We start from the raw sequence: 55,433 nt of genomic DNA, 5'->3' as shown, positions 1-55,433 counted from the left end.
TCATCCCGCCTTCGGTCAGGCCTCCACACCGGACCGAAGGAATGTCATGGACGCCGCAAGCGCCGGGGCCGGATCGGCCAGCTCGTGCACCTGAGGCGCGAAAGCCTCGTAAGAGTTCGCCCCGGTATAGCCGGCGGCCTGCAGCGCGCGGATCTGCGCCACATTGCCCAGGACATCGTCGCCATCAACCAGCACCCGGTGCGGGTCGCGCATGTCGTCCAGATAGACCGACTCCTTGACGCCCGAGACATGGACGATGCCGGTCAGCTCGGGATAGATCGGGCCAAAGCCGGCGAGGGCGTGGTGGAAGGTGTCATGCACCATGTAAAGCGTGCCTGCGCCGCCCACGGCATGGATCACCTCTGCCAGCACATCCTTGTAGCGCAGGGCGCAGGCGCCGAAGCCCAGGGGTTCCACCATGGCCTTCAGCCCATGGGCCTTCAGCATCGGCAGCACCTCGCGCAGGGCGGTTTCGGTGACCTTGAAACTGTCCTTGCGGTCGGTGGCCACGCCGTCGTTGCGCGGGATCAGGCTGACCGCCTCGGCCCCGGCGGCCTTGGCGATCTGCATCAGCGCCAGCGCCTCGGCGGCCTTGGCCTCCGACCAGTCGTTGAAGCGCTTGACCTCGGCCAAAGCGAGAATCCGCAGGCCCTTTGCCTTGGCCATCGCCCCCGCCTCGGCCGGGTCCATCCCGTCGAACAGGGGCTGCGGCAGGTCATTGCGCACCTCGACCCCGATGCAGCCCAGAGCGGATGCCAGATCCAGCAGCTGCACATAGCTGAGCCGCGCAACCGTCATGTGGTTCAGTGCGAAAGAAGTCATCGCATGGCCTCCCGTCCTTGCTTTTGTGTTGGCGGACCATGTTGCCTGCCACGCCATCCGTCAATTCACGCGGGGAGTCTTTTCGTCAAACCTGATGGGTTTCGGGTTCGTCATGATGTGGTTTTCGTCAGAAGTGATTTCAGACGGATTCCGAGAGGTAGAGATCGGGTTGCAGGAAGTGCTGGCCCTGCACGGCGGGGATTCCGTCGCGCACGGCATCGGCGGCCAGGGTGACCAGATCGGCACAAAGCTTGGCCAGCGGGGTCGAGATCACCATGGTGATATAGCGCGCGATCAGGGCGGCGCGGCTTTCCGGCGTCAGCTCGTTGACCACCAGCGCCACCTCGCCGGGTTGGCGCATCTCGCGCAGGGCGGCGATCGCGCCTTCCATCCCGCCGCCAGCGCAATAGATGCCGCGCAGATCGGCATGGCGGCTGAGCAGGTCCAGCGTCGCCTCATAGGTCAGTTGCCGGGTCTCGAGGTTGACCAGCGTGTCGAGCACGGTGAAATGCGGGCCGAATTCGCGGAAATAGCTGCGAAAGCCGGTCTCGCGCAGCTCATGCCCATGCCAGCGGTAGCCGCCGACGAAGACCGCGATCTTGCCGGGCTGATGGCAGGTCTGGGCGATCATCTGGGCGGCGATCCGGCCGATCTTGATATTGTTGAGCCCCAGATAGTTCTGCCGCACCCCCTGGGCAAAGTCGTTGAGCAGGGCAAAGCAGGGAATGCCCCTGGCGTTCAGCCGCACCACCGCATCGGTCACATCGGGATGGGTCACCGAGGTGGAGGCGATGGCATCGACCCGGTCGGCCAGCCCCTCCATCAGCCCGGCGAAATCGGCCGGGGTCTGCGAAGTGGCAAATTCGATGATCGCCGAGGCGCGCAGGCCGGTCGCATTGGCCACGGCGCGTTCGATCTCGGCCTTGAAGGTCTGGTAGAAGGCCTGGCGTTCCTTGTGCAGCACCACGCCCAGCCGCAGGCGCGGCAGTTCCATCGTCACCCTTTGCCCGATCAGCGGGGCGGCGTGATAGCCGACCAGCCGCGCCGCCTCGTAGACGCGCATCGCGGTATCCTCGCGCACCCTTTCCCGCGCGTTCAGCACGCGGTCGACGGTCGCGGTGGAAACCCCGGCCTCGCGGGCGACATCGTGGATCGTGGGGCGTTGGGCCATGACACCTCTGACGAAATCACATCATTCTTGCAGTGATCATGATAGGTTTTGATGGAAGTTTCAAGCCCTCCCATTGGGGAATCGCCCCGATTCGGCCTATCGACAGTCAAGGCCCCGGTCCTGGGGCATCGAACGGGGAGGGTCGAATGGGAAAACGCGATTACAGCCTTTTTGGCGCCGATGCGAAACGCGCGGTGGAAAGCGGATTGACCGCGGCAGAGTGGTATCACACCGAGGTGCCGCGCAAGGTGATGAAGGATCTGATGGCGCGCAGCGACAGCCCGGCCATCCGCGACACGGTGCTGCTTTATGGGCTGATGATCGTGCTGGCGGCCCTGGGCATCGCGCTGTGGCCAAGCCTCTGGTCCGCGCCGGTCTGGCTGGCTTACGGCGTGCTCTACGGCTCCGCCTCGGACAGCCGCTGGCATGAATGCGGCCATGGCACGGCCTTTCGCACGCCCTGGATGAACAACGCGGTCTACCAGATCGCGAGCTTCATGATCATGCGCAATGCGGCGACCTGGCGCTGGAGCCATGCGCGCCACCACTCGGAAACCTATATCGTCGGGCGCGACCCCGAGATCGCGATCATGCGCCCGACCGAGATGGCCAAGCTGGTGCTGAACTTCTTCGGCATCCTCGACGTGATCCATTTCGTGCCGACCCTCCTGCACAATGCCGCCTTCGGCCCGACCGCCGCCGAGCGGACCTTCGTGCCGCAAAGCGAATGGGGCAAGGTGCGCCGGGTCGCGCAGATCCACCTTGCGATCTATCTGGCGACGCTGGCGCTGGCGCTCTGGATGCGCTCGATCCTGCCCTTGATGGTGATCGGCCTGCCGCGGATCTATGGCGCCTGGCATCATGTGATGACCGGCCTTCTGCAGCATGGCGGCCTTGCCGACAACGTCACCGACCACCGGCTGAACAGCCGCACCGTCTATATGAACCCGGTCAGCCGCTTCATCTACTGGAACATGAACTACCATGTCGAACACCACATGTTCCCGATGGTGCCCTATCACGCCCTGCCGCGCCTCCACGCCCTGATCAAGGACGATCTGCCGGCGCCCAACCCCTCGATCGCCGCCGCCTTCCGCGAGATGTGGCCCGCGCTGAAGCGCCAACTGGTCAACGAGGATTACTTCCTCAAGCGCGACCTGCCGCCAAGCGCCAAGCCCTACCGCGAAGAGTTCCACACCTATGTGCCGGGCATGATGCCCCCCACCGCCATTCCAGCCGAATAAGGACAGATCATGCCGCAATGGATTGACGCTTGCGCCACCGATGACATCGACGAAGAGGACCTGATCCGCTTTGACCATGCCGGGCAGACCTATGCCATCTACCACGGGGTCGACGGCAAGTTCTACGCCACCGCCGGCCTCTGCAGCCACGAACAGGTGCATCTCTGCGACGGGCTGGTGATGGATTTCCTGATCGAATGCCCCAAGCACAATGGCCAGTTCGACTATCGCACCGGCGAGGCGAAGCGGGCGCCGGTCTGCATCAACCTCAAGACCTATCCGGTCAAGGTCGAAGGCTCCCGCGTGCTGATCGAGGTGGCATAGGATGGCCCGCCTGACCGTGAAAGACCTGCGCGACCAGCGCGGCAAGCACACCTTTGCCATGCTGCGCGTCGAAACCCTGGCCGAGGCCGAGGCGGCCGCCAAGGCCGGTGTCGAACTTTTGTCGGTGCCGCCCGCGATGGTCTATGACCGCCGCTTCCGCGAGGTGGCGCCCGAGGCCTTCATCTTCCCCGGCGACAATTTCTACGAGATCGGCACCACGGAGGATTTCCTGAAATGGGCCTTCCCGCTTTTCAAACATGGCGCGGATGCCTTCTATTGCTCGGGCTCGATGGGGACGATCCGGGCGATGACCGATCACGGCCTGCCGGTCTGCGGCCATGTCGGGTTGATCCCGTCGAAGGCGACCTGGACCGGCGGCTTCAAGGCGGTGGGCAAGACGCTCGAAAGCGCGCAGCTGGTCTGGCAGCAATGCAAGGCGGCAGAGGCGGCCGGGGCCTTTGCGGTGGAAATCGAGGTGGTCCCGCAGGGCATCACCGAGGCGATTGCCGAGAAGACCGGCCTCTTCCTGATCTCGATGGGGGCAGGTTCGGCGGGCCATGCGCAATATCTCTTCAGCGACGATGTGCTGGGCCAGAACCGCGGCCGCGTGCCGCGCCATGCCAAGATCTACGCCAATTTCGCCGCCGAGGAGGAGCGTCTGCAAGCCATGCGCATCGCCGCCATGGGCCAGTTCGCCAAGGAGGTGCACGAGGGCAGCTATCCTTCCGCACCCTATCTGGTGGAGGGCGACCCCGAGGTGACCGCGCAGTTCCGCGACTGGCTGGACCAAACTGGCTGAACCAGATTGCCCGAACCTTGGGCAGGCGGCCCGGTGCCGGAAAGGCGGCCGGGCCGCGCGGTCCGAAGGGACTCTACATCGCGGTGATCCGTGGTAAGGTCGGGCATCTGACCTGCAATACGGAGGGCTCCATGTATCGGCACATACTTCTGGCTTATGACGGCACGGAAGAGGGGCGATTGGCGCTGCGGGAAGGGGCTTTGCTGGCCAAGGTCTCCGGTGCGAAGGTGACGCTTCTGGCGGTGGTCGACCCGGGCTATGGCCTTGGCCTCGGGGTCGATCCGATCGGCACCTATTTCCCGACCGACCAGACCGCCTCATTCGAAAAGGTGCTGGAGGAAGGCGTCCAGCGGCTGACCCGCATGGGCCTGCCCCATGTCGCGCGGCTGGAGCGCGGCCAGCCGGCCGAACGAATTGCCGCCATCGCCCGCGACAGCCAGGCGGATCTGGTGGTGGTCGGCCATCGCCGGCAAGGCGTGGTGGCGGGCTGGCTACTGGGATCGGTCACGGCGGACCTGACCAACAGCCTGACCTGCAGCCTTCTGGTCGGCCGCATGGACATCGCCGACGAGGAGCTTTTCGGCACGGCCGCGGCACCTGCGGCCTGACCTTCGGGCGGCGCAGGCCAGGCGCCCTGCGCCGTCTAGACCGGCACGCTCAGCGAATGTTTCACCCGCTTGAGCGTAAAGCTCGTGTGGATCGACTGCACATTGGGCAGGCTGGTCAGCGCATTCTTCACCGTCGCCTCATAGGCGCGCACGCTGGGGGCCACGACCTGCAGCATGTAATCGTATTCACCGCTGAGCGAATAGCATTGCAGCACCTCGGGCACCCGCACCACCGCCTCTTCGAACTGGATCAGCGCGGCGCGGTTGTGCTGGGCGATCTTGACGAAACACAGGACCAGGATGTCGAAACCCACCGCCTCGGGGTCGACGATGAAGCGGCGCTGGCTGACGATGCCCGCCTCCTGCAACCGCTGCAGCCTGCGCCAGCAGGGCGAGTGGCTGAGCCCGGTCGCCTCGCCCAGGTCGCGCATCGTGATCTCTGGCCTGTCCTGGATGATGCGCAGGATTCGCCGGTCCCATTCGTCAAGTTGCACATGGCCCTCCTGCGGTACAGTGCCGCCACGGGATTTCGACCCACGCAACATTGTAACCCATATTTGCGATCCTGTGCTACACTGTCGCGCAGGCGCCCAAGAAACAGCACGCATCAGCGACCCTGTTTCGCCGTGCGGGCGCCATTCTTCAACTGCGGCGGCGCTTTCGGCCCGCACGGAAGAGGGAGGCGCGGATGTCGGTTTCACTGGACGACAAATACGCGGCGGAGGCGGGCGCGATCTATCTGACCGGCACGCAGGCCCTGGTGCGCCTGCCGATGACGCAGATGCGGCGCGACCGGGCGGCGGGGCTGAACACCGGCGGTTTCATCTCGGGCTATCGCGGCTCGCCCTTGGGCGGCTACGACCAGCAGCTGGTCAAGGCCAAGCGGTTTCTGGACCGGCATGACGTGGTCTTCCAACCCGGGCTGAACGAGGATCTGGCGGCCACCGCCGTCTGGGGCAGCCAGCAGCTGCACCTGTCGCCCGGGGCGAAGAAGGACGGGCTTCTGGGCATCTGGTACGGCAAGGGGCCGGGGGTGGACCGGTCGGGCGATGTGCTCAAACATGCCAATGCGGCGGGCAGTTCGGCGCTTGGCGGCGTGCTGGCCATCGCGGGCGACGATCACACCTGCAAATCCTCCTCCATCCCGCATCAGTCCGACCATGCCTTCATCTCGGCCCTGATCCCGATGCTCTACCCCTCCTCGGTGCACGAGTTTCTCGAGATGGGCCTTCTGGGCATCGCCATGTCACGCTATTCGGGCTGCTGGGTCGGCTTCAAGGTCATCTCGGAAACCGTCGAGACGACGACCGTGGTCGATCTTGCGCAGGAGGCGCGGCAGTTCCGCCTGCCGGAGGATTTCGCCATGCCGCCCGGCGGGTTGAACCTGCGCTGGCCCGATCCGCCCCTGGTGCAGGACGAAAGGTTGCAGGAACACAAGGGCTATGCCGCCATCGCCTTTGCCCGGGCCAATGGGGTGAACCTGACCACCCATGCCAATCCGCGCGCCCGTTTCGGCATCGTCGCCTCTGGCAAGGCCTATGAAGACGTGATGCAGGCCCTGGACGAATTGGGGATCGGCGGGGCAGAGCGGGCGGCGATCGGGCTGAGGGTCTACAAGGTGCGGATGCCCTGGCCCTTGGAGCCCGAGGGCATCCGGCATTTCTCGCAAGGGCTGGACGAGATCCTGATCGTCGAAGAGCGGCGCGAGATCATCGAGAACCAGATCAAGCAGCAGCTGTTCAACTGGCGGGCCGATGTGCGCCCGCGCATCGTGGGCAAGTTCGACGAGGCGGACCGCCCCTTCCTGCATCTGTCGGCGGGGATGACGGTGGGCACGGTGGCCGCGGCCATCACGGCGCGGCTGGCCCGGCTGGATCTGCCCGCCGATCTGGCCGCCCGCATCGCGGCCCGCAACGCCGCCCTGACCGCCGCCGAGGCGCGGGCCGCCGCCCATGCCGCCCCGGTGCTGCGCCTGCCGCATTACTGCGCCGGCTGCCCGCACAACACCTCGACCCGGGTGCCCGAAGGGTCCAAGGCCATGGCGGGGATCGGCTGCCACTTCATGGCCCAGTGGATGGACCGCCGGACCGAGACCTTCACCCATATGGGCGCCGAGGGCGTGCCCTGGACCGCGATCAGCCGCTTTACCGACGAGGCGCACCGGTTCGTCAATCTGGGCGACGGGACCTATCTGCACTCGGGCTCGCTGGCGATCCGGCAGGCGGTCGCGGCGGGGGCCAATATCACCTACAAGATCCTCTACAACGATGCGGTGGCGATGACGGGGGGGCAGCCGCTGGATGCCAAGCTCACCCCGCAGCAGATCACCCATCAGATGTACAACGAGGGCGTGGCGCGGATCGTCCTGATGTCCGACCACCCCGAACATTACCGCCAGGCCGATCTGGCGCCCGGCACCTCGCTGCGCCACCGGGACGCGATCGACGCCACCATGCTGGAACTGCGCGCGGTGCCGGGGGTCAGCGTGATCGTCTATGAACAGACCTGCGCCGCCGAAAAGCGCCGCCGGCGCAAGCGCGGCACGCTGGAGGACCCCGACCTGCGGCTCTGGATCAACCCGGCGGTCTGCGAGGGCTGCGGCGATTGCTCGGTCCAGTCGAACTGCATCGCGGTCGAGCCGGAAGAGACGGCGATGGGGCGCAAGCGGCGGATCAACCAATCGGTCTGCAACAAGGATTATTCCTGCCTGAAGGGCTTCTGCCCCTCCTTCGTCACCCTGCGCGGCGCGCGGTTACGCAAGCGGCGGGGCCAGGTCGCCGAAGCCGCGGACCTGCCAGAGCCGGAGGTACCCGCGCTGGACCGGCCGTGGAACCTGATCGTCACCGGCGTCGGCGGCACCGGAGTTCTGACCATCGGCGCCGTGCTGGGCATGGCGGCCCATGTCGAGGGCAAGCTGCCCATGGTGCTTGACATGGCCGGGCTGGCGCAGAAGGGCGGCGCGGTGTTGAGCCAGGTGCGGATCGCCGGGGCCGGCCATCCCCTGACCGAACCGCGCATCACCCCCGGCCGCGCCGATCTGCTCCTGGGCGCCGATGCCGTGGTCTCCGCCGCCAAGGAGGTGCAGGCGCTTTGCGATCCGGTGCGGACCGTGGCGGTGCTGAACACCCATGTCATCCCGGTATCGGATTTCGTCCGCCAGCGCGATTTCGACCTGCGCCCCGCCGCCTTGCAGGACAGCGTGGCGGCGATGGTGCGCGACCGGGCGCATTTCCTCGACTTCTCCGCCCTTTCGGTGGCGCTGACCGGGGATGAGATCGGCGGCAATGTGATGATGCTGGGCTATGCCTGGCAGAAGGGGATGGTGCCGTTGCGCGGGGATTCGATCGAGGAAGCGATCCGGATGAACGGCACCGCTGTCGAGGCCAATCTCGCCGCCTTCCAATGGGGGCGGCGGCTGGCGCAGGACCGGGCGGGCGTGATGGCCCTGGCCGAGGCGCCGCGCGCGCCGACCGAGGCTGCGATGACCACCGCCGAGCTGATCGCGCAAAGGGCAGCGCATCTGACCCTCTGGCAAAACGAAGCCCTCGCCCGCCGCTACCGGCAGCGGATCGCGCGGCTGGGCGCCCGGCTTGACGGGATGGGCGAGGCCGGGGCCGCGCTGCTGCGGCTGGCCGCCCTCGCCTATGCGCGCACGCTCGCCTACAAGGACGAATACGAGGTGGCCCGGCTTTATGCCGCGCCGGATTTCCGCCGCCAGCTGGAGGCCAGCTTTGAACCGGGTGCCAAGCTCTCGCTGAACCTCGCCCCGCCTTTCCTGCCGGGCAAGGCGCTGGACGGGCGGCCGAAGAAGCGCGCGTTCGGCGCCTGGATCCTGCCGGTTCTTTCCGTTCTGGCCAAGCTCAAACCCCTGCGCGGCACCTGGGCCGATCCTTTCGGGCGCAGCGCCGAACGAAGGGCGGAACGCGCGCTGATCGGCCTGATCGAGGCCGACCTCGTCCTGATCGAAGCCCGCGCCACCCCGGCCCTGCTGCCGCAGCTGCAGGCCCTGCTGGCGATCTACCAGGAGATCCGCGGCTATGGCCCGGTGAAAGAGGCCGCGCGGGTGGCGCAATTGCAGCGGCGCGCGGCCATCCTGGCGGCGCTGGACGACGTGGCACCCTTGCCCGTCGCGGCAGAGTGAGGGGGAAGACATGTTCACCGCATCCATGAACTTCGATCTGGGCGACGAGGTCGAGGCCCTGCGCGAGATGGTCCACCGCTGGGCGCAGGCCCGCGTCAAACCGCTGGCCGCGCAGATCGACCGGCAGAACCTCTTTCCCGCCCCGCTCTGGCGCGAGATGGGCGAGCTTGGGCTTCTGGGCATCACGGTGCCGTCCGAGCATGGCGGCGCGGGCCTCGGCTACCTCGCCCATGTCGTGGCGGTGGAGGAGATCGCCCGCGCCTCGGCCTCGGTCGCGCTGAGTTATGGCGCCCATTCGAACCTTTGCGTCAACCAGATCGCCCTGAACGGGACCGAGGCGCAAAAGCGCCGCTACCTGCCCGGCCTGATCAGCGGCGCCCATGTCGGCGCCCTGGCGATGAGCGAGACCGGCGCCGGCTCGGATGTCGTGTCGATGGCGCTGCGGGCCGAACGCCGGGGCGCGGGCTATGTCCTCAACGGCTCCAAGTTCTGGATCACCAATGGCGCCGAGGCCGATACGCTGGTGGTCTATGCCAAGACCGATCCTGCGGCGGGGTCGCGGGGGATCACCGCCTTCCTGATCGAAAACACCATGCCCGGCTTCAGCGCCTCTGCCCATTTCGACAAGCTGGGAATGCGCGGGTCGAATACCGCCGAGCTGATCTTCCGCGATGTCGCGGTGCCGGCGGAAAACGTGCTGGGCCGCGAAGGTGGCGGGGTCGCCGTGCTGATGTCGGGGCTGGATTACGAACGCGTCGTGCTGTCGGGCATCGGCACCGGGCTGATGGCCGCGGCCCTGGACGAGATCATGCCCCATCTTGCAACCCGCAAGCAGTTCGGCCAGCCGATCGGGTCCTTCCAGCTGATGCAGGGCAAGATCGCCGACATCTATACCCAGCTCAATTCCGCCCGCGCCTATGTCTATGCCGTGGCGCGGTCCTGCGACCGGGGGCAGGTCACAAGGGCCGACGCGGCGGCCTGCGTGCTTTACGCCTCGGAACAGGCGATGGCGGTGGCGCATCAGGCGGTGCAGGCGATGGGCGGCATGGGCTTCATGAACGAAACCCCGGTCAGCCGCCTGTTCCGCGACGCCAAGCTGATGGAAATCGGCGCCGGCACCAGCGAAATCCGCCGGATGCTGATCGGACGCGAGCTGATGGGGGCCATGGCATGAGCCTTTTGTCCTCGACCCTCTCGCCACGATCCGAGGCCTTTGCCGCCAACCGCCGCGCGCATGAGGCCGCCCTGGCCGAGGTGCGCCGCGCTGCCGAGGCCGCAGTGGGCGGCGGCGGCGAGACGGCCCGCGCCCGGCACGAAGCCCGGGGCAAGCTTCTGCCGCGCGACCGGGTGGCGCGCCTTCTCGACCCCGGCTCGCCCTTTCTGGAGGTCGGGCTTTTCGCGGCGCATGGGCTTTACGACGGGGCGAGCCCCGCGGCGGGCCTGATCACCGGCATCGGCCGGGTCGCCGGGCGCGAGGTCATGGTGCTGTGCAACGATGCCACCGTGAAGGGCGGCACCTATTTCCCGATGACGGTGAAGAAACACCTGCGCGCCCAGGAGATTGCCGAACAGAACCGCCTGCCCTGCGTCTACCTCGTCGACAGTGGCGGGGCGAACCTGCCCAACCAGGACGAGGTCTTCCCCGACCGTGACCATTTCGGGCGGATCTTCTTCAACCAGGCCACCATGTCGGCCAAGGGCATCGCGCAGATCGCCGTGGTGATGGGCTCCTGCACCGCCGGGGGCGCCTATGTGCCCGCCATGTCGGATGTGACGATCATCGTGAAGGGGCAGGGCACGATCTTCCTCGCCGGCCCGCCCCTGGTGCGCGCCGCCACCGGCGAGGTGGTCAGCGCCGAGGATCTGGGCGGCGGCGACGTGCACACGCGGCTGTCGGGTGTGGCCGATTACCTTGCCAATGACGACGCCCATGCCCTCGACCTCGCCCGGCAGGCGGTGGCGAGCCTGAACCTGGCCCCCCGCCCCGCCGCGAGCGCCACGCCCGAAGCGCCGCTTTACGACCCCGAGGAGATCCTCGGCCTCGTCCCCGCCGACCTGCGCACACCCTACGACATCCGCGAGGTCATCGCCCGCATCGTCGACGGCTCGCGCCTCGATGAGTTCAAGGCGCGCTATGGCACGACGCTGGTCTGCGGTTTTGCCCATGTCATGGGGATGCCGGTCGGCATCATCGCCAACAATGGCGTCCTCTTTTCGGATTCCGCGCTGAAGGGCGCGCATTTCGTCCAGCTGTGCAGTCAGCGCGAGATCCCCCTGGTCTTTTTGCAGAACATCACCGGCTTCATGGTCGGCCGCGCTTACGAGAATGCCGGCATCGCCAAGGACGGGGCGAAGCTCGTCACAGCGGTGGCGACGAGTGCGGTGCCCAAGATCACGCTTCTGGTCGGCGGGTCCTTCGGGGCGGGCAATTACGGCATGTGCGGGCGGGCCTTCGGGCCAAGGTTCCTCTGGACCTGGCCCAACAGCCGCATCTCGGTCATGGGGGGCGAACAGGCGGCCGGGGTGCTGGCCACCGTGCGCCGCGAGGCGATCGAGCGGCAGGGCGGCCAGTGGAGCGTCGGAGAGGAGGAGGCCTTCAAGGCGCCGACCATCGCGATGTTCCAGGAACAGTCGCACCCGCTCTATGCCTCGGCCCGGCTCTGGGATGACGGGATCATCGACCCGCGCCGCAGCCGCGAGGTTCTGGCGCTGAGCCTTGCCGCGACACGCAACGCCGCGATCGAACCGACCCGGTTCGGCCTGTTCCGGATGTGAGGGCCCATGTTCGACAAGATCCTGATTGCCAACCGGGGCGAGATCGCCTGCCGCATCATCGCCACCGCGAAACGGATGGGCCTGCGCACCGTCGCCGTCCATTCCGACGCCGACGCCGCCGCCCGCCACGTCGAAATGGCGGACGAGGCGGTGCGGATCGGCCCCGCGCCGGTCGCCGACAGCTATCTGCGCGGCGACCGGATCATCGCGGCGGCGCTCGCGACCGGGGCCGAGGCGATCCATCCCGGCTATGGTTTCCTCAGCGAGGCGCCCGATTTCGTCGCTGCGGTCGCGGCGGCGGGGCTGGTCTTCATCGGGCCGGATGCCGAGGCGATCCGGGCGATGGGGCTGAAGGACGCAGCCAAGGCCCTGATGGAGCGGGCGGGCGTGCCGGTGGTGCCGGGCTATCACGGCGGCAACCAGGACCCGGCCTTCCTTGCGGCCGAGGCCGAAAGGATCGGCTGGCCGGTGCTGATCAAGGCGCGGGCGGGCGGCGGCGGCAAGGGGATGCGGCGGGTGGAGGGGCCTGCGGATTTCGCCGCAGCCCTCGCCTCGGCCCGGCGCGAGGCGGCCAGCGCCTTTGGCGACCCCGATTGCCTGATCGAGAAATACATCACCGCGCCCCGCCATATCGAGATGCAGGTCTTCGGCGATGCCGCGGGCCATGTGATCCACCTTTTCGAACGCGATTGCTCCTTGCAGCGCCGTCATCAGAAGGTGATCGAAGAGGCCCCTGCCCCCGGCATGACCGAGGCCTTGCGCACCGCGATGGGCCGCGCCGCGGTCGAGGCCGCCCGCGCCATCGGCTATCGCGGGGCGGGCACGGTCGAATTCATCGTCGACGGCGCGGCCCCGCTGTCGCCCGACCGCTTCTGGTTCATGGAGATGAACACGCGGCTGCAGGTCGAACATCCGGTCTCCGAGGCGATCACCGGGATCGACTTCGTCGAATGGCAGTTGCGCATCGCCGCCGGAGAGGACCTGCCGCTGCGGCAGGAGGATCTGGCGATCGAGGGCCATGCCGTCGAGGCGCGGCTTTATGCCGAGGACGTGCCGGCAGGCTTCCTGCCCGCCACCGGCACCCTGGCGCATCTGGTCTTTCCCGAAGCCACCGCATTCCGCCCCGGCCCCCTGCGCATCGACAGCGGCGTGCGGCAGGGCGATGCGGTCAGCCCCTTCTACGACCCGATGATCGCCAAGATCATCGCCCATGGTGCGACCCGCGCCCTCGCCCTGCAGCGGTTGGCGGCGGGCCTTGCGCAATGCCGGGCGCTGGGTTCGGTCACCAACCTTGATTTCCTTGCCGCGCTGCTGCGTCATCCGGGCTTTCGGCGGGGTGAGGTCGATACCGGGCTGATCACCCGCGACCTTGCCAGCCTGCTTGAACCCGTCGCGACGCCGCCCCATGTGACGGCCATCGCGGCGCTGGCAGCACTTGGCCTTCTGGCGCTGCGCGGCACGGGCGACCCCTGGCAGGACCTTGCGGGCTGGCGCCACTGGCCGATCGAGGCGCTGGCACTCACCCTGCTGTGCGCGGGCAAGGCGGAAAGCTTCCGCGTGACGCCGGAGGGGGAGGACCGCTTCCAGATCCGCGGGCCGCTCGATCTGACCCTGCGCATCGCAAGCATTTCCGGCCCCCGGGTTGACCTGATCCTCGCCGACCACCGCATCACGGTCGAGGTTCTGCGGCACGGGGACCAGATCCTCGTCTGCAGCGACGGGGCCTGCCACGGCTTCAGCCTTCCCGCCGCCACCCGCGCCGAAGACGGCGCCGCGGCCGAGGCCAGCCTGCGCGCCCCGATGCCCGGCCTCGTGACACGGGTCGCGGTCAAGGCCGGGGACCGGGTCGCCTCTGGCGCGGTTCTGGTGGTGATGGAGGCGATGAAGATGGAACATGCCCTGACCGCCCCGCGCGACGGGGTGGTGGCCGAGGTGCCGGTGGCGCCGGGCGATCAGGTGGCGCATGGCGCCCTTCTCCTCGCGCTGGAGGCGGCGGATGGCTGAGGCCCTGACCCTCTTCGAAGTCGGCCCGCGCGACGGGCTGCAGAACGAGGCGCGGCTTATTCCCGCCCGGGACAAGATCGGCCTCGTCGATGCGCTTTCGGCCTGTGGTCTGGCCAAGATCGAGGTCACCAGCTTTGTCAGCCCGAAATGGGTGCCGCAGATGGCCGATGCTGCCGAGGTTCTGGCCGGCATCACCCGGGCGCCGGGGGTGACCTATGCCGCGCTGACGCCGAACCTTATGGGCCTGCGCGCGGCGCTGGCGGCACGGGCGGATGAGGTGGCGATCTTCGCCTCGGCCTCGGAAGGGTTCAGCCGGCGCAACATCAACTGCTCGATTGCCGAAAGCCTGAACCGTTTCGCCGAAGTCACCAAGGCGGCAAAGGAGGCGGGGGTGCCGGTGCGCGGCTATGTCTCCTGCGTCTTTGACTGCCCCTATGACGGTGCGACCCCGCCCGAGGCCGTGGCCGATCTGGCAGCGCGGCTGCTGGCGCTTGGGGTCTACGAGGTCTCGCTGGGCGACACGATCGGCAGCGGCACGCCGCAGAAGGTCGCGACCCTGCTGCGCGCCGTGACGGACAGGGTGCCGCCCGACCGGCTTGCCGGGCATTTCCACGACACCGGCGGCAGGGCTTTGGACAATATCCGCGCCGCCCTGCCCTTCGGCCTTCGGGTCTTCGATGCGGCAATCGGCGGGCTTGGCGGCTGCCCCTATGCGCCGGGCGCCCCGGGCAATGTCGCGACCGAAGCCGTGGCCGAACTGGCCGCGCAGGAAGGTTTTGCCACCGGCATCGACGCCAGCCGTCTGGCCGAGGCGGCAAAGCTCGCCCGCAGTCTGAGGAGCAGTGCATGAATTTCGAGACGCTGGAGGTGACGGTCGATCCACGCGGGGTGGCGCAGGTGGCGCTCAACCTGCCCGACAGGCGCAATGCGCTGTCAGCACAGATGATCGCCGATCTGACCACGCTGGCCCGAACCCTCGGCCAGGGACAGGGCGGCGCGCGGGTCATCGTGCTGTCGGGGCGCGGCAAGGTCTTTTGCGCCGGCGGCGACCTCGGCTGGATGCAGGCCCAGATCGCGGCGGACCGCGCCACCCGGATGGAAGAGTCGGGCAAGCTCGCCACGATGCTGCGGGCGCTGAACGAGATGCCGGTGCCCCTGATCGGCCGCCTGCATGGCGCGGCCTTCGGCGGGGGGGTCGGCCTCGCCTGCGTCTGCGATGTGGCCCTGGCCGCGGAGGGCACGCAAATCGGCCTGACCGAGACGCGGCTGGGCCTGATCCCGGCCACCATCGCGCCCTATGTGATCGCCCGCATCGGCGAAGGCATGGCGCGGCGGGTCTTCCTGTCGGCCCGCGTCTTCGCCGCGACCGAGGCGGAAGGGCTGGGCCTGATCGCCCGCACAGTGCCCGAAGCCGCCCTCGACGCGGCGGTGGAGGCCGAGATCGCGCCTTACCTGAAAGCCGCCCCCGGCGCCGTGGGCCGTGCCAAGGCGCTGGCCCGCGCGCTCGGGCCGCGGATCGACGATGCGGTGATCGAGGACACGATCCGCCGCCTCGCCGATACTTGGGAAAGCCCCGAGGCCGCCGAGGGCATCGCCGCCTTCTTCGCCAAACGCCCGCCCGACTGGGCGAGGTGAATGCCCGGAGGCGGCCGCCAGAAGCCTCTTTCAGGCCGTGGCGCGGGCGACGCGCCGGGCCAGGGCGGCGACAAGGTCGGTCCTTGTGACGATGCCGACGATCTTGCCATATTCGATGACCGGCACGGCATCGGTGCCGCCATCCGCCATCATCGGCAACAGCGCACCCAAGGGCGTGTTCGTCGTGGCGCGCGGGCCAGCCGCGCTCATGATGTCGCCGGCGGTCATCCGCTTGCCCAAGTCGCGGTCCAGCAGCCGTTTCAGCGCGGCCCAATAGCCGCGGTCGAGCCGCAGCGCATCCTCACGGGCCTGGCTGATCAGATGCAGCTGGAAGATCACCCCGAGGAACCGATCCTCCGGCCCCACCACCGGCAGCGAGGTGAAGCGGTGTTGCCGGAAGAGGTCGGCGATCCGCGCCAGGCCGGTGTCGGGGCTGACGGTGATCAGATCGCGCGACATGATGTCCCGCGCCGTCAAGGGGCCCGAGGAATGCGCCGCCGCCTGCAGCTCTGCCGCGCCGATCAGCCGGGCAAGGTCCTCGACCCCGAGGTTGAAGGACTGCCGGTAATGGTCAAGGATGCCCGCAAGTTCAGCCTCCGACAGGCCGAGCCGTTCGGAGGGGGCGCGGTCGTCGGTCCGGTGCTTGTTCGGGTCGTCGAACTGGCGGAAGGGATAATGCCGCCCCGTGACCCTCGCATAGGCCGCGGCCAAAAGGACCAGCGCCGTCGTGCCAAGAGCAATCGGCGCAAGGGCGAACCAGAAGCCGAGATGGGCGATGGCGTCGGGCGACATGGCGGCGGTCATCGCGACGGCGCCCGCCGGGGGATGGACCGCGCGGCAGAGGATGGTGGCGGTGATCGCAAGGCCCACCGCCAGCGCCACCCGCAGCACCGGATCGGCCACGACCATGCAGACCGCCACCCCGACCAGCGCCGCGACCGTATTGCCGACGATGGCCGACCAGGGCTGCGCCAGGGGGCTGTTGGGCACCGCAAAAAGCAGGACCGACGTCGCCCCGAAAGGCGCCACGAGGTAAAGGCCGAAGGTCAGATCGATCCGCGGCGACAGGAGGAACAGCCCTGTCACCCCCAGCCCGATCAGCGCGCCAAGGCCCGCCCGCAAGGCCTCGACCGGCGAGACGCGGGCGACGGCGGGGCCGAGTGATCTCAAAATATGCAAAGCCGCGCTCCCCTGACGGATCTGCGCAAAATTTCATCATTTTGAGAAAGGTTCAACCGCAAGTCTTGGCGGAACCGGGCCCCTCACGCCACCGACCAGCCGCCATCCACCAGCAGGTTGGCGCCATTGATCAATGAGGCCGCCGGCGAGGCGAGAAAGACCACCGCGCCGGCCACCTCGCCTGGCAGGCCGATCCGGCCCAGCGGGATATGGGCGAGGGTCGCGGCGAGGTTGTCCGGATCGCTCAGAAAGTCGCGGGTGGAATCGGTCCGGATGAAGGTGGGCGAGATGAGTGTTTGTCCTTCACGGCATCCAGCACAGTGTGCAGCCCCGTGCCGCGGTCGATGGCGGCGCTGGTCCCCGGCTGGCCCTGCAGGTTCAGCACCCGCGCCCCGTCGGGAAACAGACGCTGGATCAGCGCGCGCTGCATCTTGCCGGGATGGACGCCTTCACCGTGGCGACGGGTGCGGCCGGAACGGTGCGCGACACGATCTTTCTGCCCTCGGACCCGCAAGCCACGGGGCTGCCGCTGAAATAACCCGGCCGGTCAGCCCCCTGCAGCCAGCGCCACGGCATCGGCCCCGGCGGGATAGCGCAGGCGGTCCGAGCCGTCCGTTGCGGCCAGCAGCACCGCCGCGGCCACATCGCTTTCCCGCGTCGTCAGGGCCGGGGCGGCATAGGCGGCAAAGATCGGCCGGGCGAAATCGGCATAGGCGGCGGGGATCAGGTCCGCGACCGAAACGCCGGTGTTGCTGGCAAAGCGGGTCGTCGGGCCATAGCCCGGCTCGACCAGTTTCACCCGCACCCCGAAGGCCGCCAGTTCATGGGCAAGCGAGCCGGTGAAGCCCTCGATCGCCTGTTTGCTGGCAGTATAGGCGGCGGCGAGCGGCATCGGCGTCAGGGTGACGCTGGAGGTGACGTTGACGATCACCCCTGCCCCGCGCTGCCGCATCTGCGGAATCGCCGCCTGCACCATCGCCATGGTGCCGAAGGTATTGGCCTCGAACACCTTGCGGATATGGTCCATCGGCGTCGCCTCAAAGGCGCCCACCACGCCGATGCCGGCATTGTTGACCAGAACGTCGATCGGCCCTGCCGCCGCAAACGCCGCCGCGATGCTGGCGGCATCGGTCACGTCCAAGGGAAGAAGGCGCATGCGGTCAGACGGCGGGAAGAGGCCCGCCTGCGGGCGGCGCATGGTGGCCACCACGGTCCAGCCCGCATCATGGAAGTGGCGGGCGGTGGCAAGCCCATAGCCGGAAGAGGTTCCGGTGATCAGCACGGTCTTCATCTCGATCTCCTGTTTTCGGGGAATGAGGCTTTGATACCGGCCCGAACCCGGATTATCATCAATCCAGAATCCGGATTTCATTTGCAGGAGTACGAAACTGCCCGACCCTTTGTCCGACATGATCCAGCTTCTGCAGCCACGCGCCGTCTTTGCCAAGGCGATCAGCGGCGCGGGACGCTGGGCGGTGCATTACGCGGCCTTCGGCCATCCGGGCTTTTGCGCCGTGACCGAGGGCAGCTGCCGCCTTGCGGTGGAGGGCGCGGCGCCGGTCGTGCTGGAGGCCGGGGATTTCGTGCTTTTGCCCACCACGCCGTCCTTCACCATGTCGGGCTTTGAACCGGCCCTTGCCGTCCGCATCGACCCGCATGCCGCCCCCTCCCCCGGCGGCGCGGTGCGCTATGGCCGCAGCGATGGGCCCGCCGATGTCAGCCAGATCGGCGGCTGGTTCGTCTTCGATGCGCCGGATGCCGGGCTTCTGGTGACGCTTCTGCCGCGGCTGATCCATATCCGCGGCGTGCCTAGGCTGGCGCAGATCGTGCATTTCCTGGGCGAAGAGGCGGCCGAGGCGCGGATCGGGCGCGAGCTGATCCTGTCCCGGCTGGTCGAGCTTCTGCTGATCGAGGCCCTGCGCGCCGCCCCGCTCGCGCAGACGGGGCTTGGCGTGCTGCGCGGTCTGGGCGACCCGCGCATCTCGCCCGCGCTGCACAGGTTTCATGCCGAGGTGCAACGGCCCTGGACGATCGAGGACCTCGCCCGCGTCGCCGGGCTGTCGCGCACCGCCTTCTTCGACCGTTTCCTGCGCACCGTTGGCCTGCGCCCGATGGAATATCTGCTGACCTGGCGGATGGCCCTGGCGAAAAGCCTGCTGCGGCAGGGCCATCTGGCGCTGGACGAGGTGGCAGAGCGGATCGGCTATGGCTCGGCCAGCACCTTCAGCACGGCCTTCAGCCGCCATGTCGGGATGCCCCCCGGCCGCTTCATGCGGCAGGGTCAGGTTTAGACGCCGCCGCGTCACCGGGCAGGCCGTGCAGGAACTGCGCCAGGGCCGCGCGAAAGCCCGTGACATAGCCCGGCTTGTCGTCGGATTTCGCAGGGATTTTCACCAGCTGCGCCCCGGGGATCAGGGCGGCGAGGCGCGTCGCATGGGTCCAGGGATGGATCAGGTCCCGGTCATGGCCGATCACCAGGGTCGGGATGCGCAGCGCCGCAAGATCCGCCTCGGTCACGCCCGGGCCATCGCGTGAAATCCGCGTCAAAAGGGCCGCGGTGACCGCGCGCGGCGGACGGTCGAAAAAGCCCGACAGGGAGGCCAGATTGTCCGGCGCCTCTGCTGCAAGCTGCTGCGCCTCTGGCGAACGCAGATATTCCTCGCGCTCTGCCGGGTCGGGGGCTTGCAGCAGCATTTCGCCGACATGGGCGTTCGGCTCCATGTTCTGCGGCGCGGCGGCGCAGATCCAGGCCGGCCGCGCCAGCACCAGCGCCCGGACCAGATCGGGCCGGGTGACCGCGAGGCGGAGCGCGATGGCAGCCCCCATCGAGATGCCGCCGATCACGCAGGGACCGAAGGACTGCCCTTTGATCAGGGCCGCCAGATCCTCGGCGAAGGTCGCAATCGACAGAAGGTCCAGCGGCCCGGCCGCACTTTGCCCATGGCCCCGGCAATCGAGGACGACATGCCGCGCCCCGGGCGGGGCAACCTGGGCCGGTTGCAGCGCATCGCCGCAAAGCCCGTGCTGGAAGACGAAGACCGGCCCGTCGCCGTCCTGGACATGGAAGGCAAGCTCCACCGCGCCGCGCCGGAAGGGATGGCTGGCATAACCCTGCATCACAGATCTGCCAGCCGGGTTTGGAGGAAATGCGCGACCCCGGCGGCTTCGCTGGCGGCCAGGCCATGGGTCACCACCGGGCCGTCGAATCCGGCGGCGTGAAGGGTGGACAGAAGATGCGCGAAATCGACCACGCCCTTGCCCGCCGTGGCAAAGCCGCCATCCTTGGCGCGGTCCTTGGCATGGGCCATCACGATCCGCTCGCCCAGAAGATCCACCGCCTCTTCCACCAGCCCGCGCTGCGCGTCCGGGGTCGCCGTCTCGAACTGGTTGGCGGGGTCAAGCACGATCCTGATCCGGTCCGAGCGCATTTCGTCGATCAGCCGCCGCGCCGCCCGGGCGGTGGAGATCACATTGGCCAATTCCGGCTCCACCCCCAGAAGCACGTCATGGTCCTCGGCAATCCGGAGCGCCGCGGCAAAGCTTGCCCGCATGTCGGCCCAGGCCTCGGGCGAGGTGTTGTCGGGGTGGGCGCGCCACTGGTCAAGCGGATCGCGGCTGCCGGTGCAAAGGGTCAGAAGCCGGGTGCCCATCGCCCTTGCCGCCGGCGCCAGGGCTGCAAAGGCGCGCAGGCCCTGCTGCCTGACGGCGGCATCGGGATGCGCCATGTTCCAGGTGGCGGAGAGGGCGAAGATCTGCAGCCCGTGGCGACGGGCCGCTTCGCGCACGGCCTCGGCGGTGGCGCGGTCGATATGCTCGGGCAGCGGGTTCAGCCCCGAACAGGCCATGTTGTACTGCACGCCCTGAAAGCCCGCCGCGGCAGAGGCCGCCATCACCGCCTCGGGCGTGGTGCCGGGGAAGGTCTTGGCGAAAATCCCGATCTTCACAGCCGCCCCTCCACATCCGCCAGCGCGACCCGCCGCCCCTCGCGCACCGATTGCGCGATGGCGAGCATGCCCTTCACCGTCTCGATGCCATCCTCGATCCCGGCGCCGGTCAGGGGATCGCCGGTCTGGATCGCGGTGGCAAAGCCTTCCAGCTGGCGGCGGTAGAAATGCCCATCCGCGCCGAGCGGTCGCCAGGAACTGCCGGTCGCCTCGCGGAAGATATCGACCTCGGAGGTCTTGTAATACCACGGGTTGTAGGTCTTGCCGATGACCGAGCCGTTCTGGCCATAGATCTGGAAACCCTCGTGCCAGTCCATCCGGACCGCAACCGTCAGGTCCAGATGGCCCAAGGTGCCCGAGGCAAATTCGACATCGACGAACCAGCAATACATGCCCTTGTCCTTGGACAGTCGCGCCGTCACCGCCACGATATCGCCTGCGAAATAGCGGGCGGTGTCGATCAGGTGGCTGCCATGGGCCAGCATGTAATAGCGGGCGAGATCGGCCTTGGGGTCCTCGGCCGGCCTGCGGGCCTGGGTGGATTTCACGATCAGCGGCTGGACCGCGTCGGTCATGGCGTAGCGATGGGTGCTGTCGCAGTACCAGGCCTTCAGCGCGACGATCTCGCCCATCTCCTCGTCGATGAAGCGCTTGGCCTCCTGCAGGCCAAGGTCATAGCGTTTCATATGGCCGACCTGAAAGCGTTTGCCGGTTTCCGCCACCACCTCTTGCAGCGCGCGCGCCTCGTCGAGGCCAATCGCCAGCGGCTTTTCGCACAGGACATGCTTGCCCGCCTGCAAGGCGCGGATCGAGGCGGGGACGTGGAAGGCGTCCGAGGTGGCGATGATCACCGCATCGAGCGCCGGATCGGCCAGCATCGCGTCATAGTCGGCAAAGCTCTTCTCAGGTGCATGGGTCGCGGCCATCCGGTCGCGCAGATCGGTTGCCACATCGCAGATCGCGTAAAGCCGGGCGTTTCTGGCCTTGGTGCAGCTTTCGAAATGGCCGGCCTGGGCGATCGGCCCGCAGCCCAGAACGCCGATGTTGAGTTTGGTGTCGTTCATGGTTCCTATCCTGTTGCAAAAGCCGCGCCGGCCCTGACGTCACCGCGAAGGAGGCGGCGTCGGGCAGGACGGGCCGGGGCGCAGCCCCGAAAATCCGATCGCGCGTGGCGCGCCTTGGCCTCGCGCCTCACCCCGGGCTGGCGCGGGCCATCGGGCGGCCTTCCGTGTGGGACGGCGCGCGCCCCTGCTGGACGATCTGCAGTGCGCCCCAGCTGGCCCCGGCAGACCCCAGTGCCGCGGGCAGGATGCGCTGGGTCTTGAAGATCGGCGACAGGCAGGCCGTCACCTCGGCCACCAGGGCCGCGAAAGGATAGCCCGCCATGGCCGGAACGCCGCCGCCGATGACCACGACATCCGGGTCGGTCAGCGATATCCCGGTCGCCACCGCAAGCGCCTGATCGCGCAGGAAAGTCTTGAGGTCTGCCGCCAGCCCTGGCGCGGGCGGGGCGCTGAAGATGGTCTCGATTCTGGCGCCATGCGCATCGGCGATGCGCTGCAGCACGAAGCCCGAGGCATAGGATTCCACGCTGTCCATGGCACCACCCATGCCCGGACGGCCATCGCCGCGCATCGGCACATGGCCAAGCTGCATCCGGTTGATGCCGCCGAAAAGCGCGCCATGTTCCAGAAACACCGCGCCGACCCCGGTGCCGAAATAGACACCCAGCACAAGATCCTGGCCCTTCGCGGCGCCGGCGAAGATCTCGCCCCGCGTCTGCAGGGTGGCGTCATGGTCCAGATAGACCGGCAGGCCGCACAGATCCTGCAGCGCATCGGCAAGGCCCTCCCCCTTCAGCGCGGGCAGGTTCGGCGTGTTGACGACGCCGCGGCGGCTGTGGTCGAGGGTGGAGGGCATGCCGATCACCGCGCCCGACAGACCACCGCCGACCGCCGCCTGACTGCGCCGGATCACCTCGGCCAGGATGCGGAGGGGGTCGCCCTCGCGCAGGGGTTCGGCAGAGAGGTTGAAACTGTGCAGGAGGGTCCCGGTCCCGTCGATGACAACGGCGCGCAGATTGGTGCCGCCCACGTCGACAGCAAGAACCTTGAGTGTTTCGTCCATGAACCGTCCTGAAAGCTGGGGTGTCGGAAGGCCCCGGGGGCGGCGGTTAAGGCCGCCCCCGAAGACCGGTGTTTACTTCGATTTGCCGCAGGTATCGGCACTCTCCGGCGTGCAGACCTCGAGGCCGGTGACGATGCGGTCCTCGATCTTGCCGCCGTTGATGACATCGACCAGCGATTTCACCGCCGTATAGGCCATGTCATAGGGGCGCTGGCCGATGTTGTAATGGCTCAGCCCCGCCTTCAGCAGCGGCATCTGCGGTTCGAAATTGTCCCCGAAGGAGATCACCAGGTCCTTGCTCTTCACCCGGTCGCCTCCCTGGGGTTGCGCAGGTTCGCGGTCTCGCCAGCGTTGATCGCCAGCGTCACGCCGTCCAGCGCGACGATCGCGCCGAAATGCTTCGAGACATTCTCCAGTTTGATCAGACTCACGCGCCCCTCCCCGAACTCGCTTGGCTTCCTTGGTGTTAGTATAGTTTCTGAACTAAAGGCAAGTCAAGCGCCTCGCAACCTGGCGCGGCTTGGGCTAGAAGGGGCGGAGGAGGGGCAGTTTTGGCAACACCGTCGACAGTCAGAAAGATCAACGGGGCGGCGGCCTTGCAGGCGCTCTTCAGCGAGGGGCCGATGACCCGCGCCGATCTGGCCCGCAGGCTGGACCTGACCAAGGCCAGCGTCACCAGCATCGTCGCGCAGTTGCAGGACCATGGGTACCTGCAAAGCGGCGAGGCTTCGGAGCCCGGAAGGATCGGGCGGCCCGGCACCTTCGTGGAGATCCGGCCGCAGGGCGCCAGTTTCATCGGGATCGAGATCGGCGTGGACCGGATGAATGCCGTGACGATGGACCTTGCAGGGCGCGCGGGCAACCCGCTGGAGATGCGCGACCAGTTTCCCGGCAAGCCGCAGGCCCATGTGATCGACGCACTGGAAGCGCTGTACCGCGAGGCGCGGGCCCGGCTTGGCGCCGAGGCGGCGGCGGTCAAGGCGGTGCGGGTGGCGGTGCCGGGCTATGTGCGCGACCGCACGCATCTGATCGACGCCTCGATCCTCGGCTGGCGGCAGGTGCCGCTCGGCCGCATCCTCAGCGAAAGGCTCGGCACCGAGGTGCTGATCGAGAATGACGCCAATGCCTCGGCCTTTGCCGAATGGTATTTGCGCCCCGACCTGCGCGGCGCCTCGATCTATCTGATCCTGCTGGAAACCGGGGTCGGCGGCGCCTGCATCGCCGAGGGGCAGCTTGCCGTCGGGCGCAACGGCCTTGCCGGAGAGCTGGGCCATATCCGCTTTCCACAGGCGCCCGATGGCGCGACCCGGTTTGGCCGCTCGGCCCCGCTGGAAGAGATGATCGGCAAGAAGGCCCTGCTCGCCCGGCTGCGCGGCAAGGGGCTGGCGGTGCAGGATCTGGCGGGCGTCGCCGCATTTGTCGCCGGGGGCGATGCGACGGCGGCTTCGGTGCTGGAGGACTGGGCCGCCTGCCTTGGCGTGACGGCATCGCTGATCGCGCTGACCTGCGACGTGGACCAGATCCTCATCGGCGGCGAGATGGCCGCCCTCTTCGATCTGGCCGAGCCGACCATGCAGAAGGAACTGGCCGCGATCCTGCCGCCGGGCTTTCCGGTCCCGAAATTGACCAAGGCGAAGTTCCGCGAAGACGGCGGCGCGGTCGGGGCGGCAGCGCTTGGCCATGCGCATTTCCTGAAAACGGTCTGACCGCCTGCCACGCCGCGGCCAAATCCCTGTCGCGGACGCGGAAGCCTGCGCCTATACTCCCCCCACGCGACCGGGGAGGTGGGCGGGACCAGATGCGACTGTTGATCGTGGAGGATAACGAACCGCTCTCGGACTGGCTGGCCCGTCTGTTGCGGTCAGAGAATTATGTCGTCGATTGCGTGGCCGAGGGCGAAGCCGTCGTCGACGGCGTGGCGCTGGAGAATTACGATCTGGCCATCGTCGACCTTGGCCTGCCCGGCATCGGCGGGGTCGAGGTGATCCGCACCCTGCGCGCCCGCCAGATCCAGCTGCCGATCCTGATCCTGACGGCGGAAGGCGCGCTCAGCCGCAGGGTCGAGGGGCTGAACGCCGGCGCCGACGATTACATGACCAAACCCTTCGAGGTCGAAGAGCTGACCGCCCGCATCCGCGCCCTGATGCGCCGTGCCGGCAAGACCCTGCGGCAGGAGCTGCGCTTTGGCGCGCTGGTCTTCGACCAGAACGCGCTGCAGTTCTCGATCAACGACCAGCCCCTTGCCCTGTCGCGGCGCGAACATGTGATCCTCGAGGCGCTGATCCGCCGCGCCGGGGCCACGGTCAGCAAGGAGACCCTGCTGGAAAGCTGCTATGGCCATGGCGACGATGTGAACCTCAGCGCGATCGAGGTGATCGTCCACCGCCTGCGCCGCAAGCTGGAACACAGCCAGATCGGCATCGCCACGCTGCGCGGCCTTGGCTATGTGCTGCGGCAAGAGAAAAGATGACCAGCGCCGCCGGCAGCCTGCGGGTCAACCTGATGCTCTGGCTGTTCGGGCCGGTGGTGGCGATCCTCGGCATCAGCCTCTGGCTCTCCTATGCCTCGGCGATGGGTCAGGCCACCGGGATGATGGACCGCCAGATCCTCGCCTCGGCCCGGATGATCGCCGAACAGACGCGGTTCCGCGATGGCGCGGTGCAGGTCATCGTGCCGCCCGCGGCGCTGGAGCTCTTCGCCTCGGACAGCCATGACGAGATCGCCTATGCGGTCTTCGACCAGCAGCGTGACCTGATTGCGGGCTTTCCCGGCTTGGCCCTGCCCGCCACCCTGCCTGCGGTCTTCGACTGGCTGACGCTGGCGACCCGCTTTCGGACCGAGGACATGAATGCCGTGGTCCTGCGCCAGTCCGTCATCACGCCCGAGGGCACGGTGCCCGTCACCGTCATGGTGGGCGAGACGCTGAAGGCGCGCGATGCGATGGTGCGCAGTCTGTGGCAGCGCGGCTTTCTGGAGGAGGCGGCCCTCGTCGTCGCGGCGGCCCTGTCGATCTGGATCGGCATCACCCGCGAATTGCGCCCGCTTCTGCGGCTGCGCCGGGCGGTGCTGGACAAGCCCGCCGACGGCTTCGACCCTTTCGACGCCAGCGCCGTGCAAAGCGAGATCCGCCCGATGGTTCTGGCGCTGAACGACCATATGGCGCGGCTGGCCGCCTATCTGGACCGGCAGCGCCGCTTTCTGGACAGCACCGCGCATCAGATGCGCACGCCGCTGGCGGTGATGAAGACGCAGGTCGGCCTCGCCCATCGCAGCCGCGACGCCGCTGAAACCTCGGCCGTGCTGACCGAGATCGACGCCTCGCTCACCGCCATGTCGCGCCTGACCAGCCAGCTTCTGACCCTTGGCCGGGTCGAACACGAACGCGCCCAGCTGGCGGTGGAGCGTGTCGATCTGGCCGCCGTGGCGCGCGAGGTCGCAAGCCTGATCGCGCCGCTCGCCCTTGATGCCGATGTCGATCTGGAAGTGTCGGCGGATCTGCCCTGCCCGGTCGCCGCCTCGGCCATCCTCTTGCGCGAGGCGGTGGCGAACCTGGTCGAGAATGCCGTGGCCCATGCCGGGGCCGGGGCGGTGGCGGTGCTGACCGTCGGCCAGGAGGCGGGGATGGGCGTCCTGACCCTTTGCGACACCGGGCGCGGCATTGAACCCGGCGACCGGGCGCGGCTGTTCCAGCGGTTCCAGCGCGGCCAGACCGCAGCGCCCGGGGGCAGCGGTCTCGGCCTTGCCATCGTCGCCGAGATTGCCGAGATGTTCGGTGGTGCGGCCGGGCTGATCGACCCGCCGGGCGGCCGCGGCTTTGCCGTGCGGCTGGAATTGCCGCTGGCTCAGGGTGCTGCGGCGTCGACGAACCGGTTGGTATAGGTGCGCTTGAGGTCGATGGTGGCGGGGCTGACCCCTTCCATGAAGCCGGAAAGCACGGCCAGCACATTCTCCGGCCCGCCTTCGGGCATCCGCCCGTCGGGGGTGAACATGGCCTTGCCCGCGGCGAGCGCCCGGACATACATCGCCCGGTCGCCGGCGTAGAAATCGGCCGGCACATGGGCCGCGATCTCGCCCGCGTCATGGCTTGCGATATAGCGCATGCTGCGCACGAAGGCATTGGCGAGCTTCTGCACCGTATCGGGGTGTGCTGCGACCCAGCCGCTGTCCATGTAAAGGCAGGCCGCCGGGTAAAGACCGCCAAGCGCCGCCCGCGTCCCCTCGACCGTGCGCAGATCGACCAGCACCCGCGCCTCGCCCGATGCCAGAAGGCGCGAGACGGTCGGCTCGGTCGTCATCGCCGCCTGGATATGGTCCTGCTGCAGGGCGGCGATCAGCGGGTCCCCGGCGCCGACCGGCACCGGTGTGACATCGCGCATCGCAAGGCCGGCATGGACCAGCAGGTATTCGGTCAGAAAATCGGTCGACGATCCCAGCCCCGTCACCCCCAGCCTCAGCCCGCGCAAGCCCGCGACCGTGGTGACCTGCGGCAGGCGCGACGAGACCAGCTCCACCTCGCCGGGGGCGCGGCTGAATTGCACGACGGACTGGGTGTATTTGCCAAGCGCCTGCAGCTGGATGTTATGGTCGTAAAAGCCGATCACCCCCTGCACCGCGCCGGCCAGCATCTCGTCCGCGGCCTCGGCCCCGGCGGGTTCGGAGAGGATGTCGACATCCACCCCCGCATCGGTGAAATAGCCGAGGTTCTGCGCCAGGATCAGCGGCAGGTAGATCTGCTTTTCGATGCCGCCGACCATCAGCGACACCCGCTCGGCCCGGGCCTGCAGCGGCAGCATCGCCGCCACGCCGAGGGCGAGGGCGCTGAGGGCGGGAAGGATAACCTTTCGCGACATGGACGACATCCTGCTGAAGTTCCTGCCTGCCGTCTGCCCAGCATGAACCCTGCGGGCCCCTGCGTCGAGACGGTTGCGGATCGCACCAGTGCTGCGGGCCGCGGCAAGGGGCTTCTGGCGCCCCCTGCCCCGGCCCGGCAGGCCTTTGCGCTTACTTCACGCCTTCCAGCTTCTTGGCGGCGAGGACGAAGTCATTGGTATAGGTCTTGGACAGATCGGCCGTCCCCTTGACCTTGCCCGCGGCCTTTTCGATCTCCATCACCGTCTTCGGGCCGCTTTCCGGCATGATCCCGGCGCCGTCGATGTTGAACTGGCCCCAGTCGGCCTTCAGCGCCGCGACATATTCCTCTTTCGAGGTCAGCTGGTTGGAGACGAAATCCGCCGGCATCACATCTGCCACGTCGGCGGCGGTATGGCTGCGCATCCAGACCATCGTGGCCACCAGCGCGTTGACCACGGCCTGGGTCTCTTTCGGATGCTTGGCCACCCAGTCGGTATTGGCCAGGACCGAGGCCGCGGGATAGGCGCCGCCGAGCCATTTCGTGGCGCCCTCGCCGGTGGCAAGGTCGATGGCGGGATAGCCCACATCCAGCTTTTCGATCGCGTTCACCGTGGGTTGGGTGGTGATGCCGCAGAGGGCCTTGTTGAACTTCAGGGCCGCGATCATCGTCTGGCCGGCGCCTGCCGCCACCTTGGTGTAATCATTGGCCTGCATCCCGGCGCGGGCCGACACATAGCTGACCAGCGCATCGGTGCCCGAGCCGAGGTCGGTCACCCCCACCGACTGGCCCTTCCAGTCGGTCGGCGCCTTCACGCTGCTGCCCTTGGCGCACATGATCCGCTCGCCCGGGGCGACGGACAGCTGGATCACGTCCAGCACGTTCTTGCCCTTCTCCTGCAACTCGATCGTGTGGTTGTACCAGGCGCCGGCCATGTCGACCTGCCCGGACAGAAGCGCATCCTCGGCGCCGACACCGCCGGCATGTTCGGTCGAAAGCTCGACATTCACGCCGTATTTCTTGTACATGCCCAGGCTTTCGGCCAGCTGGTAGGGCAGGTAGATCTGCTTGTCGATGCCGCCGACCATCAGGGTCACCTTGGGCATGTCCTCGGCCCGGGCCGCGGGGGCAAGCAGCGTCGCCCCCGGCACAGCCACCGCCATCGAGGTCGCCATCAGGGCCGCCATCTTCGTGAGTTTCATCATGTCCTCCTCCGTTTTGGTTCATCCAGTGCGCTGGATCTTGGTCGCGGGCCTTCCGGCCTCCCTGCCGTCAGAGCCCTTGAATGGTGCTGTCGCGGGTGTTGTTGGGCTGCCAGGCCAGAAGGCGCTTTTCGACCTTGGCCATCAGCCATTCGGCGCCAAGCGCGAGGGACCCGATCACCAGCATCGCGCCGAAGACGCCATTGGCATCGAAGGTGTTCTGCGCCGTGGCGATCACCAGGCCAAGGCCGCGCTGTGCGCCCAGGAACTCTCCGACGATCGCCCCGATGATCGAGAAGCCCAGGGCCACATGCAGGCTGGCGATGATCCAGGTCATGGCCGAGGGGAAGACGACATGGGTGACGACCTGCCACCGCGAGGCGCCAAGGATGCGGGCGTTCGAGATCAGGTTGCGGTCGACGCTGCGCACGCCCTGAAAGGCGTTGAAGAAGACCACGAAGAAGACCAGCACCGCCGCCAGCAACACCTTGGACGGCAGGCCGAGCCCGAGCCACATCACGAAGATCGACCCCAGCACGATGCGCGGCAAGGCGTTGACGATCTTGATATAGGGCCCGATCACATCGGCAAGGTAGGGGATCTCTCCCAGAAGAACGCCGAAGACCACGCCGCTCGTCACCCCGGCGACGAAGCCCAGCAGGGATTCCTCCAGCGTCACCCAGATCTGCAGCCAGAACGAGCCATAGGCCGTGCCGTTCAGCGCCCAGGTGTAAAGCCGCACGCAGATGCCCCAGGGCGAGCCGAAGAAGAACGGATCGATGAAGCCGGTCCGCGCCGCCACCTCCCAGCCCAGCACGATGAAGAGGAAGATCGCCACCTGGCCCAGAAGGACCATCTGCCGATAGCGCCGCAAGCGCGCCCGCGCCTGGGCAGAGAGGCTCGCCTCGTCCGAGGCGGCGGGCGGGGCGGTCATCGAAAGGGCGGTCATGCGCGGGCTCCTCTGGCTTTGGCCGCGATGGCGGACCGGCTGTAGGTCTGTTCGACCTCTTCGCGCAGCGCGCCCCAGATCTGCTGGTAAAGCTCCAGGAACCGCGGATCGAAGCGGATGTCCTGCAGCGCACCGCGCGGGCGCGGCAGGTCGATGTCGAAGACCGCCTTGACGGTGCCCGGCCCGGCGGTGATCACCACCACCTTGTCGGCGAGGAAGATCGCCTCCTCCAGGTCATGCGTCACGAAGATGACCGAGGGGCGCTGACGCTCCCAAAGGGTCAGAAGCTCGTTCGACATGATGGCGCGGGTCTGCACGTCCAGCGCCGAGAAGGGCTCGTCCATCAGCAGGATCGAGGGGTCGTTGATCAGCGCCGCGGCGAGGCTGACGCGCTTGCGCATCCCCCCCGACAGCTGGTGCGGGTAATGGTGTTCGAAGCCGGCCAGACCCACGGTCTGCAGCCAGTCCATCGCCCGGGCCATCGCCTCCTTGCGGGCCATGCCGCGGAACAGCGGCCCAAGCGCCACATTGTCGGCCACCGGTTTCCAGGGCAGCAGGGCATCGGCCTGAAAGACGAAACTCGCCCCCCGGGTGACGCCATCGACCGGCCGGCCCGAGACGCGGACCGTGCCGGCGCTTGGCCGCTCCAACCCGGCGGCAAGGGTCAGCGTGGTGGATTTGCCGCAGCCAGTGGGGCCCACGACGGCGCAGAACTGGCCCGGCTCCACCACCAGGGTGACATCGCGGATCGCGGTCATCGCAGCCCCGGTGGGCGTGACGAACCGCTTGGTGACATTGGTCAGCTCGACCCCGCCCAAACCATCGCTGCGCCCCGTCATGCCCCACCCCCGCGCCGCGGCATGGCTGGGCCTTCCGGCAAAATCTGCCAGTGCAACATCCGTCATCTCCTCCCGTTCAGGTGCCGCGTGCCGGGGTCGGACCCGCCGCGACTCTCATTGCGGTCCTCTATGAACCCTGAAGCTTTCATTCAGCTTTCAGTCCGGGGCGAAGATGAGAATTGCCAGGTTTCGGGCGGCGCGGGGCTGAAGGGCGCAATCTGGTGCTGGCCAAAGCCCCGGCCTGGCCCTAGGGTGGTTTTCAGCCCTGCGTGGCACGCTTTGACCCGGTTTTCGAACCAAAAGGTCAAAAAACGACGCTTTGAATGCCACTTGCGGCATCCTGCAAAGCCGTATAGCGCTGCACCTGCCGTCACGACGGCCTCAACTGCCCCCCGCAAAGAGACGGACCGAAGCCTTGCCCGACCTCACCCTCATGCGCGCCGAGCTGGCCGCGCATTACGACCTTGCCCCCTCGCTCGCCGCCGCCGAAGCCACGCGCGAGATCCATGCGAAGATGGCGCGCGTGGTGCCCTTCGCCGATTGGGCGATCTTTGCGCCCTATGTCCAGGCCATCAACCGGCTGAAAGCCGAACGCAACGCGGTGATCCTCGGCCACAACTACATGACGCCCGAGATCTACCACGGCGTGGCCGATTTCGTCGGCGACAGCCTGCAGCTGGCGGTCAAGGCCACCGAGGTCGAGGCCGATGTCATCGTGCAATGCGGCGTGCATTTCATGGCCGAGACCTCGAAGATCATGAACCCGGCCAAGACCGTGCTTATGCCCGACATGGCGGCGGGCTGCTCGCTGGCGGAATCGATCACCGCCGAAGGCGTGGCCGAGATGCGCGCCCGCTATCCCGGCGCGCCGGTGGTGTCCTATGTCAACACCACGGCCGAGGTGAAGGCCGCCTCGGACGTCTGCTGCACCTCTGCCAATGCCTTGCAGATCGTCAACGCGATGGAGGGCGACACGGTCATCATGACGCCCGACAAGTTCCTCGCGCAGAACGTGGCGGCCCTGTCGCCGAAGCGCGTCGTCTGGTGGGACGGCGCCTGCATCGTGCATGAACGCTACCGGGCCGAGGATCTGCGCGCCTACCGCGAGGGCCATCCCGGCGTTGCGATCATCGCCCATCCCGAATGCCCGCCCGATGTGGTGGCCGAGGCCGATTTCACCGGCTCGACCAAGGGGATCATCGACTGGGTCCATGCCCATAAACCGGCGCAGGCGATGCTTGTCACCGAATGTTCGATGGCCTCCAACATCGCCGATGAACTGCCCGAGGTCGATTTCGCCAAGCCCTGCAACCTCTGCCCCTATATGAAGATGATCACGCTGGAGAAGGTGCTTTACGCCCTCCACTCCATGACCGGCGCGATCGAGATCGATCCGGCGGTCGCGTCCCGCGCCCGGCTGGCGGTGCAGCGGATGATCGACATCAGCCGCAAGGCTGCGGCCTGAGATGGCAGAGGCCAGCCTGACCGGAACGGGCCCCGGGATCGAAACCGGCCGGGTGATCATCGTCGGCGCGGGGCTCGGCGGGCTTTATGCCGCGCTGAACCTCGCCCCCCTGCCCGTCCTGATGATCTCGCCCGAGGTTCTGGGCCAGGGCGCAAGCTCGGCCTGGGCGCAGGGCGGGATCGCGGCGGCGATGGCTGCGGCGGACAGTCCGGAGGATCATGCCGCCGATACGGTCAAGGCGGGCGCGGGCACGGTGGACGCCGGGGTGGCCGCCAGCGTCACCGCCGAGGCGCGGGCCCATATCCTGGACCTGACCGCCCTTGGCACGCCCTTCGATCGCGACGCTGCCGGCGGTTATGTCCTGTCGCGCGAGGCGGCGCATGGCATGGCCCGCGTGGTGCGGGTGCAGGGCGACCAGGCCGGGCGCGAGATCATGGCCAGCCTGATCGCCGAGGTGCGCCGCACGCCCTCGATCCAGGTGGCCGAGGGTCTGGTGGCCGTGGCGCTGGCGACCGAGGCGGGCCGGGTCACCGGCGTGCAGGTGACGGCGGCGGATGGCAGCAGCGGCACGCTGACCTTGCGCGGGTCGGCCGTGCTGATGGCGGGGGGCGGCTCGGGCGGGCTTTACGCGCTGACCACCAACCCGCCGCGCATCCGGGGTCAGGTCATCGGCATGGCGGCCCGCGCCGGGGCGGTGATCGCCGATGCCGAATTCGTGCAATTCCACCCGACCGCCATCGACTGCGGCCAGGACCCTGCCCCGCTGGCCACCGAGGCGCTGCGTGGCGAGGGGGCCACCCTGATCAACCGCCACGGCACCCGCTTCATGCTGGGGCTGCACCCCGATGCTGAACTGGCCCCGCGCGACGTGGTGGCGCGGGCGATCTTTGCCGAAACCCGGGCCGGGCGGCACCCGATGCTGGACCTGCGCCAGATCCCCGACCTTACCACCCGCTTTCCCGCCGTGTCCGAGGCCTGCCGCCGCGCCGGGATCGACCCCGCCACCGCCGCCGTCCCGGTCGCCGCCGCCGCGCATTACCACATGGGCGGGATCGCGGTCACTTCCACCGGCCGGTCCAGCCTCGCCGGGCTTTGGGCCTGCGGTGAGGCGAGTGCGACCGGCCTGCATGGCGCCAATCGCCTCGCCTCGAACGGTTTGCTCGAGGCGCTGGTCTATGCCCGCCGCGCCGCACGCGACATCGCCGCGGAGGCGCCGCCGCAGGGAGGTCTCGCCCCCGTCCAGCTTTCCTTGCCGCCGGGGGGTTCGGCCTCCGTCGCCGCCCTGACCGATCAGCTGCGCCAGGTGATGACCGCCGAGGTCGGCGTGGTGCGGCAGGCCGAGGGGCTGCAAACCGCCCTTCTGCGCATCGCCGCGCTGGAGGCGCAGGCCGGTGCCCATGCCGCTTTCCGCAACATGACGGCCACCGCCACCCTGATCGCCGCCGCGGCCCTGATGCGGCGCGAATCGCGCGGCGCGCATTGTCGCAGCGACTTTCCCCTGACCGACCCGGCCCAGGCCCATCGCAGCCGCCTGACCCTGCCGCAAGCCCTGGCCCTGCGCCAAACCCTTCTGGAACCTGCCCGATGACCCTTGCCCTGCCCGACCTCTTGCTGGAACCCCTCGTCCGCGCCGCCCTGATCGAGGATCTGGGCCCCGCCGGCGACATCACCACCCGGCTCGTCATCCCGCCCGCCACCCGCTACCGCGCCCGGCTGAACGCGCGCGAGGCGGGGGTCGTGTCGGGGCTGCAGGTCGCGGCCATCGCCTTCCTGCTGGTCGATCCCGCGCTCTCCCTCACCCTGCACCGCGCCGATGGCAGCCCCTGCGCCGCGGGCGATCTGCTGATGGAGGTCGAGGGGCCGGCCGCCGCGATCCTGTCGGCCGAGAGGGTCGCGCTGAACTTTGCCGGGCGGCTTTCCGGCATCGCCACGCTGACCGCCGCCTTCGTCTCCGAAACCAGCGGCAGCCGGACCCGCATCACCTGCACCCGCAAGACGACCCCCGGCCTGCGGCTGGTCGAAAAGGCCGCCGTCCTGCATGGCGGCGGCTTCAACCACCGCTTCGGCCTTGGCGATGCGATCCTGATCAAGGACAACCACATCGCCGCCGCCGGGGGCATCCGCGCGGCGCTGGAGGCGGCCCGCGCAGGTGCCTCGCACATGATGAAGATCGAGGTCGAGGTCGACACCCTCGCCCAGCTGTCCGAGGTGCTGGCGGTGGGTGGCGCCGATGCCGTCCTTCTGGACAATATGGACACCCCGACCCTGCGGCAGGCCGTGGGTCTGGTGGACGGGCGCCTGACCACCGAGGCCTCTGGCAACATGGCGCTGTCCCGCATCGCCGAGGTGGCCGCAACCGGGGTCGATTATATCTCGGCCGGGGCGCTGACCCATTCGGCCCGCACGCTGGACCTGGGTCTGGATTTCTGAACGCCTGACACCCCGACCGGCGCTTTGCCGCTGCCTTCCAGCGGGCCCTTGCCGATTTCTGCGGCAAAACCAGCCCGTCATTGACGCGCCCCGCGCATCTGGTCCTATGCAGGCAATGAACAAGAGCAAGGCGAGCGTCAGGCGATGAGCACAGAGATGACAGTGACCGATTGGCCGGCTGCGGCGACGGGCGCGAAACCGTCGGTCCTGGCGGAAGACCTCGAGCTTGATGGCGATGTGACCTCGCAGGGGCCGGTCGAGATCCTTGGCCGGGTCCGCGGAGCGGTGCGTGCGCCCGATGTGCTGATCTCGGCCGGGGGGCAGGTTCTGGGCCATGTCGCGGCGCTCAACCTTTCGGTCCTCGGGACCGTCGAGGGCACGATCGCCGCCAAGGCCGTGGTGCTGGCCGGGTCGGCGCAGGTGCGGGCCGACATCACCCATGACCTGATCACGATCGAGACCGGCGCCCAGTTCGACGGCAGCCTGAAGCGCAAACGTTAGTCAGGCCCCGGCCTTGATCATGTCGGCGGCCTTCTCGCCGATCATGATGCAGACCGCATTGGGATTGCCCGAGATCAGCTGCGGCATGATCGAGGCATCGGCCACCCGCAGGTTCGCGATTCCATGCACCTTCAGCTTCGGATCGACGACCGACAGCGCATCGCCGCCCGCGCGGCAGGTGCCGGCGGGGTGGAGCGCGGCATGGGCCTCGGTCTGGCAGAAGCGGCGAAAGGCCGCGCGGGTCATACCCGCATCGGGGATGTGACGCCGGGCGATGAAACGGCGCATCTCGGGCTGTTCCATCACCTCCATCGCGAAAAGGCCGCCTTCGGTGACCGCGTCCAGATCATAGGGATCGGCGAAGTAATTCGGGCGCACCGTCGGAAAGTCCATCGGATCGGCGCTGCGCAGCAGCACCTCGCCGCGCGAGCGGGGGCGGATCTGGCCCAGATTGACCGTGCAGCCATTGCCGCCCGGCACCGCATCGACGCCCTCCTCGATCCCGGCGCCGACCACCATGAAGAACTGCACATCGGGCAGCGCCTCGGTCCGGTTGCCCCACCAGAAGGCGCCGCCCTCGATCAGGTTCGAGGCCGCAGGCCCGCCGCGGAACAGCGCGTAATCCAGCCCCGCCAGCGCCTTCCAGTGCAGCTTCTTGTACTTGTCATAGCTGTGCGGGCCGTTCAGCTGGTAGACGAGCGAGATCTCGACGTGATCCTGCAGGTTCTGCCCGACGCCGGGAAGATCGGCTGCCACCTTGATGCCATGCCCTGCCAGATGCGCGGCAGGCCCGATGCCCGACAGCATCAGCAGCTTGGGCGAGGCGATGGCCCCGGCCGAAAGGATCACCTCCTTGCGGGCGCGCAGGGTCTGCAGGCGGCCGCGGCGCAGATATTCGACGCCGACCGCCACGCCCTTCTCGATCAGGATGCGGGTCACGCGGGCGCCGGTCTGCAGATGCAGGTTCTTCCGCTTTTCGGCGGGATGGATATAGGCGGTGGCGGCGCTGCTGCGCCGGGCGTTGCGCGCGGTGATCTGGTAAAGCCCGCAGCCCGCCTGGTCGCCCGCGTTGAAATCGGGGTTCAGCGGCAGGCCCGCCTGCTGGCAGGCCAGAAGCCAGGCGCGGGTCAGCGGGTGGATATGGGCATTGTCCGACACGCCCAGCGGGCCGCCCGTCGCATGGGCCGCGTTGGAGAAGCGGTTGTTATCCTCGGCCTTGCGGAAATAGGGCAGCACGTCGTCATAGCCCCAGCCCTCCGCCCCAAGCGCCGCCCAGGCCGCGTAATCCGCCGGATTGCCGCGGATGTAGATCATCGCATTGACTGAACTTCCGCCGCCCAGGACCGAGGCCTGCACCATCGTCGGGTTGGCATGCGGCGGCTGACCCGGCAAATTCTCCCACGGCAGGCGCTTAAGCAGCGGGCCCTGGGCGGTTTTGTAATAGGCGCCGGGAATGTGGATATAGGGGCTGCGGTCGCACGGCCCCTCTTCCAGCAGCGCCACGCTGCAGGCATCCTCCTCTGACAGGCGTGCCGCAACCACGCAGCCGGTCGAGCCGCCACCAATGACAATGTAATCGACGCTGTCCATCTCGCCCCAAGCCCCGATGCGGCATCCCGGCCCTGTGCGGACCCGGGACGCGATCCCTTTGGCGAAAGGGTAAGGCGGCCATGCTCCGGGCAGCAACTTCGCTCTGACGAAATGTTTGAAGCAACCTGACGCAACATGGGGAATCTTGTGCGCCAAGGTGCATAAGGTGCTTGCCTGCGCCCCGCCATCTGGCTTAGGCATGGGACGCGCCTTTCGAGGGAGGAGAACTTCATGGCACAGCAGACGCTGATCTATCACGGTCTGGTCTCACGCCATTCGACGCTGTCGATCGACCTTGCCATCATGCGCGCCGCCGGCTTCGACGGGCTGGAGATTTCGGCGGCCAAGATGCGCGACGTGCTGGCGGCCGGCTTTTCGGCGGACGAGCTGGCGCAGCGTCTGAAAGGGGTCACCATCCCCGGCATCGGCTTTCTTCTCGACATCGAACGGCAGGGCGCGGCGGAAGCTCAGCTGATGCAGGAGGCGGCCGCGCTCTTCGATCTGGCGCGGATTGCCGGGGCCAGGGGCGTGCAGGTGCTGACCGGCCCGGTCCAGGTGGAGGCTGTGCAAAAGCACGCCGCAGGCCTGCCGACCCCGCTTTACAAAGGCGTGCTTGGCCTCGACCGGGCAGAGCAGATCGCGATCACCGCCCGGAACCTCGCCCGGCTGGCCGACCTTGCCGCGACCTACGACCTGCTTTTGTATCTGGAGGCGCTGGCCTGGACGCCGCTCAACTCCCTGGCCGATCAGGTCGAGGTGATCGAACGCGCCGGGCGCGGCAATGTCCGGCTGGTGGTGGATTTCTGGCATTGCTATGCCTCGGGCGACAGGCCCGATCAGGTCGCAAAGCTGGACCGCAACCTGATCTACGGCGTCCACATCTGCGATTCCCTGACCTTCAGCGGCGGGATCCCGAACGAGATGGTCTTGCGCGATGTGCCGACCGGGCGCGGCGTTCTGAACCTGCGGGACTGGACCGATGCGGTCAAGGCGACCGGCTATGTCGGTTGGTGGAGCTGCGAGCTGTTCTGCCGCAGGCAGCAACAGGACGACAGTTTCGCCGTCGCGGCCGAACTGCACGCCCTGATGTCCGATCTGGTTCTGTAGGGCCCAAGGCAAAGGGCGCCGAGGCCCATCGCGAGGCCTGGGCGCCCGGTGAGGCGGGAGCGGTCAGCCCTTGGGATGCAGCTCGATCGCTAGCCAGATGCTGTCGGTATCGGCATAGTAATGGTGCCAGGGATAGGCCCATTCGTTATGGCCGGTCACCCGGCAGAAAGGGTCATGGGTATAGCCGATCGGCATCATCACGGTTTCATAAACCGTCTTCGGATCGCGCTCCTTGAACTTCTGCATCCGGCCAAGGCCATGAATCTGCGTGTGAACCTCCAGGAACGGATGTTCGTTGTGGATGAAGCAATCGGTGTCGCCGGGCGCCCACCAGAGGTTCAGCTTCAGGTCGAACTCCTGCAAATCCTTCGGCGCCGACCTTTCATTGGTGAAGACCAGCGGGTCGGTGGTCACGGTGCCGATGAAGTCCTGCGGCGAGATGTACAGCGGCGTGTCGCGCGGAAAGCTCTTGATCCGGTTGCCGAGCCAGTCCCAGCCGCGCAGGCCGACGCCGCCCAGGTTGGTCGCCTTGCGCACCTTGATGACGGCGGCGCGCTCGGCCGATTTGATCTGCCCGCCGATCAGCCAGGTCGATTTCCAGGCCGGCACGATCGCCGGCTCGTCGGTGCCGGTGACCATCGGCGAGGGGCCAAGGTTGACCACCACCGCATCATCCACCGCGTAATCGCGCGGGTTCTCCACCAGCTCGGCATGGATGAAGGCATCGGCAAAGTTCAGGTCGCGGGTTTTGTTCTGCATGATGATCTCGAATGCGGGCTTTGGGTTTTGCGCAGAGTGACCATGGAAAGGGCTGGCCTGCTATTGCGCGCCGCGCAGATATATGGCGCAACCTGACGCAGGGCTTTGCGCCAGGTCGCCTCAGGTCGGCTTGATCATGTCCAGACCGTCGCCGAGATAGTCCATCGCCTCGCGCGGGATGCTGGGGTCCTTGGCGTCCAGCGTGGTCAGCGCCATCAGCTCTTGCCGGGTCAGCAGCCCCGGACGGCGGTAGTGCAGCACGACCCGCGTCGCATAGGGCTGGCGGAACATGGTGGCGGCAATCCCGCTGCAGATGCCGAAGAGGAAGCGCTTGGAATTGCGCTGCACGTTGGAATAGATGCCGAAGGTCATCTCGTTATTCTGGACGGATTCGAAATCCACCGTGAAGATCCGGCCTTCGATCGGAAAGAAGAAGCCATGATACTTGAAGATGTATTCGGCCTTGCGCGGATTGTCGTAGCTTGGAAAACGCTCGACATAATAATGGCTTAGGATGTCGCCATTGCGAAAGACGCAAAGGGCGGATTTCAGGACCTGCCGGGCATAGATCGAGGAATACTGGTAACGGTCGTAAATCCCGACAAATTCCCCCTCGGCCACTTTCGAGGACAGCGTTGCCGTATCCAGAAAGCGGATGACCTGCGGCGCCTCGCGCAGCTTGTCCAGCGCGTTGAAGAAATTGCCCTCCACCAGGGCGCGGAACCGGTCGTGATCGGTGAACATGATGTCCGGCCCGAGGCCGAAGAAATTCGCGATCAGCCTGGCATTGGCCGGCGAGGGGCGGTGGCGGCCCGAGAGGTATTTGTTGAATTGCTGGCGATTGATGCTGATCTTCCGGCAGACCAAGGAGATCGATCCGTGCCGCTCGCAGACGAAGCGCAGGTTGGCGGCAAAGTTCGCGGCCTTGCTGTCGATGGCCTCATCCGGGGCTGTCATCAGGACCTTCGCAAAGGGTGCTTCATATTGCGTCAGTAATATGACGGGAGCGCAATTGCAAGAAACATCGAAAGAATTGAGGCTTATCCCAACAGCAGAGATGAGGGTGTTCACAGCCTCATGTGACCGGAGGGATGACATGAAACTGACTGGCGGGCAGATCGTAGCGACGGCCTTGAAGAGCTATGGCGTGGAATATGTGGCGGGTGTGCCGGGTCACGGCATCTGGTCGCTGTTCGACGCCTTCCTGGAAGAGGGCTCGCAGCTGCCCTTCATCCAGGTGATGCACGAACAATCGGCCGTCCACATGGCCGACGGCTATTTCCGCGCCAGCGGCAAGCCGATGGCCTGTTCCACCTCGATCGGGCCGGGCGCCACCAACACGATCATCGGCCTGGCCACGGCCTATGCCGACAGCATCCCGGTCTTCTATGTCTCGGGCGGCCCTGCGACCCATATGAAGGGCCACGGCGTCATGCAGGAGATCGAGCGCCAGAACGAGAACGCCTTCCCCCGCATCACCGAACAGGTGACCAAGCGCGCCTTCAAGGCGGGCCGGGTTGACGAGCTGCCCTTCATCATGCACCGCGCCTTCAACACGATGATGAGCGGGCGGCAGGGTCCGGTCCATGTCGAAGTGCCGATGGACATTCAGGTCGAGGCTGCCGATGTGGCGATCCACCCGCTGGACCTGCGGATGGCGCGCGGCGTGGCCTATCCCGACCCGCGGGCGATCGAACGGGCGGTGGCGCTGCTGTTGCAGGCCGAACGTCCGGTGATCGTGGCGGGCGGCGGTGCGATCTCTGCCGGGGCCTCCGAGGAACTGACCCGGTTGGCCGAAAAGATCGGGGCCGCGGTCTCGATCACCTGGAACGGCAAGGGCGCCATTTCGGAGGATCACGCCCTCTTCATCGGCGCGGTCGGGCAGACCGGCACCACCTGTAGCAATGCCATCACCGCCAGCGCCGATGTCGTCATGTCGGTCGGCTGCCGCTTCACCGACTGGTCGGCCTCGAGCTATGCCAAGGGGGTCAGCTTCTCGATCCCGCCGGGCAAGCTGATCCATATCGACCTCGATCACCACGAGATCGGCAAGAACTACCCGACCGAGGTGGGCATCGTCGCCGATGCCAAGGCCACGCTGGAGGCGATCCTCGCGATGATCTCGGATGCCGAGGCGCAAAAGGCCCTGTCCCGGCGCGAGAAGTTCCTCGCCGATGTGATGAAGGCCAAGGCCGATTGGGAGGCCCTGCTGGCCCCCCGCCGCGACAGCCGCGAAGCCCCCTTCACCTCGCAGCGCCCGCTCGGGGCCTTGCGCAAGGTGATGGACCGTGACGGCATCGTGGTGGTCGGGTCGGGCAATACCCAAGGGGCGGTCAAGCAGACCTTCCCGGTCTATACGCCGCGCACCCATATCACCTCGGGTTCTTTCTCGCCGATGGGCTGGGCGGTTCCGGCCGCGATGGGGGCGAAGCTCGCCATGCCCGACCGCCAGGTCGTGGCGATCACCGGCGACGGCGATTTCATGATGAGCCTGCCGGAGCTTGGCACCGCCGTGATGAACAACATCCCCGTCGTCTTCATGGTGCAGAACAACTGCGGCTACATGTCGATCCGCGGCGGCCAGCGCAAATTCATGGGCCGGCATGTCGCGTCGGAGTTCAACTACCACGCGGGCAATGGCGAGCCCTATAGCGCCAATATCTCGGAAGTGGCGAAGAACTTCGGCGTCGAAAGCTGGAAGGTCACCTCGGATGACCAGCTGGAATCTTCGCTGAAGGCGGCGCTTGACTGCGGGCGGCCGGCCCTGGTCGAGATCATGACCTCGCGCGATGCGGCGGGGCCCTTCGCCACCGGCTGGTGGGATTTCCCCTCGCCCGCCTATTACGACAAGGAACAGGCGGACTATGCGGCCAAGCGTGCGCTTGAACAGCATATGTAAGCCTCGGGCGGCGCGTATTCTCCCCTGTTTCGCGCCGCCCCCTTTCTGACCCCCCTCCCCTTTCGCAAATCGCTCAGTCCCGGTGCCCTTGCGGGCCACCGTCTTGGATAGGTTTACCCGATGATCCGCCACATGAAATCCGCCAGACCCACCGAAGCCTCCGTCACCGAAAGCAGCGTCACCGCCGTGGTTGAAAAACTGCTGGCCGAGGTGGCCGAGGGTGGCGATGCGGCGATCCGAAAGCTGAGCAAGCAGTTCGACGGGCTGGAGCGTGACAGCTACCGGCTGACCGATGCCGAGATCGCCGCCTGCATGAACGGGCTGACAAGGCAGGAACGCATCGACCTCGACTTTGCCCAGGACCAGGTGCGCAACTTTGCCCAGGCGCAGCGTGCCACCATGCTGGATCTGGAGGTGGAGACCCTGCCTGGCGTGGTTCTGGGCCACCGCAACATCCCGGTGGCCAATGTCGGCTGCTATGTGCCGGGCGGCGCCTATCCGCTGCTTGCCTCGGCCCATATGACGGTGCTGACGGCCAAGGTGGCGGGCTGTGCCCGTGTCATCACCTGCGCCCCGCCCTTCAAGGGCCAGATCGCGCCGAAGATCGTGGCGGCCCAGCATCTGGCCGGCGCGGACGAGATCTACTGCATCGGCGGCGTCCAGGCGATTGCCGCGATGGCCTACGGGACCCAGACCATCGACCCGGTCGACATGCTGGCGGGCCCCGGCAACGCCTATGTGGCCGAGGCCAAGCGCCTTCTCTTCGGGCAGGTCGGCATCGACCTTTTCGCCGGCCCGACCGAGACCCTGGTGATCGCCGATGACACCGCCGATGGCGAGATCTGCGCCACCGACCTTCTGGGCCAGGCCGAACATGGCGCCAACTCTCCCGCCGTGATGATCACCAATTCCGAGGCGCTGGCCCGCGACACGCTGCGCGAGATCGACCGCCTGTTGCAGATCCTGCCGACCGCCGCCGTGGCCGCCAAGGCCTGGGCCGATTTCGGCGAGATCATCCTGTGTGACACGCTGGAGGAAATGGTGGCCGAGGCCGACCGCATCGCCTCGGAACATGTGCAGGTGATGACAGCGGACCCGGATTACTTCCTGAACCACATGACCAATTACGGCGCCCTGTTCCTGGGCGCGCGCACCAATGTCAGCTTTGGCGACAAGGTGATCGGCACCAATCACACCCTGCCGACCAAGCGGGCCGCGCGCTATACCGGCGGGCTCTGGGTCGGCAAGTTCCTGAAAACCTGCACCTATCAGCGCATCCTGACCGACGAGGCCTCGGCGCTGATCGGCCAGTACGGCTCGCGCCTCTGTTTCATGGAGGGCTTCGTGGGCCATGCCGAACAGGCCAACCTGCGGGTGCGCCGCTACGGGAAAAGGAACGTCGCCTACGCGATGCCCGCCGACCCGGTTTGATCCCCCCAACCCCGACAGCCCGATAACGCGAAAACGCGACGGGCCCCTGCAACAGAGAGAGGAAGACCATGACAAACCTGAAGAAACTTCTGCTGGCCACCGCCCTTGCGCTGCCCGTGGCAACCCCGGCCCCCGCCCAGATCAAGATCGAGGGCCTGCATGTCTGGACCTCGGCCAGCGAGGTCAAGGCGCTGAAGGTCATCACCGACAAGCTCGCCGCGATGGGCTTTGAATGGCAGGACAGTGCGGTGGGCGGGGCCAATGGCGCCAATGCCCAGCAGGCCCTGCGCACCCGTGTCGCGGCCGGCAACCCGCCCGCCGTGATGCAGTTTCTGGGCTACGAGGGCCTCGGCTGGGCCGGTGAGGGCGCGCTGCGCTCGCTCAACGGGCTTTACGATGCGAACAGCTGGGCGGCGGTGCTGCCGCCGGTGATGACGCAGTTCCTGAAAAGCGGCGACGACTACTTCTCCACGCCCATCAACATGCACCGGCAGAACTGGGTCTGGGCCAACAAGGCGGTCTTCGACAAGGCCGGCATCACCCCGCCCACCAGCTGGGAAGAGCTGATCGCCGCGGGCGAGAAGCTGAAGGCCGCCGGCGTCATCCCGATCGCGATGAGCGACGAAAGCTGGCAGATCGAAGAGATCTGGGAGGCGATGGTCGCGGACGTGAACGGCCCGGATTTCTACAAGAAGGCCGTGGTCGATCTGGATGAAACCGCGCTGTCCAGCCCCGAGATGGTCAAGGTCTTCGACCTTCTGGGCCAGGTCCGCGGCCTGCATGACGAAGGCTATACCGGGCGCGACTGGGCGGCGGCGACCAACCTCGTCGCCAATGGTCAGGCGGGCATGCAGATCATGGGCGACTGGGCCAAGGGCGAGTTCCTGGCCAAGGGGATGAAGCCGGGCGTGGATTTCCTCTGCTTCCCGACGCCCACCGCCACGCCCAATTACAAATTCGTCTTCGATGCCTTCGGCGGTTTCAAGAACGACAACGCCGACATGAACAAGGGCCAGGACGCGGTGGCCGAGGCGATCATGGACCCGCAGGTCCAGCGTGATTTCAACATGATCAAGGGCTCGATCCCGGCGCGGACCGATGTGCCGATGGACGGCTTCGACGACTGCGCCAAGCGCAGCTCTGCCGACCGGGCCGATGCGATCAAGGCCAATGCGATGTGGGGCTCTGTCACCGATGGTTTCGCGGTGGAGCCGCGCTTCTCGGGCGTCTTCGGCGATGTGGTGGGCAAGTTCTTCGTCACCGACATGTCTTCGGAAGATGCCGTGAAGGCGCTGGTCGACGGCATCGACAACGCCCGTTGAGCGCCGGGCCTGCCGGGGCAGCCGCTCCCCGCCCCGGCAGGTCGCCGTCTGATCCTTCAAACCACAGGACATCCCGATGACGAGAACTCAACCCTTTTCGGAACGTTTGGCAAACTGGCTGCCGCGGCTGGTTCTTGCCCCCAGCCTCTTGGTGGTTCTGGTCGCGGTCTATCTGTTCATCGCCTGGACCGGCTGGATTTCGCTTTCCTCCTCCAAGATCGTGCCGAAATACGATTTCGTCGGGCTGGAGCAATATGTCCGCCTGTGGTCCACCCCGCGCTGGCACACCGCCGTGGCCAACCTCTTCATCTTCACCACGCTGTTTCTGGGCGTCACCACCTGCCTTGGCCTTCTGATGGCGATCCTGCTGGACCAGAAGATCCGCGCCGAGGGCGCCTTGCGCGCGATCTTCCTCTACCCGATGGCGCTGTCCTTCATCGTCACCGGCACGGCGTGGAAATGGATCCTGAACCCGGCGCTTGGCGTGCAGAAGGTGGTCAACGACCTCGGCTGGACCAGCTTCGTCTTCGACTGGATCGCCCAGCCCAGCTTTGCCATCTACTGCGTCGTGATCGCCGCCGTCTGGCAATCCACCGGCTTTGCCATGGCGATCTTCCTGGCCGGCCTGCGCGGCATCGACAATTCGGTGATCAAGGCGGCCCAGATCGAGGGCGCGGGCCTGCCCCGCATCTACCGTTCCATCATCATCCCGATGCTGCGGCCGGCTTTCCTCAGCGTGATCGTGCTGTTGAGCTATGTCGCGATCAAAAGCTTCGACCTCATCCTCGCGCTGACCAACACCGGGCCGGGATCTGCGACCGAGATGCCCTCGACCTTCATGTATTCCGCCACCTTCCGGCGCGATCAGATGGGGGTGGGTGCTGCCAGCGCGATGATGATGCTGATGACGGTCGCGGCCATCATCGTCCCCTACCTCTATTCCGAACTGAAGGAGACCCGCGATGGCCACTAACGCCACCTCTTTGCGCCGCCAGCAGCTTCTGGGCCGCGTGGTCATCTATGGCGCCCTGATCGCCATGGCCGCCTTCTACCTGATGCCGCTCTGGGTGATGATCGTCACCTCGGTCAAGCACCTGGACGAGATCTATGCCGGCTCTTTCATCGGCCTGCCCAAGGAGATCACCTTCGAAGCCTGGCAGACCGCCTGGTCGCAGGCCTGCAACGGCACCGCCTGCCAGGGGTTGAAGCCCTATTTCATCAACTCGATCCTGCTGACGATCCCGGCGGTTCTGCTCTCCACCAGCATCGGGGCGATCAACGGCTATGTCATCACCAAATGGCGGTTTGCCGGCTCGAACGCGATCTTCGGCCTGCTGCTGTTCGGCTGCTTCCTGCCCTTCCAGGCGGTGATCCTGCCGATGGCGCAGACCCTGGGGATGCTGCATCTGGCCGGCACGCTGCCCGGGCTGATCCTGGTGCATACGATCTATGGCATCGCCTTCACCACGCTGTTTTTCCGCAACTATTTCATCGGCATCCCGGACGAGCTGGTCAAGGCGGCGCAGATCGACGGGGCCGGGTTCGTGCGGATCTTCGTCTCGATCATGCTGCCGACGGCCCTGCCGATCATCGTGGTCTCCTGCATCTGGCAGTTCACCCAGATCTGGAACGACTACCTCTTCGGCGCCTCTTTCACCGCCGGCCAGAATGCCCCGATCACCGTGGCGCTGAACAACATCGTCAATGTCTCGATGGGGCGCAAAGAATACAATGTCGACATGGCCGCCGCCATGATCGCCGCCCTTCCCACCCTCATCGTCTATGTCGTCGCCGGCCGCTACTTCGTGCGGGGCCTGACGGCAGGCGCAGTAAAAGGCTGACCCTGATGGCAACTCTTGAAATCGACCGCGTCCGCAAATCCTACGGCACCCATGAGGTTCTCAAAGAGGTGAGCCTCTCGATCGGGGATGGCGATTTCCTCGTGCTGCTGGGGCCGTCCGGCTGCGGCAAGTCCACCCTTCTCAACATGATCGCGGGCCTGGAAAGCATCACCTCGGGCGAGGTGCGCATCTCGGGCGAGGTGATCAACGACCTGCCGCCCAAGGACCGCGACATCGCGATGGTGTTCCAGTCCTATGCCCTCTATCCCACGATGACCGTGCGCGAGAATATCGAGTTCGGGATGAAGATCCGCGGCATCAAGCCCGAGGTCCGGGCCAGGGCCACCCAGGCCGCCGCCGACATGCTGCAGATGGGCCAGCTTCTGGACCGCCGGCCCAGCCAGCTGTCGGGCGGCCAGCGCCAGCGCGTCGCGATGGGCCGCGCCGTGGTGCGCGAGCCGAAGCTGTTCCTTTTCGACGAGCCCCTGTCCAACCTCGACGCCAAGCTGCGCGTCGACATGCGGACCGAGATCAAGCGCCTGCACCAGCGGCTTGGCACCACCATCGTCTATGTCACCCATGACCAGATCGAGGCGATGACGCTGGCCACCCGCATCGCGGTGATGAAGGACGGCAAGGTGCAGCAATTCGGCCCGCCGCAAGAGGTCTACGACCGCCCGGCCAATACCTATGTGGCGCGCTTTGTAGGCTCCCCGGCGATGAACATCATCCCGGGCCGCCTGTCGGGCCAGTCCGTTGTGCTGGAGGGGCGCAGCGGCCCGCTGCAGATCGACGGCATCACCCTCTCGCCCGAGACGGCGCGGCTTTACGACGGCAAGCCGGTGCTGGTCGGCATAAGGCCGGAGCATTTCTCGCTCGACCGCAAGGGCGGGCCGGGTCTGCCGGTGCAGATCGACGTGGTCGAACCCACCGGCGCCGACACGCTGGCGGTTTTCGGCATGGGCGGGGTCGAGGTGATCTCGCGGCTTGAACCCTTTGCGGCGGCGGCGGGGGAAAAGGTGACGCTGGCCGTCAAGACCGAGAAGATCGTGCTCTTCGACGCCCAAACCGAAACCCGCCTAGTGTGAGGAGCGCGTGATGGAGGCCGACGTCATCATCATCGGGTCGGGCGTGGGCGGGGCGACGCTCGCCTCTGCCCTGGCGCCATCGGGTCTGCGGATTCTGGTCCTGGAGAAGGGCGAACATCTGCGCCCCTCGCCCGAGACGCGCGATGACGTGGCGATCTTCCAGCGCGGCCATTTCGCGCCGACCGAACAATGGATGGGCTCTGACGGCACGCCCTTCGTGGCGGGGAATTACTATGTCGTCGGCGGCAATTCCAAGTTCTACGGCGCGGTGATGTACCGCTACCGCGAGGCCGACTTTCGCCCCCGCGCCCATCTGGGCGGCGCCACGCCCGGCTGGCCCCTGACCTATGCCGACCTCGCCCCGTGGTACGACAAGGCCGAGGCGCTGTTTCAGGTCCGCGGCACCGCGACCGAGGATCTGACCGAGCCGCCGCACGCCCTGCCCTACCCTTTCGCCCCGGTCCCCGACGAGCCGGTGATGCGAAAGGTCCGCCAGCGGCTGCAAAGGGCCGGGGCGCATCCCGCCTCCCTGCCGCTGGCCATCGACATCGAGGCCTGGCTCGCCGGGGGCAAGACCGGCTGGGATGCCTTTCCCAACACCGGCTCCGGCAAGATCGACGCGGAATCCGGCCCGCTGACCGAAGCCCTGCGCCACCCCAATGTCACGCTGATGACCGGGGCCGAGGTGCTGCGGCTGGACACCGACAGCGCCGGCGGCCAGATCACCGGCGCCGTGGTCCGCCATCAGGGGCGCGAAATCCGCCTGACCGCCCGCAGCTATGCCCTTGCCGCAGGTGCGATCCAGAGCGCGGCCCTGCTTTTGCGGTCGGCCAATGACGCGCATCCGAAGGGGCTTGCCAATGGCTCGGATCAGGTCGGGCGCAATTTCATGAACCACAACTCCTCGGCCATGCTGACGATCGACCCGCGGCTGCCCAATACCTCGGTCTATCAAAAGACCCTCAGCCTCAACGATTTTTACGACAAGGACCCCGAGACCGGCTACCCCTTGGGCAATGTCCAGGGCCTTGGCCGCATCACCGGGCCGATCCTGAAGGCCAACATGCCGCTCTTGCCGATGCCGCTGGCGCGGCTCTGTGCGCGCTATGCCTTCGGCTGGTTCCTGCAAAGCGAGGATATCCCCAACCCCGAAAGCCGGGTGACGGTGCAGAACGGCCAGATCACCATGCAGTGGGAGCGTTCCAACATGGCAGCGCATGAGGCGCTGATCGCGCGCACCCGGGCGCTGATGAAACGTGCAGGCTTTCCCATCGTCCTGACCCGCACCTTCGGCCGCAAGACCACCTCGCACCAATGCGGCACCGCACGACTGGGGCTGGACCCGAACCTGTCGGTCGTGACGCCCGACTGCCGGGCGCATCAGATTGCCAATCTCTGGATCACCGATGCCGCGGTTCTGCCGACCTCGGCGGCGGTGAACCCCTCGCTCACCGTGGCGGCGCTGGCGTTGAAGGCGGCGCCGGGGCTGTTGCGCTTTCATGCGCATTGAGCCTGCCGGTCAGGCGACGATCTCGATCAGGTTGCCGTCGGGATCGCGCAGCACCGCCTCGTAATAGCCATCCCCGGTCCGCCGCGGCCCGGAGACGAGCCGCCCCTCGCCGCGCATCGCCTCGGCCAGACGGTCCACCGCGGCGGGGCTGCCCAGCGACAGCGCCAGATGGGCGTAACCGCAGGCCTCATGGCCCGCGGGATCGCCGACCCAGGGCCCGGTCATCACCTCGACCGAAGGACCCTCGGCGAAGGTCAGAAAGCGCGAACGATAGCCGGGGCGGTTCCGGCTGTCGTAGACCTCGCCGATCTGCGCGCCGAAGACCCGCGCCCAGAACCGGCAAAGCCCGTCCAGATCGTGGGTCCAAAGTGCCACATGAGCCATCTTCATCGCGAACCTCCCTGTGCTGCTGGCGCGTCCTAGATGCGATCGGGCAATCCGGCAAGTCTTTTTGCACGTTTATACACGTTTTGCCGCATTTTTCTTGACTGTGCTACGATGATCACGCAGAAATCCGCAAAACCCCCATCAACCGGAGCCTCCCATGACCCATACAATAGCGGAAAATGCCCGCGCCGTTCTTTTGCCGGCCTTCGATGCCACCACCCTCAGCTCGGCGGTGCAGGCTTTTCTGGATCGGGGCGGCGTGTCGATCCTGATCGGGGAAAGCCGGGCGGAATATGTCGCCCGCGCCATGAATGCCGAACGCCGCCGCGCCGAGACGCCGGAAACCTTCCGCCGCATCACCGCCGAGGCGCGCGCGCGTTCGGGTCTCTTGCTCACCGCCATTGACCAGGAAATGGGCGGGATCTGCCGGCTCCACGACCTCGTACCGCAGTTCCCGCCCCGCGCCGACCTGCCCACCACCAGCCCGGAAGAGATCGAGGCGCTGACCCAACGCATCGCCCATCAGGCCGCCGGGATGGGCGTCAATGTCTTCCTCTCGCCCGTGCTGGATGTGGTGACCGGGACCAATGCCTGGCTTGCCGGGCGGACCTTTTCGACCGATCCGGCCCTGATCGCCCGCCTGTCCGCCGCCTATATCCGCGGCGCGCAGCGCGGTGGCGTTGCCGTAACAGGCAAGCATTTTCCGGGCTTTAGCGCCACGACCGCCGATCCGGCGATTGACCCCTCTGCGCTTTGCCTCGCCGATGCCGCGACGCTCGAGGCCGGGCTTGAACCTTTCCGCGCGGCCATTGCGGCAGGGGTGGAGATGATCATGGTCGGCCCCGCCATCGTCCGCCATCTGGATGAAGGGAAACCCGCCCTCCGCTCCTCCAAGGTGGTGCGCAAGCTGAAGGACGCGCTTGGTTTCCCCGGCGTCGTGATGGCCGACGATCTGGACAGCCAGGCCACGATGCGGGGCGATTCCGTGGCCGAGGTTGCGCTGGACGCGCTCACCGCCGGCTGTGATTTCCTCTTGCTCGCCGATGTCGGCACCCAGGTGGAGGATATCGCCCAGGCCATCATCGCCGCCGCGAACACCGGCCGCATCTCGGCCGAAGCGCTGGCCGCCTCCGCCGACAAGGTCCGCGCCCTGGCCACTCGCTACGCCACCGCCTGACCCCGCCCCTTGATCTTTCGTGGTTCTTGCCGCCAAATGGCGCAAACCGTGCAAGAGTGTGCAAACATGCTGACCAAAGAGCGCCACGAGATCATTCGCAACCGCCTCATGCTGAATGGCAAGGTGGTTTCCACCGAATTGGCCGAGGAGTTCGGCACCTCTGAAGACACGATCCGCCGGGATTTGCGCGATCTTGCAAGATCGGGCTTCTGCCGGCGGGTCTATGGCGGCGCACTGCTCGAGGCGCCGCTGCCCGCGCCGATTGCGACCCGGCTGCAGGACGATGCCAAGGCCAAGCAAAGCCTCGCCGTCGCGTCGGCGGCGCTGGTCAGGCCGGGGCAGACGCTGTTCATCGACGCAGGCTCCACCAACACCGCGATTGCCGCCGCCCTGCCCCGCCAGCACGAGCTGGTGATCCTGACCAATGCCCCCGCCGTCGCCATGGCCCTGTCGGACCATCCGCGTGCCCGGGTCGTGCTTCTGGGCGGCCAGCTGGACCTGAAGATCGGCGCGGCGCTTGGCGGCGCCACGCTGGAGGCGATCCGCCAGATCAACGCCGATCTGTTCTTCCTCGGCTCCTGCGGGGTCGACGCGCTCCACGGCATTTCCGCCTTCGACCCTGCCGAGGCCGAGGTCAAGCGCGCGATGGTCGATCAAAGCTCGCAGGTGATCGTCGTGGCGACGCAGGACAAGCTTGGCACCGCCGCGCCCTTCAAAGTCTCCGAGGTGGCGACGATCGCGCATCTGGTGGTGCCCGCCTCCGCCGATCCCGTGCAACTCGCCCGCTTCCGCGCCGCCGGGGTCGAGGTCCACACCGCCCCCGGCCCGACCGAAACCATACCCTGAACCGGACATCCCATGCCCCTGATCGACCCGCGCCACCGCGCCCTGTTCTGCGCCATCTTCGGCGTCTTCACCATTTTCGGCACCTTCGTCACGATCTTCGGCGCGACGCTGCCCAAGATCCTTTCCGGCCTCGGGTGGAGCTATGTGACCGCGGGCCTTGTGCTTTCGGCAGGTTCGGTCGCCTATTTCACCGCGACCTTCCTGGCGGGCTTTCTGGTGCGGTCCTGGGGCGCCAAGGGGGCGATCCTGCTGGGTCTGTCCTGCGCGGCGCTGGGGATGCTGTTCTTTGCGGCCACAGCCGACCCGCTGGTCAACTTCCTGCTCTGCGGTCTGGTCGGCCTCGGTCAGGGCTTTCTGGAGGTCGGGGCGAACTGGGCCACGCTGCGGATCGATACCGAGGGCAAGGGCCGCACGATGAACATGATGCACAGCGCCTTCGCGATCGGGGCCATCCTGGGGCCCGTCGCGGTCGGTCTGCTGTTAAAGGCCGGGCTGGACTGGATCACGGTCTACCGGGGCATCTCTGCCATCCTCGGCGCGATGATCCTTCTGGTGCTGCCGCTGAGGATGCAGCTGGGCCAGACGCGAGAGGGCTCCACCACACCGCAGCACCTGGGGCGCGAGCCGGCCTATTGGATTTCCTTCGCCGCCCTCTTCTGCTTTGTCGGGGTCGAGCTTGGCCTGACCGGCTGGCTCGCCGAATATTTCGTGCAGGTCTTTGCCTACAAGCCGGGGGAAAGCGCCTTTCTCGTCTCGCTCTTCTGGGCGGGGGTTCTGGCGGGGCGGCTGGGGGTGCCGATGCTGTACCACGGCCCGCATCAGGGCGCGGTGCTGGTGGCCCTCTCTGCCCTTGCTACGGCGGCGACTGCGGCGCTGTGCGGGCTGGGCTTTGCCCCCTCCCCTGCCGGTGCCGCGGACATCGGGCTTGTCCTGGTGACACTTTCGGGCCTTGGCTGCTCGATCTATTACCCGGCGATGATCTCCTTGCTGGGCCAGCGGTTTCCCGAGGCGCAAAGCCAGGCCATCGCCTTTGCCGCGACCGGTGGCGGGGTTGGGGCCTTCGCCTTTCCGTTCCTGATGTCGGCCCTCGCCCAAGGCTGGGGCATCCGCACCGGCTTTGCCGCCTATGCCGTGCTGGCGGGGGCCATGACCCTTGCCGCGCTGGCGTTTCTGGCGACCGATCCGGCCCGGCGGTCCCGCATGCGACGCGGCGGGTGAGCGCGCATCGTCCGGTTTGGCGGCCGCCGATCTTGAAATTGTTCTCTTTCTGTTCCATATAAGGAGACCACCCAGACAGGGAGTTTCCCGATGGAAGATACAAGCTTTGCCCTGCCCGCAACGCCCCGCCAGATCGCCTATGCACGGTCGCTGGCCTTGCGGAACCAGACCTTGCTGCCTTGGGAGGTTCAGCAGGACCGCCGCAGTCTCAGCGCCTGGATCGAGGCGCAGGCCAAGTTGAAACCGATGTCGGCGCTGGACGGCTTGCCCTCCTCCCGCCAAGTGGCCTTTGCGGAACGGATTGCGCGGATCAAACACCGCGCGGTTCCCGATGCCTGTTTCCGCGACAAGGACCTGATGTCGAAGTGGATCGACGGGAACAAGTGACCCCTGCCCTTTTGTCCGCGGACAATTTCTCGCGCCGCCGGCTTGAGGCCATTTGTTGGCGTTGTCCGCGGACAATCTCACAGCGCAGCCTGCGGCCTTTGCTGCGCCAGACGCCCGACAAAGGCCCAGGGATCGAAGCCCGCACTTTTCGCCCCGGTGGTCAGGGCACGGAAATAGGCACCGATCTGGCGGATCTTTCCCTGCATCTCCAGCAAGCCCCAGACCGTGACCGCCGCCTCCAGCGCGCCAAGCCTGCTTTCGGCGGCATGATAGGTTGCCCGGTCGATGCCCATCATCGGCGCCAGCGTTCGGGCATGGTTCACCACGTCGCCCGGCCCTTCCGGCGTTCGCTGCAGGTAACTCACCGCCTCTGGGCAGGCACCCACAAGGCTTCTCAGCGATATTGGCTCCCTGCCCCGAAGCTTGGGCGTCTTGGGCTCTGCGCTGTCAGAATCTTTAAGTTCTTTTTTTGAGTTCTGAAGATGACGGTCATTTTGTCCGCCAGTGGCGGTCATTTCTTTCGGTTCTGACGCAAGAGCCTCGGGTTCGGATTGCGGGAAATCAGCGACGGGCACCAGCGCGGCGAGCAAGACTTCCAGATCGGCGGCATCGCATTTGCGGCGCAGGGTGTGTTGGGCGGCCTCTAGGGCGGGGCTTGCGCCGTTCTCTGCCAGCGTCCGGGCAACCGCACAGCGCAGCTTGGTGCGCAGGAAGGCCAGGTGGCTCGCCTCTGCGACGCAAGCCTCGGCCATCTCGCAGATCCGGGTGTAGGCGGCGAAAAGCGGCGCAAGGTCGAAGCCGAAACGCAGGACCTGGCCCGTGGCCGCATCGCCCTTGCTGAAGCGTTTGCGGTTGGGGCTGTCGGAACGCGTCAGGAAGCCCATCTCTGCCAGCTGCGCGATGTGGCGGCGCAGGGTCCGGTCCGAAATGCCGTTGCGCTTGAAGGCCAGCGTCGCGTTCGAGGCGAAGACGAAGTCGTGGTTGCGCCGTGGCGGCAGGCAGGACAGCAGGGCGTCCAGCGTCGCCAGAACCGGCGCTTTCAGCTTCAGCGCAGGGCTGGCCTTGCGCAAGGCATCCATCAGCTGGAACCGGTCGGGGCGGCCGTTGTCCGCGGGCAATAGGGCGGAAACCCGCGTCCCGGTGGGGGCGGTGACATGTTGAAAGCTCATGAGTCTTCACAGCAGGCCTAGGCGGAAGCTGCCCATGCCAAAGCACCACGAATATTACCGGCTTTTGGCAATATTCATCCGTTCAACCAATTCGGTTGTTCTTGACTGTCGGGGAGAAGCTGGTAAACCTGATGGTGCTAAGCAACAGATTGGGCTCTCCGAAGGTGACTTTGGGGGGCTCTTTCTTTTTCCTTGGGCTGCGCGTGCTCCTTTTGTTGTTGATCTGCTCGTCTCGGTTCAGCCGGCCGTAGCGGCCGACTTCCACGCTTCGTAGAGGCGCAAGACCTCTGACGCGGCATGTTCTCGCATCCATTTGGTGAATTCCGGCTGATCAGAGCCGGAAAACCGCAGGGTCAGGGCGCGGGGCGTGTCCTTGATCTCGCCCAGGCGGGCGCCGTCGCGGTCCAGGATGGGCAGGGCAGGGGGCGCGCCGGGCAGGGGGGCATCGGCAGGCACCGCCTTGGCCGCGAGGCTCGCGACCAGGGCAAAGCGTTCGTCGGAACCTGCGGCACGCGCCGAAGCGGGCAGGGCGGCCACCAGGTTCTCGATCGCGATCTCGCCCTCGCGCAGCAGATCGGCCAGCTCCTCCCAGCGGCGGCGGCCGATGCCATGGGCGGCCCCGATGAACTGGATGACGCCAAGCGGCACGGTGCGGGCGACCTTGGTCATCCGCGACAGCATCGGCTTGTCGATCGCCAGGGCATCCAGAACCACGGTCTGGTCATAGCCTTCATCGGTCAGATCCGTGACGAATATGGCCTTTTCGATGAAACTCGGGTCCAGCCGCAGGCTGTTTTCCTGACCCTGGGCCAGGATGGCCTGTTCGTCGGTCAGGGTGCGGATCAGCGCCTTGGCGGGCAGGCCAGCGAGTTTCAGGGCGCGCAGGCGCCGCCGGCCATAGACGATGCGGTAGCGGCCCGGGTTGTCGGGCAGGGGGCGCACCATGATCGGCACTTGCTGGCCATGGGTGCGGATGCTTTGCGCCAGATCCGCCACATCGGCATCGGTGATGCTCAACCGGTCCTTCGGGCCGCCATCGTCGATCAGGGCCGCGTCGATCTCGCGCACCGCGTTCGAGGACAGGTCCCGCAGCGTCGACTTGACGCCCGACATCGCCCCGGTGTTGGGGAAGCGGGGTTTGCCATCGCCCGGACCCGCCTCTGCCACGGGGGCTGCGGGCGGGGGAGGGGGCTGGAATATGTTGCGACGTGCCATCAGTCTGCTCTCCGTCCCCAGGCTTCCTGGATGACCTTCTCGAACTCATCCGCGACGCCATTGACGCTTTCCAGGATGCGGTCCAGCGTCTTGCGGATGACTTGGGTGGGGTCGAGTTCATAGATCGTCTGTTGCGTCATGCCGGCATCGGAAATCGCGGTAGATTTCAGCATCGGCATGGTCAGCACCTGATCCAGCAGGATCGAGCGCAGGAACCCCGCCATCTGCGATTGCGGCACATCGGTCGGCTCGTATCTCGCGATCAGGAACTTGAGGAATTTCCAGTCGGTCGGCCCGGTGGATTCTTCGAGAACGCGAACAGTTTCTCCAGCCATTTCAAGGAATTGCGCCATGGAGGCCACGTCCAGCATGCTGGGTACCACGGTGATCAGCAGCCCGGTGGAAGCCAGCAAGGCGGTCATCGTGGTGAAACCAAGCTGCGGCGGGCAGTCGATCAGGACGAGGTCGTAGTCCTTCTC

54 protein-coding genes (1 of these 54 only partly in view) are annotated in these 55,433 nt (G+C 67.0%); 31 read left to right on the top strand and 23 right to left on the bottom strand.

Going from position 1 to position 55,433, the window contains the following annotated elements; genetic code table 11:
- Positions 1–15: 15 nt before the first annotated feature.
- Complete coding sequence (locus AC1DZT_RS11660; protein WP_478006804.1) at positions 16–822, bottom strand: TIM barrel protein; 807 nt, start codon at positions 820–822, stop codon at positions 16–18.
- A gap of 139 nt (positions 823–961) precedes the next feature.
- Positions 962–1,993 (bottom strand): LacI family DNA-binding transcriptional regulator, encoded by a 1,032-nt coding sequence (locus AC1DZT_RS11655; protein WP_478006803.1) that lies wholly within the window; start codon positions 1,991–1,993, stop codon positions 962–964.
- Positions 1,994–2,139: 146 nt separating this feature from the next.
- Here AC1DZT_RS11655 and AC1DZT_RS11650 point away from each other — a divergent pair, with 146 nt between their 5' ends.
- From AC1DZT_RS11650 to AC1DZT_RS11635, 4 genes are all read left to right on the top strand, one after another.
- Positions 2,140–3,237, top strand: coding sequence for a fatty acid desaturase family protein (locus AC1DZT_RS11650; RefSeq protein WP_478006802.1), 1,098 nt, complete (start codon positions 2,140–2,142; stop codon positions 3,235–3,237).
- A 9-nt stretch (positions 3,238–3,246) separates the two neighbouring features.
- Positions 3,247–3,561 (top strand): MocE family 2Fe-2S type ferredoxin, encoded by a 315-nt coding sequence (locus tag AC1DZT_RS11645; protein WP_478006801.1) that lies wholly within the window; start codon positions 3,247–3,249, stop codon positions 3,559–3,561.
- Position 3,562: 1 nt separating this feature from the next.
- Positions 3,563–4,360, top strand: a complete 798-nt coding sequence (locus AC1DZT_RS11640; RefSeq protein ID WP_478006800.1) for a 3-methyl-2-oxobutanoate hydroxymethyltransferase — start codon at positions 3,563–3,565, stop codon at positions 4,358–4,360.
- Between the two features lie 131 nt (positions 4,361–4,491).
- Positions 4,492–4,968 (top strand): universal stress protein, encoded by a 477-nt coding sequence (locus AC1DZT_RS11635; protein WP_478006799.1) that lies wholly within the window; start codon positions 4,492–4,494, stop codon positions 4,966–4,968.
- Between the two features lie 35 nt (positions 4,969–5,003).
- On the opposite strand, the gene AC1DZT_RS11630 is transcribed toward AC1DZT_RS11635, so the two are convergent.
- Positions 5,004–5,462, bottom strand: coding sequence for an Lrp/AsnC family transcriptional regulator (locus AC1DZT_RS11630; RefSeq protein WP_478006798.1), 459 nt, complete (start codon positions 5,460–5,462; stop codon positions 5,004–5,006).
- A gap of 143 nt (positions 5,463–5,605) precedes the next feature.
- On the opposite strand from AC1DZT_RS11630, the gene AC1DZT_RS11625 reads away from it, so the two are divergent.
- Genes AC1DZT_RS11625 through AC1DZT_RS11600 form a run of 6 tightly spaced genes read left to right on the top strand, consistent with a single transcriptional unit; the run spans position 5,606 to position 15,523 of the window.
- Positions 5,606–9,109, top strand: coding sequence for an indolepyruvate ferredoxin oxidoreductase family protein (locus AC1DZT_RS11625; RefSeq protein WP_478006947.1), 3,504 nt, complete (start codon positions 5,606–5,608; stop codon positions 9,107–9,109).
- Between the two features lie 10 nt (positions 9,110–9,119).
- Positions 9,120–10,283, top strand: coding sequence for an acyl-CoA dehydrogenase family protein (locus tag AC1DZT_RS11620; protein ID WP_478006797.1), 1,164 nt, complete (start codon positions 9,120–9,122; stop codon positions 10,281–10,283).
- Positions 10,280–11,884: a carboxyl transferase domain-containing protein gene (locus AC1DZT_RS11615; protein WP_478006796.1), complete on the top strand. Its 1,605-nt coding sequence runs from the start codon at positions 10,280–10,282 to the stop codon at positions 11,882–11,884. Before AC1DZT_RS11620 ends, AC1DZT_RS11615 begins: the two co-directional genes overlap by 4 nt.
- Positions 11,885–11,890: 6 nt before the next feature.
- Positions 11,891–13,888: an acetyl/propionyl/methylcrotonyl-CoA carboxylase subunit alpha gene (locus tag AC1DZT_RS11610; protein WP_478006795.1), complete on the top strand. Its 1,998-nt coding sequence runs from the start codon at positions 11,891–11,893 to the stop codon at positions 13,886–13,888.
- Positions 13,881–14,738, top strand: coding sequence for a hydroxymethylglutaryl-CoA lyase (locus AC1DZT_RS11605; RefSeq protein ID WP_478006794.1), 858 nt, complete (start codon positions 13,881–13,883; stop codon positions 14,736–14,738). Before AC1DZT_RS11610 ends, AC1DZT_RS11605 begins: the two co-directional genes overlap by 8 nt.
- Positions 14,735–15,523, top strand: a complete 789-nt coding sequence (locus tag AC1DZT_RS11600; protein WP_478006793.1) for a crotonase/enoyl-CoA hydratase family protein — start codon at positions 14,735–14,737, stop codon at positions 15,521–15,523. The genes AC1DZT_RS11605 and AC1DZT_RS11600 overlap by 4 nt, the downstream gene beginning before the upstream one ends.
- 30 nt (positions 15,524–15,553) lie before the next feature.
- On the opposite strand, the gene AC1DZT_RS11595 is transcribed toward AC1DZT_RS11600, so the two are convergent.
- Both AC1DZT_RS11595 and AC1DZT_RS11590 read right to left on the bottom strand, forming a co-directional pair.
- Positions 15,554–16,702 (bottom strand): HPP family protein, encoded by a 1,149-nt coding sequence (locus tag AC1DZT_RS11595; RefSeq protein WP_478006792.1) that lies wholly within the window; start codon positions 16,700–16,702, stop codon positions 15,554–15,556.
- A gap of 83 nt (positions 16,703–16,785) precedes the next feature.
- Positions 16,786–16,950 (bottom strand): SDR family oxidoreductase, encoded by a 165-nt coding sequence (locus AC1DZT_RS11590; protein WP_478006946.1) that lies wholly within the window; start codon positions 16,948–16,950, stop codon positions 16,786–16,788.
- 44 nt (positions 16,951–16,994) lie between these two features.
- On the opposite strand from AC1DZT_RS11590, the gene AC1DZT_RS11585 reads away from it, so the two are divergent.
- Positions 16,995–17,240: a hypothetical protein gene (locus AC1DZT_RS11585; RefSeq protein ID WP_478006791.1), complete on the top strand. Its 246-nt coding sequence runs from the start codon at positions 16,995–16,997 to the stop codon at positions 17,238–17,240.
- 9 nt (positions 17,241–17,249) lie between these two features.
- Here the strand turns inward: AC1DZT_RS11585 and AC1DZT_RS11580 are convergent, their stop codons facing one another.
- Positions 17,250–17,993 carry an SDR family oxidoreductase gene (locus AC1DZT_RS11580; protein ID WP_478006790.1) on the bottom strand — a complete coding sequence of 248 codons (744 nt, stop codon included), beginning with the start codon at positions 17,991–17,993 and terminating at the stop codon, positions 17,250–17,252.
- Positions 17,994–18,111: 118 nt separating this feature from the next.
- Between AC1DZT_RS11580 and AC1DZT_RS11575 the strand changes: the two genes are divergently transcribed.
- Positions 18,112–18,993 carry an AraC family transcriptional regulator gene (locus AC1DZT_RS11575; protein ID WP_478006789.1) on the top strand — a complete coding sequence of 294 codons (882 nt, stop codon included), beginning with the start codon at positions 18,112–18,114 and terminating at the stop codon, positions 18,991–18,993.
- Here AC1DZT_RS11575 and AC1DZT_RS11570 read toward each other — a convergent pair.
- The 6 genes from AC1DZT_RS11570 to AC1DZT_RS11545 form a co-directional block, all read right to left on the bottom strand.
- Positions 18,971–19,819 (bottom strand): alpha/beta fold hydrolase, encoded by an 849-nt coding sequence (locus tag AC1DZT_RS11570; RefSeq protein ID WP_478006788.1) that lies wholly within the window; start codon positions 19,817–19,819, stop codon positions 18,971–18,973. The two genes, AC1DZT_RS11575 and AC1DZT_RS11570, sit on opposite strands and share 23 nt — an antisense overlap.
- Positions 19,819–20,646, bottom strand: a complete 828-nt coding sequence (locus AC1DZT_RS11565) for a sugar phosphate isomerase/epimerase family protein (protein ID WP_478006787.1) — start codon at positions 20,644–20,646, stop codon at positions 19,819–19,821. The genes AC1DZT_RS11570 and AC1DZT_RS11565 overlap by 1 nt, the downstream gene beginning before the upstream one ends.
- Positions 20,643–21,710, bottom strand: a complete 1,068-nt coding sequence (locus AC1DZT_RS11560; protein ID WP_478006786.1) for a Gfo/Idh/MocA family protein — start codon at positions 21,708–21,710, stop codon at positions 20,643–20,645. Before AC1DZT_RS11560 ends, AC1DZT_RS11565 begins: the two co-directional genes overlap by 4 nt.
- A 127-nt stretch (positions 21,711–21,837) precedes the next feature.
- Complete coding sequence (locus tag AC1DZT_RS11555) at positions 21,838–22,773, bottom strand: ROK family protein (RefSeq protein WP_478006785.1); 936 nt, start codon at positions 22,771–22,773, stop codon at positions 21,838–21,840.
- Positions 22,774–22,845: 72 nt separating this feature from the next.
- Entirely contained in the window at positions 22,846–23,079 is a 234-nt protein-coding gene (locus AC1DZT_RS11550; RefSeq protein WP_478006784.1) for a hypothetical protein, read from the bottom strand.
- A complete protein-coding gene (locus tag AC1DZT_RS11545; RefSeq protein WP_478006783.1) occupies positions 23,076–23,204 on the bottom strand; it encodes a hypothetical protein in 129 nt (42 codons plus the stop codon). Before AC1DZT_RS11545 ends, AC1DZT_RS11550 begins: the two co-directional genes overlap by 4 nt.
- A gap of 120 nt (positions 23,205–23,324) precedes the next feature.
- Here AC1DZT_RS11545 and AC1DZT_RS11540 point away from each other — a divergent pair, with 120 nt between their 5' ends.
- The 3 genes from AC1DZT_RS11540 (at position 23,325) to AC1DZT_RS11530 (ending at position 26,652) form a co-directional block, all read left to right on the top strand.
- Positions 23,325–24,479, top strand: a complete 1,155-nt coding sequence (locus AC1DZT_RS11540) for an ROK family transcriptional regulator (RefSeq protein WP_478006782.1) — start codon at positions 23,325–23,327, stop codon at positions 24,477–24,479.
- Between the two features lie 92 nt (positions 24,480–24,571).
- On the top strand, positions 24,572–25,243 hold the full coding sequence (locus AC1DZT_RS11535) for a response regulator (RefSeq protein ID WP_478006781.1): 672 nt from the start codon (positions 24,572–24,574) through the stop codon (positions 25,241–25,243).
- Positions 25,240–26,652 (top strand): sensor histidine kinase, encoded by a 1,413-nt coding sequence (locus tag AC1DZT_RS11530; protein WP_478006780.1) that lies wholly within the window; start codon positions 25,240–25,242, stop codon positions 26,650–26,652. Before AC1DZT_RS11535 ends, AC1DZT_RS11530 begins: the two co-directional genes overlap by 4 nt.
- Here AC1DZT_RS11530 and AC1DZT_RS11525 read toward each other — a convergent pair.
- The 4 genes from AC1DZT_RS11525 to AC1DZT_RS11510 all read right to left on the bottom strand — a co-directional run bounded on the left by AC1DZT_RS11525 (position 26,616) and on the right by AC1DZT_RS11510 (position 30,678).
- Complete coding sequence (locus AC1DZT_RS11525; protein WP_478006779.1) at positions 26,616–27,623, bottom strand: ABC transporter substrate-binding protein; 1,008 nt, start codon at positions 27,621–27,623, stop codon at positions 26,616–26,618. The two genes, AC1DZT_RS11530 and AC1DZT_RS11525, sit on opposite strands and share 37 nt — an antisense overlap.
- Positions 27,624–27,774: 151 nt before the next feature.
- Positions 27,775–28,827 (bottom strand): ABC transporter substrate-binding protein, encoded by a 1,053-nt coding sequence (locus AC1DZT_RS11520; RefSeq protein WP_478006778.1) that lies wholly within the window; start codon positions 28,825–28,827, stop codon positions 27,775–27,777.
- A 67-nt stretch (positions 28,828–28,894) separates the two neighbouring features.
- Entirely contained in the window at positions 28,895–29,773 is an 879-nt protein-coding gene (locus AC1DZT_RS11515; protein WP_478006777.1) for an ABC transporter permease, read from the bottom strand.
- The gene (locus AC1DZT_RS11510; RefSeq protein WP_478006776.1) at positions 29,770–30,678 is read right to left on the bottom strand and encodes an ABC transporter ATP-binding protein; all 909 of its coding nucleotides are present in this window, start codon (positions 30,676–30,678) and stop codon (positions 29,770–29,772) included. The genes AC1DZT_RS11515 and AC1DZT_RS11510 overlap by 4 nt, the downstream gene beginning before the upstream one ends.
- 367 nt (positions 30,679–31,045) lie before the next feature.
- Here AC1DZT_RS11510 and nadA point away from each other — a divergent pair, with 367 nt between their 5' ends.
- The 4 genes from nadA (at position 31,046) to AC1DZT_RS11490 (ending at position 35,008) form a co-directional block, all read left to right on the top strand.
- Positions 31,046–32,077, top strand: coding sequence for a quinolinate synthase NadA (nadA, locus tag AC1DZT_RS11505; RefSeq protein WP_478006945.1), 1,032 nt, complete (start codon positions 31,046–31,048; stop codon positions 32,075–32,077).
- Between the two features lies 1 nt (position 32,078).
- Entirely contained in the window at positions 32,079–33,665 is a 1,587-nt protein-coding gene (locus tag AC1DZT_RS11500; protein ID WP_478006775.1) for an L-aspartate oxidase, read from the top strand.
- Complete coding sequence (gene nadC, locus AC1DZT_RS11495; RefSeq protein WP_478006774.1) at positions 33,662–34,507, top strand: carboxylating nicotinate-nucleotide diphosphorylase; 846 nt, start codon at positions 33,662–33,664, stop codon at positions 34,505–34,507. The genes AC1DZT_RS11500 and nadC overlap by 4 nt, the downstream gene beginning before the upstream one ends.
- Before the next feature lie 156 nt (positions 34,508–34,663).
- Positions 34,664–35,008 carry a bactofilin family protein gene (locus AC1DZT_RS11490; protein WP_478006773.1) on the top strand — a complete coding sequence of 115 codons (345 nt, stop codon included), beginning with the start codon at positions 34,664–34,666 and terminating at the stop codon, positions 35,006–35,008.
- Here AC1DZT_RS11490 and AC1DZT_RS11485 read toward each other — a convergent pair whose 3' ends face one another.
- Positions 35,009–36,598, bottom strand: coding sequence for a GMC family oxidoreductase (locus tag AC1DZT_RS11485; protein ID WP_478006772.1), 1,590 nt, complete (start codon positions 36,596–36,598; stop codon positions 35,009–35,011). It lies immediately after the preceding gene.
- 231 nt (positions 36,599–36,829) lie between these two features.
- Here AC1DZT_RS11485 and AC1DZT_RS11480 point away from each other — a divergent pair, with 231 nt between their 5' ends.
- Complete coding sequence (locus AC1DZT_RS11480; RefSeq protein ID WP_478006771.1) at positions 36,830–37,705, top strand: sugar phosphate isomerase/epimerase family protein; 876 nt, start codon at positions 36,830–36,832, stop codon at positions 37,703–37,705.
- Positions 37,706–37,768: 63 nt separating this feature from the next.
- Here the strand turns inward: AC1DZT_RS11480 and AC1DZT_RS11475 are convergent, their stop codons facing one another.
- Positions 37,769–38,464: a hypothetical protein gene (locus AC1DZT_RS11475; RefSeq protein ID WP_478006770.1), complete on the bottom strand. Its 696-nt coding sequence runs from the start codon at positions 38,462–38,464 to the stop codon at positions 37,769–37,771.
- Positions 38,465–38,584: 120 nt separating this feature from the next.
- Positions 38,585–39,421, bottom strand: a complete 837-nt coding sequence (locus AC1DZT_RS11470; protein WP_478006769.1) for a helix-turn-helix domain-containing protein — start codon at positions 39,419–39,421, stop codon at positions 38,585–38,587.
- A 139-nt stretch (positions 39,422–39,560) separates the two neighbouring features.
- Here AC1DZT_RS11470 and AC1DZT_RS11465 point away from each other — a divergent pair, with 139 nt between their 5' ends.
- From AC1DZT_RS11465 to AC1DZT_RS11435, 7 genes are all read left to right on the top strand, one after another.
- Positions 39,561–41,363 (top strand): thiamine pyrophosphate-binding protein, encoded by a 1,803-nt coding sequence (locus AC1DZT_RS11465; RefSeq protein WP_478006768.1) that lies wholly within the window; start codon positions 39,561–39,563, stop codon positions 41,361–41,363.
- A 120-nt stretch (positions 41,364–41,483) separates the two neighbouring features.
- Positions 41,484–42,794: a histidinol dehydrogenase gene (gene hisD, locus AC1DZT_RS11460; RefSeq protein ID WP_478006767.1), complete on the top strand. Its 1,311-nt coding sequence runs from the start codon at positions 41,484–41,486 to the stop codon at positions 42,792–42,794.
- A 68-nt stretch (positions 42,795–42,862) separates the two neighbouring features.
- Complete coding sequence (locus AC1DZT_RS11455) at positions 42,863–44,116, top strand: ABC transporter substrate-binding protein (RefSeq protein WP_478006766.1); 1,254 nt, start codon at positions 42,863–42,865, stop codon at positions 44,114–44,116.
- A 76-nt stretch (positions 44,117–44,192) separates the two neighbouring features.
- Positions 44,193–45,089 carry a carbohydrate ABC transporter permease gene (locus AC1DZT_RS11450; protein WP_478006765.1) on the top strand — a complete coding sequence of 299 codons (897 nt, stop codon included), beginning with the start codon at positions 44,193–44,195 and terminating at the stop codon, positions 45,087–45,089.
- The gene (locus tag AC1DZT_RS11445) at positions 45,079–45,957 is read left to right on the top strand and encodes a carbohydrate ABC transporter permease (RefSeq protein WP_478006764.1); all 879 of its coding nucleotides are present in this window, start codon (positions 45,079–45,081) and stop codon (positions 45,955–45,957) included. The genes AC1DZT_RS11450 and AC1DZT_RS11445 overlap by 11 nt, the downstream gene beginning before the upstream one ends.
- A gap of 5 nt (positions 45,958–45,962) precedes the next feature.
- On the top strand, positions 45,963–47,045 hold the full coding sequence (locus AC1DZT_RS11440; protein ID WP_478006763.1) for an ABC transporter ATP-binding protein: 1,083 nt from the start codon (positions 45,963–45,965) through the stop codon (positions 47,043–47,045).
- Between the two features lie 10 nt (positions 47,046–47,055).
- Positions 47,056–48,555, top strand: coding sequence for a GMC oxidoreductase (locus tag AC1DZT_RS11435; protein WP_478006762.1), 1,500 nt, complete (start codon positions 47,056–47,058; stop codon positions 48,553–48,555).
- A 9-nt stretch (positions 48,556–48,564) separates the two neighbouring features.
- Here AC1DZT_RS11435 and AC1DZT_RS11430 read toward each other — a convergent pair whose 3' ends face one another.
- Entirely contained in the window at positions 48,565–48,945 is a 381-nt protein-coding gene (locus tag AC1DZT_RS11430) for a VOC family protein (RefSeq protein WP_478006761.1), read from the bottom strand.
- Positions 48,946–49,099: 154 nt separating this feature from the next.
- Here AC1DZT_RS11430 and AC1DZT_RS11425 point away from each other — a divergent pair, with 154 nt between their 5' ends.
- From AC1DZT_RS11425 to AC1DZT_RS11410, 4 genes are all read left to right on the top strand, one after another.
- The gene (locus AC1DZT_RS11425) at positions 49,100–50,119 is read left to right on the top strand and encodes a glycoside hydrolase family 3 N-terminal domain-containing protein (RefSeq protein WP_478006760.1); all 1,020 of its coding nucleotides are present in this window, start codon (positions 49,100–49,102) and stop codon (positions 50,117–50,119) included.
- 66 nt (positions 50,120–50,185) lie between these two features.
- Entirely contained in the window at positions 50,186–50,965 is a 780-nt protein-coding gene (locus AC1DZT_RS11420) for a DeoR/GlpR family DNA-binding transcription regulator (protein WP_478006759.1), read from the top strand.
- A 12-nt stretch (positions 50,966–50,977) separates the two neighbouring features.
- On the top strand, positions 50,978–52,183 hold the full coding sequence (locus AC1DZT_RS11415; protein ID WP_478006758.1) for an MFS transporter: 1,206 nt from the start codon (positions 50,978–50,980) through the stop codon (positions 52,181–52,183).
- A 90-nt stretch (positions 52,184–52,273) separates the two neighbouring features.
- Complete coding sequence (locus AC1DZT_RS11410) at positions 52,274–52,570, top strand: hypothetical protein (RefSeq protein WP_478006757.1); 297 nt, start codon at positions 52,274–52,276, stop codon at positions 52,568–52,570.
- A 77-nt stretch (positions 52,571–52,647) separates the two neighbouring features.
- On the opposite strand, the gene repC is transcribed toward AC1DZT_RS11410, so the two are convergent.
- The 3 genes from repC to repA form a co-directional block, all read right to left on the bottom strand.
- Entirely contained in the window at positions 52,648–53,739 is a 1,092-nt protein-coding gene (repC, locus tag AC1DZT_RS11405) for a plasmid replication protein RepC (protein ID WP_478006756.1), read from the bottom strand.
- A gap of 237 nt (positions 53,740–53,976) precedes the next feature.
- Positions 53,977–54,954, bottom strand: a complete 978-nt coding sequence (gene repB / locus AC1DZT_RS11400) for a plasmid partitioning protein RepB (RefSeq protein ID WP_478006755.1) — start codon at positions 54,952–54,954, stop codon at positions 53,977–53,979.
- Positions 54,954–55,433: the 3' portion of a plasmid partitioning protein RepA gene (repA, locus tag AC1DZT_RS11395; protein ID WP_478006754.1), read on the bottom strand. 723 nt of this gene lie beyond the right edge of the window; 480 of the gene's 1,203 nt are visible here — the last part of the coding sequence; its start codon lies beyond the right edge, outside the window; it ends in the stop codon at positions 54,954–54,956. Before repA ends, repB begins: the two co-directional genes overlap by 1 nt.

This window comes from Rhodobacter sp. P1_C2, assembly GCF_056406375.1.
Note: the sequence above shows the minus strand (reverse complement) of the source record. Positions and strands in the feature narration are given on the sequence as shown.

Excerpts from the sequence above, each read along its gene's own strand:
- AC1DZT_RS11660 (WP_478006804.1), bottom strand. The coding sequence starts at position 822 with ATGACTTCTTTCGCACTGAACCACATGACGGTTGCGCGGCTCAGCTAT.
- AC1DZT_RS11655 (WP_478006803.1), bottom strand. The coding sequence starts at position 1,993 with ATGGCCCAACGCCCCACGATCCACGATGTCGCCCGCGAGGCCGGGGTT.
- AC1DZT_RS11650 (WP_478006802.1), top strand. The coding sequence starts at position 2,140 with ATGGGAAAACGCGATTACAGCCTTTTTGGCGCCGATGCGAAACGCGCG.
- AC1DZT_RS11645 (WP_478006801.1), top strand. The coding sequence starts at position 3,247 with ATGCCGCAATGGATTGACGCTTGCGCCACCGATGACATCGACGAAGAG.
- AC1DZT_RS11640 (WP_478006800.1), top strand. The coding sequence starts at position 3,563 with ATGGCCCGCCTGACCGTGAAAGACCTGCGCGACCAGCGCGGCAAGCAC.
- AC1DZT_RS11635 (WP_478006799.1), top strand. The coding sequence starts at position 4,492 with ATGTATCGGCACATACTTCTGGCTTATGACGGCACGGAAGAGGGGCGA.
- AC1DZT_RS11620 (WP_478006797.1), top strand. The coding sequence starts at position 9,120 with ATGTTCACCGCATCCATGAACTTCGATCTGGGCGACGAGGTCGAGGCC.
- AC1DZT_RS11615 (WP_478006796.1), top strand. The coding sequence starts at position 10,280 with ATGAGCCTTTTGTCCTCGACCCTCTCGCCACGATCCGAGGCCTTTGCC.
- AC1DZT_RS11610 (WP_478006795.1), top strand. The coding sequence starts at position 11,891 with ATGTTCGACAAGATCCTGATTGCCAACCGGGGCGAGATCGCCTGCCGC.
- AC1DZT_RS11605 (WP_478006794.1), top strand. The coding sequence starts at position 13,881 with ATGGCTGAGGCCCTGACCCTCTTCGAAGTCGGCCCGCGCGACGGGCTG.
- AC1DZT_RS11600 (WP_478006793.1), top strand. The coding sequence starts at position 14,735 with ATGAATTTCGAGACGCTGGAGGTGACGGTCGATCCACGCGGGGTGGCG.
- AC1DZT_RS11580 (WP_478006790.1), bottom strand. The coding sequence starts at position 17,993 with ATGAAGACCGTGCTGATCACCGGAACCTCTTCCGGCTATGGGCTTGCC.
- AC1DZT_RS11575 (WP_478006789.1), top strand. The coding sequence starts at position 18,112 with ATGATCCAGCTTCTGCAGCCACGCGCCGTCTTTGCCAAGGCGATCAGC.
- AC1DZT_RS11570 (WP_478006788.1), bottom strand. The coding sequence starts at position 19,819 with ATGCAGGGTTATGCCAGCCATCCCTTCCGGCGCGGCGCGGTGGAGCTT.
- AC1DZT_RS11560 (WP_478006786.1), bottom strand. The coding sequence starts at position 21,710 with ATGAACGACACCAAACTCAACATCGGCGTTCTGGGCTGCGGGCCGATC.
- AC1DZT_RS11555 (WP_478006785.1), bottom strand. The coding sequence starts at position 22,773 with ATGGACGAAACACTCAAGGTTCTTGCTGTCGACGTGGGCGGCACCAAT.
- AC1DZT_RS11535 (WP_478006781.1), top strand. The coding sequence starts at position 24,572 with ATGCGACTGTTGATCGTGGAGGATAACGAACCGCTCTCGGACTGGCTG.
- AC1DZT_RS11530 (WP_478006780.1), top strand. The coding sequence starts at position 25,240 with ATGACCAGCGCCGCCGGCAGCCTGCGGGTCAACCTGATGCTCTGGCTG.
- AC1DZT_RS11525 (WP_478006779.1), bottom strand. The coding sequence starts at position 27,623 with ATGTCGCGAAAGGTTATCCTTCCCGCCCTCAGCGCCCTCGCCCTCGGC.
- AC1DZT_RS11520 (WP_478006778.1), bottom strand. The coding sequence starts at position 28,827 with ATGATGAAACTCACGAAGATGGCGGCCCTGATGGCGACCTCGATGGCG.
- AC1DZT_RS11515 (WP_478006777.1), bottom strand. The coding sequence starts at position 29,773 with ATGACCGCCCTTTCGATGACCGCCCCGCCCGCCGCCTCGGACGAGGCG.
- AC1DZT_RS11510 (WP_478006776.1), bottom strand. The coding sequence starts at position 30,678 with ATGACGGATGTTGCACTGGCAGATTTTGCCGGAAGGCCCAGCCATGCC.
- nadA (WP_478006945.1), top strand. The coding sequence starts at position 31,046 with ATGCGCGCCGAGCTGGCCGCGCATTACGACCTTGCCCCCTCGCTCGCC.
- AC1DZT_RS11500 (WP_478006775.1), top strand. The coding sequence starts at position 32,079 with ATGGCAGAGGCCAGCCTGACCGGAACGGGCCCCGGGATCGAAACCGGC.
- nadC (WP_478006774.1), top strand. The coding sequence starts at position 33,662 with ATGACCCTTGCCCTGCCCGACCTCTTGCTGGAACCCCTCGTCCGCGCC.
- AC1DZT_RS11490 (WP_478006773.1), top strand. The coding sequence starts at position 34,664 with ATGACAGTGACCGATTGGCCGGCTGCGGCGACGGGCGCGAAACCGTCG.
- AC1DZT_RS11485 (WP_478006772.1), bottom strand. The coding sequence starts at position 36,598 with ATGGACAGCGTCGATTACATTGTCATTGGTGGCGGCTCGACCGGCTGC.
- AC1DZT_RS11480 (WP_478006771.1), top strand. The coding sequence starts at position 36,830 with ATGGCACAGCAGACGCTGATCTATCACGGTCTGGTCTCACGCCATTCG.
- AC1DZT_RS11475 (WP_478006770.1), bottom strand. The coding sequence starts at position 38,464 with ATGCAGAACAAAACCCGCGACCTGAACTTTGCCGATGCCTTCATCCAT.
- AC1DZT_RS11470 (WP_478006769.1), bottom strand. The coding sequence starts at position 39,421 with ATGACAGCCCCGGATGAGGCCATCGACAGCAAGGCCGCGAACTTTGCC.
- AC1DZT_RS11465 (WP_478006768.1), top strand. The coding sequence starts at position 39,561 with ATGAAACTGACTGGCGGGCAGATCGTAGCGACGGCCTTGAAGAGCTAT.
- hisD (WP_478006767.1), top strand. The coding sequence starts at position 41,484 with ATGATCCGCCACATGAAATCCGCCAGACCCACCGAAGCCTCCGTCACC.
- AC1DZT_RS11455 (WP_478006766.1), top strand. The coding sequence starts at position 42,863 with ATGACAAACCTGAAGAAACTTCTGCTGGCCACCGCCCTTGCGCTGCCC.
- AC1DZT_RS11450 (WP_478006765.1), top strand. The coding sequence starts at position 44,193 with ATGACGAGAACTCAACCCTTTTCGGAACGTTTGGCAAACTGGCTGCCG.
- AC1DZT_RS11445 (WP_478006764.1), top strand. The coding sequence starts at position 45,079 with ATGGCCACTAACGCCACCTCTTTGCGCCGCCAGCAGCTTCTGGGCCGC.
- AC1DZT_RS11440 (WP_478006763.1), top strand. The coding sequence starts at position 45,963 with ATGGCAACTCTTGAAATCGACCGCGTCCGCAAATCCTACGGCACCCAT.
- AC1DZT_RS11435 (WP_478006762.1), top strand. The coding sequence starts at position 47,056 with ATGGAGGCCGACGTCATCATCATCGGGTCGGGCGTGGGCGGGGCGACG.
- AC1DZT_RS11430 (WP_478006761.1), bottom strand. The coding sequence starts at position 48,945 with ATGAAGATGGCTCATGTGGCACTTTGGACCCACGATCTGGACGGGCTT.
- AC1DZT_RS11425 (WP_478006760.1), top strand. The coding sequence starts at position 49,100 with ATGACCCATACAATAGCGGAAAATGCCCGCGCCGTTCTTTTGCCGGCC.
- AC1DZT_RS11420 (WP_478006759.1), top strand. The coding sequence starts at position 50,186 with ATGCTGACCAAAGAGCGCCACGAGATCATTCGCAACCGCCTCATGCTG.
- AC1DZT_RS11415 (WP_478006758.1), top strand. The coding sequence starts at position 50,978 with ATGCCCCTGATCGACCCGCGCCACCGCGCCCTGTTCTGCGCCATCTTC.
- AC1DZT_RS11410 (WP_478006757.1), top strand. The coding sequence starts at position 52,274 with ATGGAAGATACAAGCTTTGCCCTGCCCGCAACGCCCCGCCAGATCGCC.
- repC (WP_478006756.1), bottom strand. The coding sequence starts at position 53,739 with ATGAGCTTTCAACATGTCACCGCCCCCACCGGGACGCGGGTTTCCGCC.
- repB (WP_478006755.1), bottom strand. The coding sequence starts at position 54,954 with ATGGCACGTCGCAACATATTCCAGCCCCCTCCCCCGCCCGCAGCCCCC.